Origin of the sequence: Streptomyces varsoviensis, from assembly GCF_000718635.1 — a bacterium.
In the GTDB taxonomy this organism is placed as follows: Bacteria; Actinomycetota; Actinomycetes; order Streptomycetales; family Streptomycetaceae; genus Streptomyces; species Streptomyces varsoviensis.
In genome coordinates, this window is sequence record NZ_JOBF01000006.1 from 225224 (window position 1) to 282894 (window position 57671).

Here is a 57671-nt window from a genome sequence, read left to right on the forward strand (position 1 = left end):
ACGAGTCCGCGCTGCTGGCCGGCATCGTCCAGTCGCCGACCCGCTACGACCCGGTCAACAACCGCCAGGAGGCGACCAAGCGCCGTAACACCGTGCTCCAGCGGATGGCGGAGCTGCACGACATCACCCCGGCCGAGGCCGCCGCGGCGAAGAAGAAGCCGATAAAGCTGAAGATCACCCGGCCCAAGAACGGCTGCATCACCGCCGTGAACGGCGCGGGCTTCTTCTGCGACTACGTCCGCGAGGTCTTCCTGCGGGACAAGACGTTCGGCAAGACCAAGGAGGAGCGGGCCAAGCGCTGGAACCAGGGCGGCATGACGGTCCGTACGACGCTGGACCCGCAGGCCCAGAAGTCGGTGCAGGCCGGGGTCAAGAGCCATGTGTACGCCTCCGACCCGGTGGCCACCGCCGTCACCCTGGTCGAGCCGGGCACGGGCAAGATCCGCGGCATGGGCCAGTCGCGCCCGTACGGCTTCGGCAAGAACGAGACGCAGATCAACCTCTCCGTCGACCGCAACATGGGCGGCGGCGCGGGCTATCTGCCGGGTTCGACGTTCAAGCCCTTCACCGCGGCCGCCGCGCTGGAGAACGGCATGGACAACTCCCAGTCGTACCCCTCGCCGAACCGGATGCCGTACCCGACCGTCTCCGACTGCCAGGGCCGCAGCTACTCCAGCAACGCCTCGGTGCCCAACGAGAGCCCGGACGAGGTCGGCCCGTACAAGATGCCGGAGGCGCTGAAGAAGTCGATCAACACCTACTTCGTCTCGCTGGAGGCCGACACCGGCCTGTGCAACGTGACGAAGATGGTGAACAAGCTCGGCATGACCAAGCGCGCGGGCGGTACGGAATGGGGCCTCGGCGCCTCGTACACCCTCGGCGTCAACGAGGCGTCGCCGCTCAACATGTCCGCCGCGTACGCCGCCTTCGCGTCCCGCGGCAAGTACTGCACGCCGACCGCGCTGGAAAGCGTCACCGACTCCAACGGCAAGCAGTTGGCGGTGCCGCAGAGCACCTGCACGCAGGCGATGTCGCCGAAGACCGCGGACACGATCAACACGATGCTCAAGGGCGTCGTCGACGACGGTACGGGCAAGGCGGCGGGCCTGACCGACGGGCGGGACAGCGCCGGTAAGACGGGTACCACCGACAACCGGTACTCCGCCTGGTACGTGGGCTACACGCCCAACATGGCGGGCGCGGTCTGGCTCGGCGACCCGCAGCACCAGGTCCAGATGCAGGGCGGCATCACCTTCGGCGGGAAGACGTACGGCAAGGTGTACGGCGCCGACGGCCCGGCCCCCATCTGGAGGGACGCCGTCTCGGGCGCGCTCGTCGGGAAGCCGGCGGACAAGTTCACGACCGTACCGATCGCCTCAGGCAAGGACGGCAAGGACAGCAAGAGCGATGACGGCGGCGGCAACGCCGCGGACGCCCCGGACGCCGACGGGAAGGGCGGCAAGGGGCATGGCGGGAAGCCCGGGGGCAAGCACCACTAGTCCGGCCGCTGGCCTAGCCGCGTCGAGCGGATAGGGGTGAGCGCAGCAGAGGGCGCCCGGACCGGCGTGAACGGTCCGGGCGCCCTTTTGCTGCGCCTTCTTATGTGCTCGCGGCGCTGGGGCAGGACCTGTGGTTGGGGCCTGTGGTTGGGGGCAAGCCCCTGACGCCAGGGCGGGGCCGTCAGCCGGCGAGGAGCTTCTTGACGATCGCGGCGACGCGGCCGCCCTCGGCCCGGCCGGCGACCTGCGGGCTCACGATCTTCATGACGGCGCCCATGGCGCGCGGCCCCTCGGCGCCGTGCCCGGCGGCTTCCGCGACGGCGGCGGCGACCAGCGACTCCAGCTCCAGGTCGGAGAGCTGCTGGGGCAGGTACTCGGCGAGGATCTCGCCCTCCGCCTTCTCCCGCTCGGCCGACTCGTCCCGGCCGCCCTGCGCGAACGCCTCCGCCGCCTCGCGCCGCTTCTTCGCCTCGCGCGTGATCACCTTCAGCACCTCGTCGTCGGAGAGCTCGCGGGCGGACTTGCCGGAGACCTCCTCATTGGTGATCGCGGAGAGGGTGAGCCGGAGGGTGGAGGAGCGCAGCTCGTCGCGCGCCCTGATGGCGGCGGTGAGGTCGTCCTGGAGCTGGGACTTGAGCGTGGTCATGTCCTTGACTATGCCAGCAAGTGCCGGGAATCACCCGAAGATTTCTCCCTGGCGGCCGGTCTGCGACGATAGGCGGTATGCGCGCGCGATACGGAGTACCCCTGGGCATCACGGCGGGAATCACGGCGGTCGGCGCGGCCGGCGTGGCCTACGCCGCAGGCATCGAGGCCCGTTCCTTCCGCCTTCGACGAGTCACCGTCCCGGTGCTGCCGCGCTGCCGGCGGCCGCTGCGTGTACTCCAGGTCTCCGATATCCACATGGTCAGCGGGCAGCGCAAGAAACAGCGCTGGCTCCAGTCGCTGGCGGGGCTGCGCCCGGACTTCGTGATCAACACGGGCGACAACCTGTCCGACCCGGAGGGCGTGCCGGAGGTGCTGGACGCGCTGGGGCCACTGATGGAGTTCCCCGGCGCGTACGTCTTCGGCTCGAACGACTACTACGGACCGAAGCTGCGCAACCCGGCCCGGTATCTGATCGAGAAGGCGCAGAAGCGGCACGGGCTGAACGGCAACAAGCCGGTCGTCGGCGCGATCCACAACCCGTGGGAGGAGCTGCGCGACGGCTTCGACGCGGCGGGATGGGTCGGCCTGACGAATACGCGCGGCAGGCTGAAGGTCGACGGGTGTGAGATCGCCCTCACCGGCCTCGACGACCCGCACATCAAGCGGGACCGGTACAGCGAGGTGGCGGGCGGCCCGGACACATCGGCGGATCTGTCGCTGGCGGTGGTGCACGCCCCGTACCTGCGGGTCCTCGACGCGTTCACGGCGGACCGCTACCCCCTGATCCTGGCCGGCCACACCCACGGCGGCCAGCTCTGCGTACCGTTCTACGGCGCGCTGGTCACCAACTGCGACCTGGACACGAAGCGGGTCAAGGGGCTGTCCCGGCACCGGGCGGGTGGCTACGAGTCGTACATGCACGTATCGGCGGGCTGCGGCACGAACCGGTACACGCCGGTCCGCTTCAACTGCCCGCCCGAGGCGACGCTGCTCACCCTGACCGAAGCCTGACCGCCCGGAACCGGAAGACTCCCGCCGGGCGGGAGCGCGCGCCCTTACGGTGGGGGGATGATCGATCCGACCTCCTCCCACGCGCGGCTCAGCGCGATCAGCGCCGCGGGCGTCCCCGCCTCGGCGGTCGTCCCGGCCGGACGCCGCCCGCTCACGGCCGCCTTCCGGTTGCTCATCGCGCTGGCGGCGATCACCGGCATCGTGATCGACTGCGCGATCGGGGACGTGCCGCGGGTGCTCAGCTACTTCACGATCCAGTCGAACGCGGTGGTCGCGGTGGTCACACTGGCGGCGGCGTACCGGGCGTGGGCGGCGCGACCACCGCTCTCGGCGCGGATCACGGGGGCGGCTCTCCTCTATATAGCGATTACGGGGCTGGTCTACCACTTCGTCCTGACCAACAGCTCCAGCGGCTTCGCGATGACGGGCGACGCCCACGCCCCGTCGGAATGGCAGACGACGGCCACCCAGCTCCTGCACACGGCCACCCCCATCGCGGTCGTCCTGGACTGGCTCCTGCTCACGACGCCGGGCCGGTTCCGCCCCGCGTACGCCTGGCAGTGGCTGATCTACCCGCTCCTCTACCTCCCCTTCGCCCTCATCCGCGGCGCCCTCCTCTCCCCCGGCACCGAGGGCCGCTACCCCTACCCCTTCCTCGACGTCGACATCCACGGCTACGGCGGCGTCCTCGGCAACACCGTGATCTTCGCCCTCGCCTTCTACGTCCTCGCCCTGGTCCTCACCCTCCTCGACCGCATCCGCCCCCACCTGCGCGGCCCCGAGAACCGGATTTCGTCTCCGGCCATCGGTCCGCTAAAGTAGAGCTCGTTACTTCGGGGTGTAGCGCAGCTTGGCAGCGCGCTTCGTTCGGGACGAAGAGGTCGTGGGTTCAAATCCCGCCACCCCGACAGAGAAATAGCAGGTCAGGCCCGGTACTGAGAGATCAGCACCGGGCCTGATTTGCTGTGCGGCCCCGTTTTGGGGGCCATTTGGGAGCCAACTGGGTGTGGACTTCGGGATCCGGCTCCCGGGTGGCTCCCCTCCAGGGGCGTTCCGCCTTCGAACGCGCTGTGCGCTGCATGCGCCCTGGAAGGGTTACCCCCCGGCTTGTGCCGAGGAGACCACAGACTGTACGACGATCGCCATGCACCCATGGTCTCCGTTAAACGACCGGCAGCTCGCACTCCTCACCCGCCTCGGCGACGGAACCGACCCCGTCACGTCGGACAGCCCCGAGCTTGCTCTTACCGCCCGCGCGCTCAAGGAGCGGCGCCTGATCACCATGCCCAGACAGGGTGGGAAATGGCGGGCGGAGATCACCGACGCGGGGCGCTTCTATCTGGAGCACGGCCATCACCCGGACCGCCCGGAGCCAGCCCAGCGCAAGCAGCGGTTGGCGGGTTCCAAGCAACGGGCACGAGCGACCCCTTCAGCACAGAAGCAAGCCGCAGCCCCGTCCACGATGAAGCCAGCGCCGCAGCGCGCGGCCAAGCCCCCACAGCCGTCGCCGGCAGAAGTCGGCGCCGCTTTGAGCGCGGAAGTACAGCATGCTGGGCGGTTCCTCAGGATCCCGAACCCCAGCGACGAGGAGCGGGCCCGTTACCGCAGGGCGTTCGACGCGGCGCGGCAGTGTGCGCCCGACGGGTACCACCTGAAGTACAGCGGTCGGGCGAAGGGAGACTTCTTCCTCGGCCTGCTCCGGGTGACCGGTGAGGACGACACCGAGTGGAACCAGATCCGCCTGGCACGCAGCCGTGTGATCACCGACGTCGAGGACGTGCTCGCCGCTGTTACCAAGGACCACAGCGCCTTCGAGATCTCCGAGGAGGTTCTGCCGAGGGTGCTCGCGCTGATCCGGCTCCTCGCTGATCAGGCACTCGCGCGGTACAGCGAGATCGCAGTGTCCAAGAAGCGCAGGCAGCCGAGGCCGCTGCTTACTGTCCACGGCAGGACGTACGAGGTCGGCTTCCGTGAGCGGCAGAAGCAGGTCCGGTACGTCCCCAAGCAGCCGGGCCGACGCACGTACGACTGGCAGCGGGTCACGCCGGCCCACAAGCCCGAGCCGTCCGGCGAACTGGAGCTGCTGGTCAGCGAGAACTCGGGCTACAGCTACGGTTGGAAGAAGGAATGGGCCGACACGGCGAAGAAGCCGTTGGAGGAGCAGATCGCTTCAATTTTCCGGGCGTTGAAGGCACGCGCGTCTGGTGGACTTCTGGCACAGGCGCGCGCGCCTTGCGCCGGGATCTGGCATAACCTACCAGGAGATCCACCGCAGAATGCACGGGACATCGATTACTTCCGCGCAGACAGTCGGGACCTGGGTAAGGGGACAAGTCAACGGCCCTCATGATCCGGAAGACGTGCGGCGCTTCGCGCGAGCGGTCCACGACCAGGTTCTACTGGCACAGGCTGGCTGGGCATTGAAGACACTGCAGATCGTGCACCGTAAGGCGGGACGATGGTTGTCCACTCAGATAGCTGGAGCGCGCTCACACCATGATGACGCGCTGATCGACGCCAATCTGGGCCTGCGCGTCTCGGACCTGCTGGAGAGCGTGAGCGCCCACCCCGTACTCGGAATCGACCGTGCTCCTCGTGACGTCGCCGCACACCTGGTTGGACGCCTGGTCGCATCAGCCGAAGCGGAATCGATTGGCAGTCAAATATGCACTGGGTGACGGCGCTTGCTATTGCGGAGCCTGCCTGAAGCCCCCTGGGCGGTGCTACGCTATGCGGCCAGAAGCGCAGTACGCACACAGCTCTCATACCTCACACCACATCACAGGTCACGCGAGGGATCCCCCCGGACGTGCCCATTGGCTTCGTGCCCACACCTTCCAAATCAGGAGCTTCGCCATGTCGGTGTTCCCTCATGGCCGTGCGCCCGCGTCGGCCGACACCCCAGCCCAGCGATACGATGCCCTTCTTGGCTGCCTTTCACGGCGCATCGTCAGTCAAGCCACGGGTACGTCCATCCCCACTGGGACTCGACTCCACGACCAGCCGCAGAAGCAACTGTGGCTCGGCATGCTCGCCAGCGAAGCGAAGTTGGTCGCCGAGACCAACGCTGGCTTCTGCGGGCTTCAGATCACCCCTCCCGCCCAAGGGTTTTCATTCCGAGTGCGGACACTGCCAGAAACGCTCATCATCGAGGTGGCCGCGTCAGCCTTCTTGGGGCTGCATCCAACCGTGGATGAACAGCGCGACTCCACGACCACCGCACCTGACGTGGCTACTTCTAACGCACGCGGCGTGGCGGCGAGACAAAGCCCGACCGCTCAGGGAGCCGACAGGGCCATCGATGGAGGCCGATCCCGAGCTCGCCACGTAGCCGCCGGCAACGGCCGGAGTGCGAAGTACCCCCTCGCTCACATCTGGACGAAGGTCGCGATGGATCCTGTTCGGATCCCCGTTCGCCTGCCTTCGACGAAGGCCATGTCCGTACGTGTGGGCGAGGAGGAGATCGCTACAGCACTGCGCTCCGCTGCGTCCCGCCATGGCCACCAGCTCTTCCGACAGCGTCTGGGCGCTCCGGCAAACGGGTCCCTGCCCCACGACTTCGACTTGGTCGACGAACGAACCTGGGCCTCGTATGGCGCCCACAACCTGACGCCAGCCACGAACGTGATCCCTCCCCGGCACCGGGCGGCAGTCGAGATCGAGGTCACGCCTCTCGACGGTGCTTTTGAGATCTTCGTCGCGGTGGTGAACACTACACCCGCGCCCAAAGACCAACTGATCGATGGCGTTCGCCCCTACGAGGAGGCGTACCTGGACACCCGCTTGTATCAGGTCGTTCTGACGGCGACGCTCGACGCGTGCGTCGAACCGTACGAGCTGGAACAGGTGGCGCAGTCCCATCGGTATGAACGGTCCGTGCCCGCGTTTGGGCACGCGTCTCCTGTCTCGCACCAGGAGCACAACGGTCTCACCACGCTTCGGACCGAGTTCGCCGCTACGGAGCCGACATGGCGTGCGTATCCCAGGGATAAGTCCAGGGATGTGGCTGGCCGCGAAGTTCCCATTGATACTTCCTTCGACTCCCTCATCGCGGACCCAGTCGGCACCATCTCGACCCTGGTCGAGCTCTTGGACGTCTGGGTAGACGATAACTGGGGCACGCCGGCGCTGGACGCCCTTCACAAAGCACGTGGATGGAACGACAAGGCGCGCGCGGAGGCGGAGCAGGGCGCACAGGCTGCCCGCGCGGAGGCAGCTTGGGTGCGTGCGGGGCTGGACATCCTCAGGACCGACCCGAACGTCTGGGACGCTTTCGTGGCGGCGAACAAGGTGGTCAAGGCTGCCGCAGGTGATGAATACGACAGTTGGCGCCCGTTTCAGGTGGCTTGGATCGTCGGGTGCCTGCCGGGCATGGTCGACCCCAGGCGACACCGAGAGGTCAACATCGTCTGGTTCCAGACGGGTGGCGGTAAGTCCGAGGCGTATCTCGGACTGATGCTAGCCACGCTCTTCTACGGCAGGTACACCGGTGTCACCCGGGGCACGCAGGTATGGGCACGGTTCCCCCTGCGCCTGTTGGCCCTGCAGCAGACCGAGCGCTTCGCCAAGATGGTCATGAACGCGGAGATCCTCAGGCGAGCGGATCCTCGTATCCGTGACACGGGGGCCTTTGGCATCGGGTACTTCGTTGGTGGCGGCAACACCCCGAATCGGCTCCGCAAGCCTGATGGCAGCAACTATTACAATGGTCCGGATCCCACCGACCCCGCGACTGCTGAGGCATGCAGGGTACTTAGCGACTGCCCCGTTTGCGGTCGGAGTCTCACCGTTAAGTGGGACGACCCGAGTCACACCATGCGTCATGTCTGTGAGAACCCCAACTGCCAGTTGGGCGGCGTCCTCCCCATTTGGGGAGTGGACGACGACATCTACCGCCGGGCGCCCTCCGTGCTCGTCGGCACCGTCGACAAGCTCGCGCAGCTTGGCCAGAACCAAGCCTTCCAGATTCTGCTCGGACGTCCCCACTCCCTTTGCCCCAAGCATGGTTACTCCGCCAATCCCACTTGGTGCTCTGTCTTCGGGTGCAAGGAGCAACGGCGCGCGGTACCGAAGGGGTTCGGACACGTGCGGCTGGAGATCGCCGACGAACTCCACCTGCTCGACGAGAGCCTCGGCGCACTCGACGGCATGTACGAGTCACTGCTGCAGAGAATCAGCGAGCACCTTAAGAACGAACCCTTCCAGATCGTCGGCGCCACAGCGACCATCGAGGGCTACCAGAACCAGGTACGTCACCTCTACGACCGCGATGCCAGGCGCTTCCCCGTCAATGGCCCCGAGGCAGGGGAAACCTTCTGGTCGACTACCCGGAAGGGCGACCCGTTGCGCCGCTTCCTGGGGGTGCGCTCCCGAGCGAGCACCATGGTGACCGCCACCCGGGAGGTCGCGGTGGTTCACGACCAATGGGTGCGCGACCTATGCGATGATCCAAAGAGTGTCGTCGCGGAAGCGGGCCTTGAGGTCGACGATGCTTCCATCGTCGACGAGGCGCGACGCGCGGGTGAGGATCTATTCGAGGTCCTGGTCGCCTACTGTTTGCGCAACGAGGACCTGACCAGTTTTGTCAGGGACCCCGCGGTGCGTGAGCTGTTGGAAAGCGAAGACAACCTCGCGATCATCAACGGCGACACCAGCCCTGACGTAATTCGGTCAGCTGTCGCCCGGTTGCTGAAGCCTCCGGGAAACAGTTCAGAGCGCGTACGGCTTATCGCCGCCACCAAAGCAATCGGGCACGGTTTCGACGTCGCCAGGCTGGGCGTCATGGCCGTCATGGGCACGCCGACCCAGGCATCCGAGATCATCCAGGCGTCCGCACGCGTAGGCCGCCGCTTCCCGGGGCTGGTCGTGAACGTGATCAACCCCAGCCGGGACCGGGACGCGAGCGTCTTCCGTTACTACCCCGAATGGATCCGCTACCTGGACCGCCTCGTCCACAAGGTGCCAGTGAACCGAGAATCGGTACCTGTCCTCAAACGAGTTTTGCCCGGTGGGTTGATGGCTTGGCTCCTACAGGTCCTCGACCGGGACTGGATCACAGGAGGGCGCAGGCGACGATCTCTCGCGGACTCCACCGCGTTCCGGGACGCCGTGAACGACGGAGCGGTAAACCGAGGACTGCTCGTCTCCCTGCTGCGTCACGGATTCGGCATCGACGACACGAGCGTCTACCACCGGATGCACCGCGAGGCGATCGACGCCTGGGTCGACGACCACCTCGCCACGCTCCCGCTGCGCGCGGAAGCCGGCAAGCGGCTCCCCGACCTGCTGCACCCCTCCGTGCCTCGATCCCTCCGGGATATCGAGGAGCCCTTGACCATCTACGGCGAGTTGTAGCCGCACGCGCATTCCGCGTCGCTCCCGTCGTCCACCTCCCGTACTCGGAGAGAGTCCACATGGTCTTCGACCAGCTCAACCGCAGCAACATCCAGGCGCTCTGGCGCTACATGCCGGGCCAGCCATACAACTGGTCCTCTAAAGGCTCAGTCCTCGGCGAGCCGCCCCGCCAGGTAACCCCCCTCGACGTCCCCGAGGGATGGGTGGCTCCACAACTTCGTCGGCTACTCCTGCCCTTCGCCAGCGCCTCGAGCAACGATCCTCGAGTCGGTGCCGAGCTGACCGCCCTCAAGCGGCGTCAGTTCAGTTTGGTGAAGGCTGAGGACCTCCGCGCCGTTCGCTTCCCCAACACCTTTCTGTGCCGCGCGTGCGGCGCGTTCCGACTCATCCGCGCCGCCGACCCCGCACCAACCTGCCCCACCTCCAGCCACGGGCGGATGGAACAGTTCTCTTGGTGCGAGGTGCACGAGTGCGGCCACCTGAGCGAGCTCACCGCGCCGCGTTGCGGCTCCGGTTGCCGCGCCACGATGCGGCTCAACAACACTCGCGACTTGAATACCTCCCGCTGGTACTGGACCTGCGACCGTTGCCAGCGGCGTTCAGACGAGCCGGTCGTCAAATGGTGCTCAACCTGTCGCGACGGACGTCCCCAAGTCATGCGGGTGCCTCAGACCGCGGCTTATTACCCGCAACAAGTCACCGTCATCAACCCGCCCACCCGCAGCGACTATGGCGCACTCGCCTACGATGGCGTTTACGCCGCCGCCGTGGCTCAGAGCCTTGGCGCTCTGCCCCGGGGGGCTGAGGGTCTCCGGCGAGCTGGAGGCACCAGCTCTGCGGGATCCGCCTTGGAACAGGCGCGAGAAACTGCGGAAGCTCTCGGGATTAAGCCGGGTGACGAGCTCTACGACCAACTCATCGCCAAAGCCCAGAAACGCACAGACGACACCCCAGCCTGGAACGCACAAGTCGAGGTTTTGGGCCGTGACCCCGAGACGATCGAGGCGTTCGGTGAAGAATGTCGCCAGCTCGGCCTTGCCTGGGACGCCAAGCCCTTGACGGTCCAGAACCTGCTCGATGGCGACGCGGGAACCCAATTGGAAGCCTACTACCAGCAGTACCCGAAGCTGATCTCCCACTACGGCTTCACCGACGTCACCTTGCTACGGGAGTTGCCAATCGCCTATATCGTGGCGGGCTACACAAGGATCAGCAGCAATGCGGTGGCCACAACACGCCGGGGCACCCAGACCAGACAACGGTTCCGCTTCTTTCCAGCGGGACGTGACAGCAAGTTCCCGATGTACGGAGTACGCACCGAGACCGAGGGCCTGCTTTTCGAGTTGGACAAGCTCGCCGTGGTGCGGTGGCTCGTCGACTCCGGCGTCATCGAGGACCCCGGCCTGCACACCCAGGAAAATGCCCAACAATGGATCTTCCAATTCAGCGATCCCGTGCTTGATGCCTTCAACGCGCCCGACAACTCGATCACGGGGGCCATCCTCGGGCTCGTCCATTCCATGGCTCATCGCACGATGAAGGCCCTTGCCACCAGGTGCGGGCTCAACGTCGACTCGCTCGGGGAGTACCTCTTCCCCGCTAACTGCGCTTTCCTCGTCTACGCCAACACCCGAAGCAACTTCACCCTCGGCGGACTCGAACACGTATATCGGTTCGACCTGGAAGATGCGCTGTGTGAACTGGACGCGGAGACCCGCTGCGTCTTCGATCCGCCTTGTCGGCGTGACTTCGGTGGGGCGTGCGCCGCGTGCCTCCACATCTCCGAGGTGGCCTGCACGAGGTTCAATACCGTGCTAGATCGCAATCTACTCTTCGGCACGCTCCCACCACTAGTTTCGGACCCTGTCGGAGGCACTTCCCGACGAGGTACGGAATGCGAACGACAGTGGCGCGGGTACTGGAGCCACTGAGCCCCCTGGTCTCCCTGCTTTTGCAGGCGTCAGCCCCCGTGGACACTGCGGCGGCCGCGACCGACATCGCGGCCGCTGGGGGTACCGGTCTCGAAGTGGCCACTCTCATCACGAACGCTGTCATCGACCGGCGGCTCGTCTCGTACACCCTTGTCCACGCGGGCGTTCTCGACAAAGCAGGGAAGCTCACGGAAGCCGCGCCATTGCTCTTGGCGCAGGCGCACGCAATGGTGGCGATGTCGGTGGAGGAGGGGTGGGAGTTGGTGCTTACTGTGCCGGCCTTCCTGAAAGATTCGCTGGGCACGATGTCGCGTAATAACGGCGGGCCTGGGCTCCCGCTCGACACGGGTCGGACGATTCGCGAAGTTGCGGAGAGCGCCCAAACGCGTCTAATGATCGCCGTGCCCTATCTACACCACCACCTCCGCCGCCACCCCACGGATCAGGTCCTTGTAGTGGCGCACGCCAAGGACCTGGTCCAGCAACTGGAGCGCGCGCTGTGGCGGCACCTGCCCAAGGAAGTTCCCACCCGCCTGCTCACCGGGGACACCCGCCCCGACGACCTGTCCGGAGTGACCTGTGCCACGGTCGGCCCGCTCTGCCAGCCGCCCGCTTCGGCTACCGGCCGGCGCTTGTCATGGTTGACGAGGCGCATCACGTCGGCGCGGACGGGCAGTACGACGAGTTGTTGGAAACCCTGTCCACCTCAAGGCAGTTCGGGGACACAGCTACGCCTTGGCGAGGCGACGCTCACGACATCAGCCACCACTTGGGGCCGGCGAGTTTCACACTCGGTATCGAGGAGGGAATGCGTCGTGGCTACCTGGCGCAGGTGGACTACCGGTTGTTCGTCGACAACGTCGACTGGGATGTCGTCAAAGCGGCCAGCGAGCACGAGTACGGCCTGGCGGACCTCAACGCCCGCCTTTTCCTGCCGCAGCGGGACGAGTCCATCCGCGACGAGCTAGCTGCGGCATGGGCGGCCACCGCTAGCCCCCGCGCCATCGTGTTCTGTCGCACGGTTGAGCACGCCGAACGACTGGCCGAACTCCTGCGTCGGGCCCCCCTGTGGTCCGGAGCCTTGGCACTGCACGCCGGCCTGGCCAAACGCGAGAGGCAGAGCCGCCTCCTCGCCTTCCGCAGCGGCGAGGTCCCCATCCTCACGTCTGTCGACATCCTCAATGAGGGGGTGGATGTCCCCGACGTCAACATCCTCTGCTTCGCCAGGGTGACTCACTCCCGTCGGATCTTCGTTCAGCAGCTGGGACGGGGGCTCCGGCTCAGGGCCGGCAAGGAACGGGTGACGGTGCTCGACTTCGTCAGCGATCTACGTCGGATCGCGGCGGCCCTCAACATCAAGCGCAGCTTGGAGGGCGGTGAGGTAGAAATCCTGGACCAAGTCGCCCCATCACGCATTGATTTCAACGACCAACGAGTCGCGACCCTTATGGAAGAGTGGATCAAGGACGCGGCCGGCCTCGAAACCGCGTATGACGAGCACCGCCTACAGTTCCCGTCCGCCCTCGCCACCCTGGAGTAGCCGCCTTGCCCCAGCTCAACCTTCCCGAAGCTCTCCGTCGCCGCATCCTCCTCAGCATGTATCGGACCGCCGACGAGCCGGACTGGGAGTTTCTGAGCAATCCCGGGAAGACCGCGCAATATCGGCGGTGGTTCGACGACCCTGGCATCGGAGGTGAGCTCCGAGCGTTCGCCAGCGACAAGGACGTCCGGATGTGGTTCAAGGACGTGCCGATGAAGGAGTACGCCCGAGCGCAGGAGGGCATCGGGAGGTTCGTTCCCTACGTTCAGCGCCGCTTCCGAGGGGCCGACGAGATCGTCCAGTTCTTCTGTGGTCCCGGCTGGTCCGTGGTGCCGGACTCTATAGAGGGTAAGCCGAACCACTGTCTGGCCACTGATGGGGATGTCACCCGATACATCTGCTGGGGCAAGGACGGGGTTCTGAACGACCTCCTCTGGGCAGCAATGAATGAGGCCGTCGACTCGGGAACGCGCCCCGGAATAGTGATCACTACCAGGGACGGCCAAACACTCACCCAGCACGCGCGGGAACGTCACATGCGACTTGCGAATCACTGCGGAGTGGACCTGACCCACTTGCACCGCACCGTGATCGATAACCCCGATCTGCTTACCGAGCCGTAGTCCGAAGGGGCTGCCCGTCGCTCCAGGACACGCGCTGCAAAGGCGTGTGCTGGGAGCCAAATGGGAGCCGACCCGCTCCCCGAGTCCCTTCAAGAACGCGCGAGACCAACCGGGACCCCACCGCTGACCTGCGGAAACTCCATCGCGTCTGGCAAGACCAGTAACCGAACCTCGTTCGGGACGAAGAGGTCGTGGGTTCAAATCCCGCCACCCCGACTGAGAAGTAGCAAGGTCAGGGCCCTGACTCGTGAGAGCGAGTCAGGGCCCTGGTCCGTTGTGGGGCAGACAGGGCCACACGCGAATGGGCGGCTACGGGGTCGGCCGGCTTGCCCTGGGGTTTACGAGAGTGGCCCACGTGCATACACCGGCAGCGGGCGGATACGCGGCGCCGAACCCCCACTCCCCGTGATGCCTCTCGGACAGTTCGCGGACGTCCGAGAGCGAGCCCCTCCGGCGTTCGTCGCATGCGGCGGCGAGGCGGCGGTGGGCGTGTGGGGCGTGAGTGTCGTGGGCCGTCACCTGAAGCGCGTCCCCGTTCCGGCGGATCACCACCTGGACCAGTTCGCCCGCTCCGGTGAACCGGCAGGCGTGCACCGTGAGTTCGTACACGAGAAGAAGCGCCGGATCCATCAGCTCCTCCTCGACACCGTGCACTTCGAGCATGACTTCCGCCGCCTCCTGCGCGATGGTCGGCGTTTCGGAGGCCGACGGAAGCGTCAGCCCGTAGACGAGCTTCGCGGGGGACGGCTCCGTGAGGTCCGGGGGCGGTGGCGGACACTGGGTGAACCTCGGAACGGCCTGAAAGGCGAACGGCGCGACGACGGCGTGAGGCAGGAGGCCGGACGGGGCCCCGTTTCCGGTCCAGGTGGGGGCGGGCTTCGCCGGTACGGGCGTGGGTGTTTTCTGAAGCATGGCAACTCCGCTCAGTGGTGGGGTGTCGAGGGGGACGAGATGGCCGTACGGGTGCACGGACACTTCGTCGACGCGGCGGGACCGTGGCTCGTCTCCCTGACGCGGGCACACCCCTCCCAGGGCAGGAGGACACGGGCAGGCTCGCGTGATGCGCTTCGATCTCGCGTTGCGTGAGCTTCGCGTCACTTAAAGTACGACAGTAGGTGGTACCTGCGCCACCGCTATGGTGGAACTTAACCCCAGATGGATTGCGCTGACCGCACCCGGCAGACTGGGCCGCGCACCGAGGAGGAAGGGCCATCGATGCCCCCACGCACCACACCTACGCAGCGACAACGCAGGCTTGGCGCCGAGATCAAGAAGATGCGCACCGAGGCCGGCCTCACCGCCGAGTACGTCGCCGGACTGCTGGGAATCGACCGGGGCAAGGTCTCGAACATCGAGTCAGGCACCCGCAACATCAGCCCTGATCGCCTGCGCACTCTGGCTAAGCACTGCGCATGCCCGGACGAGCGATATCTGTCCGCTCTCATCGAACTCACCGAGCCACCCCAGCCACGCTGGTGGGACGAGTACCGGGGCAAGTTGTCATCAGGGCTGCTGGACATCGTCGAGCTGGAATGGCACTCGACCCGCATCCAGACCATCCAGACGGTTCACGTGCCCGGTCTCCTCCAGACCGAGGACTACGCACGCAGCATCTTCGCGGCCGTACTGCCCGCACTCTCGCGTCTCGAAATCGAGCTACGCGTGGCGCATCGAATGGGGCGGCAGCGCGTGCTGACTCGCGAACAGCCAGTCGGCTATGTGGGATACGTACACGAGGCCGCTCTTCGTATGCTCTTCGGCGGGCGCGACGCGACCAGGGAACAGCTCAAGGCACTCATCGAGGCGAGCGAAAGGCCCAACGTCCGTGTACGCGTATTGCCTGTGGACCGCGGCTCCTTCCCGGGAGCCGGGCATGCTTTGCTCTACGCGGAAGGGCCTGTACCCCAACTGGATACGGTGCAGCTCGACTCGGCGCATGGACCTGAGTTCATGCACACGGAACTGCAACTAGCCCGGTACCGGGCTCACTTGGACTGGATGGACGACGCGTGTCTGTCGCCGAAAGCATCACAAGACTTCATTCACAGCATCATTCGCAGCCTATGAGGAGCCCGATCGTGCCGGAGATCCGTTGGGAAGAACCCTTCTGCGGAGAGGGAAACAACTGCTTCCGCCTCGGCACCGACGCCAGCGGCAACGCGTACATAGCGGTCGCCGGGCAGGAGGAGACCTACCTCACGGATACGCGCGAGGCCCTGCAATCGAGTTCGGCGGAATGAAGGTCATGCGTGCGCAGTTGCTCCACCTCTGCGAGACGAGTGAGCTGAGCCACGTGGACGTGAGGGTCGTGCCGTTCTCATCCGGGGCGTTTCCCGGGGCCGGGCAGGCCCTCTTTTATGCCGAAGGCATCGTCCCTCAACTGGATACAGTTCAGCTGGACTCAGCCCACGGGCCGGGTTTCACGCACGCTCCGGCGCAACTCGACAAATACCGTTCCCAACTGGACTGGATGGACAGGGCCTCCCTCGACTCCAGAAAGTCCCGGGACTTCATACTCACCCTCACCGGTACCCGATAGGAGACGTCACCGTGCCCGACATCACGTGGGAAGAGCCCTTCTGCGCCGAGAGCTCCAACTGCTTCCGCCTCGGCACCGACGCCAGCGGCAACGCGTACATAGCGGTCGCCGGGCAGGAGGAGACCTACCTCACGGATACGCGCGAGGCCCTGCAAGCGCCGGATACGGCCGGGTGGTTAGGGCCATGACAAGGGCCTTTTGACCTCCCCGGGGACACGGCCGCCGCAGGTCAGCCGGGCCGGTCGGGAACAGTTCGTGTGGTCGACACGGTTATATGGCCTGGGGGTGGTGCTGGGTGGGTGGGAGACGGGGGCCGTCAGGGCGTTCGTTCCGCTGGAGTCCGGCCCCCGAGTACTTGGACCACCACGTATTTCCGCAGGAGGACTGTTTCATGACTGATCGGCCTTTGACGTTTATGGCCGTGCACGCGCACCCCGATGACGAGGCCACCAGCACTGGTGGGGTCCTCGCGCGGTATGCGGCGGAGGGGATACGGACGGTGCTGGTGACGTGTACGGACGGGGGGTGTGGAGACGGGCCGGGAGGGGTGAAGCCGGGGGATGACGGGCATGATCCGGCGGCTGTCGCCGCTATGCGGCGGGCGGAGCTCCGGGAGAGCTGCGAGGTGCTGAAGATCAGCGACCTGGAGATGCTGGACTACGCCGACTCCGGGATGATGGGCTGGCCCAGCAACGACGCGCCCGGGTCCTTCTGGCAGACGCCCGTGGAGGAGGGGGCCGCGCGGCTCGCGGAGCTCATGGAGCGCTACCGGCCCGACGTGGTCGTCACCTACGACGAGAACGGTTTCTACGGGCACCCCGACCACATCCAGGCCAACCGCATCACGATGGCGGCCCTGGAGATGACCGAGCTGACGCCCAAGGTGTACTGGACGACCATGCCGCACTCGGCGATGCAGCGGTTCGGGGAGATGATGCGCGAGTTCGGCGACATGCCGGAGCTCGACCCCGCCGAGGCCGCCGCGCTCGCCGAGATCGGACTCCCCGACGACGAGATCACCACCTGGGTGGACACCACGGGATTCAGCGACCAGAAATTCGACTCCCTGGCCGCGCACGCCAGCCAGGGCGAGAACATCTTCTTCCTCAAGATGGGCAAGGAGAGGTTCGGCGAGTTGATGAGCCTGGAGACCTACGTCCGCGTCAAGGACACCACCGACGCTCCCCTGCCCGAGGACGACCTCTTCGCCGGGCTCCGCTGACCCGTTTATTCGGGCCCGTAAATTCGGGCCCGTTGGTTCGGGGCTCCAATCGGGCCCATTGGTTTCAGCCCGCTGGTTCGGGCCCGTGCATTCGGGTTCGTTCGCCCCCGTCGTCGGGGCGCCGCCCCCCTTCTCAGCCAACTCAGCCCCCTCCGTCTTTCGGTGGGGGCTTTGACTGTTCCTTCGGGCAGGGGATTTCCTCCTTCGGTGCCCGGTTGGGCAATTCCAGTGCCCGAGTTGACAAAGCTCGCGCCAGCTCATCACGATTCGAAGGCGTTAGAGGCTCTAACACTGGTAGAGGAGGCCGACTCCGATGCGGCTCGTTGCCCGGGAGAGGGAGCGGACAGAGGTCGATCGGCTGCTGGGTTCGGCGGCTGCCGGGCGTGGGGGCGCGCTCGTGGTGGCGGGGGAGGCGGGGATCGGGAAGACGGCGCTGCTCGATTCCGCGGTGGAGGGGCTGGAGGGGTTCGCGGTGCTGCGGGGCGCCGGGGCCGAGTTCGAGCGGGACCTGCCGTACGCGACGCTGCAGCAGTTGTGCGCGCCGTACACGGCCTCCCGGCTGGGGCTCCCCGCTGTGCAACGTACGGCCCTGGAGGGCGTCCTCGGGCTGGGCGAGCGCGCTCCCCTCGATCCTCTGACCGTCGGGCTGGCCGCCCTCGGGCTGCTCACCGCGGTGGCCCAGGAGCAGCCCGTGTGCTGTGTCGTGGACGACGCGCAGTGGGTCGACGACGCCTCGCTGCGGGCGCTGGTCTTCGTGGCGCGGCGCGTCGCCGTCGAGCGGATCGCGGTGGTGTTCGCCACGCGCGAGGCCGGGCCCGCCTCCGGGCTCGCCGATCTGCCGCGGCTGCCGCTGACCGGACTCGGCGACGAGGACGCCCGGGTGATGCTCGGGGCCGAGTCGCATACCGGGATGGACGCCGAGGTGTTCGACCGCATCCTGGCCGAGGCGCACGGCAACCCGCTGGCCCTGCTGGAATTCGCGCACGACACGGGGCCGTTCGGGGTGCCCCGGCCGAAGCGTTCCCGAGCCGGCGTGGTCGCCGCCCTGGAAGAGGGGTTCGTACGCCGCCTCGACCGGCTGTCGTCCGCCGCCCGGACGCTGGTGGTGCTCGCCGCCGCCGAGCCGGTGGGCGACCTCGCGCTGCTGCGGCGCGCGGCAACTCTCCTCGGCCTGGACCCCGCCGGGCTCGACGCGGCGGAGAACGCGGGGCTCCTGACCCTCGGGCCGCGGCTGCGGTTCCGGCATCCGCTCGTACGCTCGGCGGTCTACGCCGCGGCCACGCCCTGTGTCCGGCGGCGGGTGCACGGGGCGCTCGCCGAGGCCACCGCCCCCGTCGCCGACCCCGACCGGCGGGCCTGGCACCGCGCGTACGCCGTGGTCGAGGCCGACGAGGACGTCGCCGCGGAGCTGGAGCGGTCCGCCGACCGGGCGCGGCTGCGCGGCGGGTTCGCCGCCGCCGCGGCGTTCATGGAGCGGGCCGAGGAGCTGACGCCCGCCGCCGACCGGCAGGCCGCCCGACTGCTCGCCGCCGCCCGGCTGCGGCTGCTGGCCGGATCGCCGGCCGCGGCCCGTGCGCTGGTGGCCCGTACCGAGCACCGCCTGATGAACGCCCCTGAAGAGGCGGAGGCGCGGCTGCTGCGCGCGCGCATCGACTTCCAGCTCGGCCGCACCCCCCGCGCGACCACCACGCTCATCGACGTCGCCGAGGGCCTGGACGCCGACCGGGCGCGGGAGATCTACCTGGATGCCTTCGCCTCGTTCATGTACAACGAAAACGAACCGGGCTGCCTTGAGCGGCTCGGCGACCGGATCCGGGAACTCGTCCCCGAGCGCGTCCCCGCCCGCCCCGTCGACCTGCTGCTCGACGCCCTGCTGGAGCAGAACACCCGCCCCGTCGACGAAGCGGTGCCCACGATGCTCGCGGCCGCGGCCGCCTACGGCGACGTGGCCGCCTCGGCCACCGGGACGCCGCACATGAACCTCGCCTGCCAGCTCGCCATCGACCTCCGCGACGACGCGCTGATGGAGAAGACCGCGAACCACCAGGTCAAGGCCGCGCGCCGGCAAGGCGCCCTCGCCGCGCTCCCCCAGGCGCTGCGCTACCAGGCGGTCTCCAGGGTCGCCGTCGGCCGGTTCGCCGAGGCCGCCGCCAGCCTCGACGAGGCGCGGGCGATCGACGAGGCCGCGGGCACGCCGCCGCTGCTCGGGGCCGAGCTCGTCTGCATCGCCTTCAGCGGCGACGTCGACCGCTACCGCGAGGTCCAGGCCCTGCTCGGCACCGGCGGGCGGCCGTTCGAGACCGCCTGCGAGCAGTACTCGCGCGCGGTGCTGCACAACGGGCTCGGCAACCACGAGGCGGCGCTGGAGGCCGCGTTGGCGGCCCAGCAGCGGCAGCGCGACGGCTCGTACGCGATGTGGGCCGTCAACTCCGAGCTGGTCGAGGCCGCCGCGCACGTCGGCCGCCACCAGGAGGCCGCGGGGGCGCTCGCCCATCTGGAGGCGCTGGCCCGTCAGAACCCGGGCCCATGGGCCGTCGCCGAATGGCTCCAGGCCCGCGCGCTCCTCGGACAGGGCAGCGGGCAGCGCGGCGAGGAAGGCGAGCCGCGGGACGTGAGCCCGGGCGGCGGCCAGGCTGAGGACATCGACGGCGCCGAAGGCGTCGACAGCGCCGACGGCACCGAAGCGCTCTACCGCCGCGCCATCGACCACTTCGCCCGGACCCGGGTGCGGGTGCTGTACGCCCGCGCCCGGATGGCGTACGGGGAGTGGCTGCGCCGCGAGAACCGGCGGGCCGAGGCCCGGGCCGAGCTGCGGGCGGCCCACGACATGCTCGCGGCCATGGGGGCCCGCGGGTTCGCCGAGCGCGCCGCCCGGGGGCTGCGGGCCATCGGCGCCCGGCCGCGCCCGCACGGCGAGAACCCGCTCGGTCAGCTCACCGCGCAGGAGGGGATCATCGCCGGGAAGGTCGCCGCCGGCGCGACGTCCAAGGAGGTGGCGGCGATGCTCTTCCTCAGCCCGCGCACCATAGATGCCCATCTCCGCAATATCTACCGTAAATTGGGCATATCCTCACGCCGTCAGTTGCGCGAGTTGTCTCTATGACCGCCCGAAACGGAATTACGTAATCGAGCACCACCGGTCTACGTAGTCATCACCGATGCGCGTGCGTCATCGACAGGGCATTGTCGATTGTCAGGATCGTTCACGGACAATCATGTACCGGCTCGAATGCACGAAAGCAGGAAACAGGCTCGATGATCACACAGGTGATTACGCCGGGCCTCGCGGCGACCGTTGCCCATCAGGCGCCGGCCCGCGGGGCGGCCACCGGCGCGCTCAGCGCCCCTCGCCCCCGCGCCGACGGCCGCCAGCGGTGCGGCGGGTAGCCGATGCGGACGTCTCCCACCCCCCTGCCCACCGCGCCAGTACCTCTCGCGCCGGCCTCGGTCGTCCCCGCACAGGCCGTACCCTCCGCACCCGCCTCGGCCGTCCTCGCACCCACCCCGACCGCCCCAGCCTCCCCCACCGCAAAGGCCCCCTCCCCCGCCGACTCCCACGGCGCCCTCCTCGCCGCCCTGCGCAAGAAGGTGTTCACCGGCCGCGTCGCCGAACTGCGGCTGCTGCGGGAGCTGCTGCTCAGCGACCGGCGGGGCTGCTTCGTCGTGTGGCTGCACGGCATGGGCGGCGTCGGCAAGACCGCCCTGCTGCGCCGGTTCGCGGACGAGGCGGAGGCGCACGGCAGGACCGCCCGCTCGGTCGACATGCGCGGTACGGACCCCACCCCCGACGCGTTCCTCGCCGCCCTGGAGGCACAGGGCCCGCTGGAGGCGGCGCACGTCCTGCTCGTCGACTCGGCGGAGTCGCTGGGCCCCCTGGAGCAGTGGCTGCGGGACGAGTTCCTGCCCCGCATGCCCGCGCACGTCCTGCTCGTGATCGGCGGCCGGCGCCCCCCGTCGGCGGAGTGGCGCACCGACGCCCAGTGGTGGCACGCGCTGCGCAGCGTGGAGCTGGACGGCATGGACGACACCGAGGCCGCGCAGTTGCTGCGCAACCGGGATGTCGCCGAGGCGGCCGTACCCCGGCTCGTACGGGCCGCGCACGGGCTGCCGCTGGCCCTGGCCCTCTTCGCCGACGCCCGCGAACGCGCCGCCGGCTCCGAGGAGCCGTATGAGGGCGGCGAGTTGGGCGACAGCCCCGACCTGGTGCGCGAACTGCTGCGGCTGCTGCTGCGGGAGAACCCGTCGCCGGAACGGTCCGACGCGCTCCACGTCCTCGCGCTCGCCCGCGTCACCACCGAGGAACTGGTGCGCCACGCGCTGGAGATACCGGCCGCCCAGGCCCGTACGCTGTGCGCCTGGCTGAGCGGCCAGTCGTTCGTGCACAGCACCGCCGACGGGCTCGTCCCGCACGAGCTGGTCCGTGAAGCGCTCCTGGCCGACCTGCGCTGGCGCGGCCTGGAGACGTACGAACGGCTCTTCCGCCGGCTCCACGCGCACCTGGCCGAGCGGCTGGCGGAGCGCGGCGGCGGGCGCTGGGCGTTCGGCGCGGGCCTCGCCTACCTGAGCCGTACGAACCGGATCGCGCGGGAGGCCGCGGACTGGCAGGGCGCGGACCGCCTCCACCTGCGCACCGCCCGCCCCGACGACCTCGACGAGGTGCTGGCCGCCGTCGGCCGGGAACACGGCGACGCGGCCGTACGCCTGGCCCGGCAGTGGTGGGAGCAGCAACCCACGGCGTTCAGCGTCGCGGAGTACGGCCGCCGCGGCATCGTCGGCACGCTCATCGCGCCCTGCCTGGAGGCCGGCGCCGCCGCGCTGCCCGACGACCCGGTGGCGCGCGCCGCGCTGGAGCACGCGGCCGGCCGCTCCCCGCTGCGGCGCAGCGAGCGGCTGCTGCTGGCCCGCTGGAGCACCGGCGGCGCGGTGGCGGCCGGCTACGCGCTGACCACGCTGTGGGCCACCACCCCGGGGCTGGCGATGAGCTGGACGTACACCGCTCCCGGCCAGCGGGGACTGTCGACGCTGCTGGAGCTGTACGGGCAGCAGCGCACGACACCGGTCGACGGCCCGGACGGCGAGCGGACGGCGCCGTACGTACAGGACTGGCGCAGCGCGACGTTCGACCGCTGGGCGGCGGCGCTGCGCACCCGGCTGCTGGCCGACGACCCCGCGGCGCTGCCGTCGCCGGCCGCCGCGACCGCGACGCCCCCCATGCCCTGGCCGGAGTTCGCGGAGGCCGTCAAGCACGCCTACCGCAGCGCGCTGGACCCGCGGCAGCTCGCGGAGAGCGCGCTGCTGGGGACGCGGCTGGTGGCGCCCGGCGCGGACGCCGCGGCGCTGCGCACGACGCTGACCGAGACGGTGGCGCAGTTGCGCACGCTGCCCGGCCAGCGGCAGCTCGCCGACGTCCTGGAGATCACCTATCTGAGCGGGCCGCGCAGCCAGCAGGCGGCTGCGAGCCGGGCGGCGCTGTCCTTCAGCACCTACCGGCGGCGGCTGTCCGCGGCGCTGACGAGGGCGGCGGAGCTGCTGCGCGAGCGCGAACTGTACGGATCGGTACCCCGGTGAGGGCGCGTCACAGGTGTTCAACTCCTGCTCATGACGCGCTCACACCGCTCACCGGCCGCTGCCCCGCGCCGCCGCCGGTGATTCACTGGCCGAGGGCGCAGCGGGCAGCGGAGCACTAGCGCCGTGACCGGCGAAGCTTGCCGGGAGGGGCGCCAGTACCCACCCGCATATCTACTGACGCAGCTTCTGTGAGTTGGGAACGGGCCTTGAGCGATACGGAACAGGACGACGCGAAACGGCGGCGGCGGGCACGGTTCGTCGCCGCGCTGACCACGAGCTCCCAGCAGCCGGGCGAGCGCTCCCGCGTGGGCACCCGGATCGCCGGCGCGGCGGCCGTGATGGCGCTCGCCGCCGGCGCCACCCTGGGGGTCGGCGCCTGGCGCAGCTACCAGGCGGACGAGCACGACAAGAAGGTGCGGCTCGCGGCCGAGCAGACGGCGAAGGAGCGCGAGCTCCGCGCGCACATCCCCGCGCCGCACACGCCCGAATCGAAGCCGACGCGGCCGCCCGAGGCCACGCACGCCCCGGAGCCGCCGCCCCAGACGACGACGGCGGCGGGTTCGCAGACCGAGCCGAAGAGCGTGGGCACGCCGTCGTCGTCGCCGACGCCGAAGTCCGAGGCGCAGAAGAAGAAGGAGAAGGAAGAGAAGCTGAAGAAGGCGGGCCCTGTCCAGCCGAAGCAACTGCTGTTCCGGTCGCAGTCCGTGGCCAACACCCCCAAGACGCTGCTGCGGAACTACGCGACCGGTCTGTGCATGGACATCCCGAACTTCGGCCCCGGTTCGCAGAACACCCCCGTCAACCAGCACCAGTGCGACGGGACCGACAAGGACAACCAACTGTGGAACGTACGGGTCCACCACAAGCACAAGGGCCCCGGCGGCTCCGACCTCGTCCTGATCGACAACGCGAAGGACGGGCTCTGCCTGGACGTGCCGATGTTCGGGGCGATGCCGCCCGGCACCAAGCTCATCGAGGCGCCCTGCACCGACTCGTTCGACGACAACCAGTTGTGGTGGCTCGACCCGGCCGGCGACGGCACCGTGCACATCCGCAACTACGCCAGCAACCACCTGTGCGTCACGGTCGGCGCCAAGGACAAGCCGGAGTATGCCGACCGGCGGCTGATCATCGAGAAGTGCGACAACGGCGAGAGCCGCTGGCGCATCTGACGGCGCTCCGGACCGCGCATCGCTCCGGTCCGACAGCACCCCGGTAAGACCCATCGGCCCCGGCGGGGACATCCCCGCCGGGGCCGACTCATGTCCGCCGCCGCTAGCGGAGCGAGTTCAGCGGGTACCGCGCCCCACCCGTGCCCTCCCGGCACCGGTCGGCGCTCAGGTTGCCGGCCAGGCCCGGCAGTTCCGCCCAGGCCGCTTCCCCGATAGCGCGCTGGTCGACCTGTTCCTGGCGGGCCTGGCGCACCTCTCCCAGCAGCCTCTGATGGGTCCGGAAGTCCTGGCCCCGCAGGTCCACGGCCTGGTCGAGGGCGTGCTCGGCCGCCTGTTCCGTCTCCTCGGCCTCGGCGACCTCCTCGTCGGCGGCGGCGAGCTGCCGCTCCACGCCGTCCGTGTTCGCGGCGGCGCGGTCGGCCGCCTCCTGGGCGACCTCGGTACGGGCCCGAGCCGCCGTCAACGCCCCTTCCGCTGCCCCCAGTTCGCTGCGCGCGGCGGCCAGGTCCGCTTCGGGGTCGGGTTCGGGCCCGGCGACGGACGAGGTGTCCGACGCGCTGTCGTCCGCGGCCTCGGCGGCCGCCAGGGCCGCTTCGGCCTCCGCCACCGCGCGTTCCGCGCTGGCGACCCGGATCTGGGCGGTCCGCTGCGCCTGCGCCTGGGTCCGGGCGACGCCCTCGGCGTCGGCCTGGGCCCGCTGGGCCTCGGCGAGCCGGTCGGCGACCGACTGCCGCTGCCGCTGGGCCTCGGCCAGTACGTCCGCCGCCTCCGTGTGCGCGGTGGTCGCGGCCGTCACCTCGGCCTCGGCGGCGGCCAGTTCGGCCGCGGCCTGTTCCAGGTCGGGCAGCAGCCACTGCTCGTGCGCGGCGGCGCCGGCCTCGGCGGCCACCGCGTCCGTCGCGGCGGTGATGTGCTGCCGTATCCGGTTCCAGGCGGCGGCGGTGGCGTGGGTGGTGTCGGCGAGCGAGCCGTCGGCGGCGAACGGCCAGAACCGCAGCCCGGTGTTGCCGCGCAGCGCCAGCTCCACCGGCCGCCCCGCCGCCTGGGCGGTGCGGGACCCCACGTACAGGGCGCGGGCCAGCGCCGTGCTGTCGGGGTCGGCGCCCAGGTCGAGCCAGAGCTGGGCGCTGCCCTCCTGGGTGTCCAGGCCCGCTGCCAGCGCGGCGGGCAGTTGGGTGACCGGGTGGGTGAGCCAGTTCCGCAGCGGGGTGTGCGGCTGCTCGTTCAGCATCGCCGGCAGGTCGTAGACCCGGGAGGCGCTGCGCGGCCCGATCACGCCGTAGCCGAGCAGGTCGCGTTCGAAGAGCCGGACGGTGGCGGTGCCGGTGACGTACCGGGTGCCGCCCGGGCCGTCGACCCGCAGCACCACGTCGACCATCGTCTGGTGGCTGCGGGTGTTGGTCTCGGTCGCGGACCGGGACGTGCCGCCCGTCTTGACGCGGTCCCAGCCGCCGCTGGAGTTGGAGCCGCCGCCGGTGCGGGTGACCGGCTGCTCGCTGAGTACGGGCACGGTGAAGCCGACCAGATGCAGGTTGGCCTGGTTGCCGCTCTCGACGGTCTGGTAGCCCAGGCCCGCGGTCGTGCCCACCGACGCGGAACTGGACTGCGAACGCGACCGCACCCGCAGCCGGTCCATGGCGATGTCCTCGGCCTCCGTCAGCGGCCGCGGGTTGTGCAGGCTGACCTGGAGAGCCGGGGGCGCCTCGCCGTCGGCCGGCCAGGCGCCGGGCACGCTGGACGTGCGCTCCCCGCCCGTGCCCGCCGGGGGGAGCGAGATCTCCCCGGCCTGGATCAGCTCCCCGAGCCGTACCGAGGCGGCCTCCGGCGTGAGGTCCGGCGTCAGGCCCCACGTCTCGGCGGCGCCCGGCGCGACCTCCCGGATCGCCTCGGCCAGCTCGTGGAAGGCGTTGTACGTGAACACGGGCGTCGCGCCCGTGGGCACCAGGGCGGGGCCGGCCGTGAACGGGGGCCTGCCGAACGGCAGCGGGCCCCGCTCCGTGGCAGCCAGCCGCGGGTCGTTGCCGGTGACCCAGGGCCGGACCGGCGGGGCGACCTCGGTGCGCGGCGGGGTCGTCTCCGAGCCCGCGAACCGCAGCGCCACCGACGCCGGGACCTGCACCGAGCGGGTCGGCCGGCCGCGCAGCAGCCGCTGCAGCCGCTGGGTGACGGACTCGCCCGAGGGCTCGGACAGGGTGACCCAGCCGGCCGCCGCGGCGCCGCCGAGCAGGTCCGGCGGCCAGTTCGGGATCAGTTGGGAGCGCACGGAGGCGGTCAGGGTGTAGCCGACGTCGTCGTAGTCCGCGGCGTTCTCGGTGCGGGTCCAGTGCCGGTCGTCGGCGCTGTGGTCGATCCGCGCGGACCGGGCGGCGGACCGGGAGGCGGACAGCGTGGGCCCGGTCCGGTCGGTACGGCCGGCCGCGGCGTTCGGACGCGGGTACCGGGTGATCGGGTTGACCCCCGCCTTCCGGGTGCGGGACGTGCCGTGGGACCGGCCCTCGACGTTCGGCGCGTGGATGCCGAGGTGGTCCAGGCCCGCCCCCTCGCCCGCCGGCCGGCCGCGCACCTGGCGCAGCGCCGCGGACTGGGCCTCCGGCTCGGCGGAGAGGGTGATCTGGAGGAGCCGGGTGCCGCCGGTCGTGGGGTAGCGGTACCACGCGGTCACCGAACCCCGGCCGGGCAGCGCCCGCAGCCGGTCCTGCGAGGTCATGCCGGCGATCTGGGCGGCGAGCCCGGACATGTACCCGACGCTGCCGGGCCGCGTCACGCCGGGCGCCTCCCGCTCCAGGAGCCCCACCAGTTCCTCGTGGAGCCGGTCGCGGACCTCGTTGCGGCGCACCGGGTGGTCGAGCTGGGTGACGTACCGGACGCTGCCGTAGCCGAGCTGCCGGGTCTGCACGAAGTGCTCGGGCAGCGGCAGCGTGTTGGGCGGTGTGATCGTCGCGGGGATGCCCGGGACTCCGGCGAACCAGCGGGCCAGGCCGTGCAGATGGCTGTCGGCGATGCTGAACCGCACCGAGCGCGGCAGGTCGATGGCGATCGTGATGTCGTCCCGGCTGCCGAGCCCGGCCAGGTGCCCGACGACGTTGCGGGTGCCCCGGCGCAGGGTCAGCAGCAGCGTGGCGTCGGCGGTGATCAGGTGGTGCCGGCCGGACTCCACCGGGACCCGCACGACCGAGGTGCTCGTCGACCGCGAGTTCCCGTCGTCGACGCCGCGGCTCTGGGCGGCGCGGCCGCCGGGCTGGGCCTGGAGGCCCCGGTTCGGCGGGGTGGGCGCCGACTGGAGCGCGCCGACGCTGACGCCGTACTCGCGGGTGCGGGTGACGGTGCGCTGCCGCGACCTGGTGTCCGTACTGGACATGTCGCTCTCGCCGTAGGCGGTGAACGACCCCTCGTGGGTGGGGTGGTGCAGGATGCCGCGGATGTCCAGGGACATCTCCTGGTCGGCGGCGAGTCCGGGCAGTACCAGGCCCTCGATGACGTACGCGCCGTTGAAGATCTGGTGCGAGCGGCCGATCAGGCTGGAGGGCCGGATCTGCTGGTACAGGGCCTCGGCCGCGAAGGCGCCCGAGTCCGTGGGCGCGGCGCCCGCCAGGTACCCCGCGACCCCGCTGCCCACGGCCGTCACCACACCGGGCAGCCGGCCGGTGGCCGAGTTGACCCACTGGCCGAACGCGTTGGTCGCCGGGTGGCCCGGGTAGGTGCCGTCGGCGAGCTGCTGGAACGCCCGCTGGATGGCGCCGGCGCCCCGGAAGTCGTCCACGTTCGCGTCGGACGGCAGCCGGATCTGCCCCGGCAGCGGGTTGCCCTCGCCGTCCGTCATCCGCAGCCGCCCGAAGTCGTCGTCCTGCCCGCCGCCGGTGCGGGTCGCGCGGATGACGTCCGGCTGCCGCGGCGCGGGGGCCGGGGCGTCGGCGGGGAGGGTACGGCCGTGCGCCACGGCGAGCGTGATGGTGCCCGGGACTGTAGAAGGAGGAGCGGTGGGGGCGGCCGGCTGAGCCGGAGCCACCGGGGCGCTCTGCCCGCCCAGTACCCGCGCGGGCACGGTCGGCATGTTCTGCGCGGCCGTCACGGGCGCGGGCAGGCCCTGCACCGGCTGCTGAGCCGTCGCGGGCGCGGGCCGGTCCGGGTCCTGGGCGAAGCGCACCAGCGGTTCCGGCGACGTGCCCTCGTAGAGGTCCAGCCCGAACCGGGCCGGAATCCGGAAGCGTTCGGTGCCGCCCTCCGTGGAGAGGTTGAACTGGTCCGTGGAGAGCGAGGTGCCGGCCGTCGAGGAGTAGTCGACCTTCTTGCCGCGGGTGCGGTCACCGGTCGTGTCCACCGCCCACTTGGCGTCGGGCGTCGCCCAGCGCGGGCCGCCGCCACCGCCCCACGAGGCGCCGAACTGGTTGCCGGTCTGCCGGGAACCGCTCGCCGCGTGGGAGCTGAAGGTCGCGGTCTGCACACCCGGCAGATGCCGCGTGTGCTCGGGCCGCGGCGCCTCCGTCTCCCCGGGCCGCGGCGTACGGTCCGGCCCGGCGGTGAACCGCAACTGCACATTGCGCTGACCGACCCTCCGGCCGGGCAGGTGGAACCACACGCGCCGCCCGCCGTCGACGGCGTCCGTCAGCGCGGTGTCCTGGCCGATCCCGGAGCGGAGCTGCTCGAACCGCCGCAGGTTCTCCAACTGGGCGCGCCGGCGCCTCTCGCTCGAACCGGACCCGCCGCGCTCCCGCGACGGCAGGAAGCCCTCCCGGCGCAGATACCGCTCCGCCCGGTCGAACAGCTCCTCGGTGCCCTCGATGCCGACGGGCACCGCGGCCTGCCCGATGCTCTCGACGTTCTCCAGATGCCCGGGGAGCCGCCGCGTCTCCGCCTCCGTGGGGACCCGGCCCTCGGCGACGTCCCGGGGCGGCACCCGGAGCTGGACGCCCTCCTCGTACGGGCCGAAGGAGCGGGTGATCTCGCCGCCGCCGGCCGGGATGAACGTGACGTCGTACGTGATGTCCGCGGGCACCAGCAGGTGGCCGCTGGTCGTGTAGAGGCCGTGCATCAGCGACGAACTGCTGCCGGTGCTCAGCCCTTCGTAGGGCGACCAGGACACCCCGGCCTTGCCGAAGACACCGCCGCCGTGCCGGGTGCCCGCGGTCGGATGGCCGGCCGCGGTGTCCGGCGTGAACATCGGGCCGCCGCTGCCGTCCACCCCGATGCCGCTGGTGAGCCGCACCGACTGGTCGACGCTGGAGCTGTGGGTACGCCACGCCTCCAGCGAGAAGCCGTCCGGCACCTGGTCGGACGGGGTCCCGAGCCGCAGCCTGGCGGCGACCCGGATCAGCCCCACCGCGTCGCCCTCCGCGTCGTACAGCACCGGCGAGTACACGCCGTTGTCGCGCTGCATCGGAAGGCTGCCGTGCAGCATCCGCTCGGACAGGAACTCGGTCAGGTCCTCGTGGGAGTCCTCGCCCAGGCCGCTGAGGTCGGCGAAGTCCTCGTGGCCGAGGATCTCGTCCCGCAGCCGGGCCGGCTCGACGACGCCCTCGGCGCCCCACAGCCACAGGCCGTCGAGCCCGGCGGGCTCCGGCATCGGCCCCCGCTCGCCCGTGGGGGCGAAGGCCCGGTGCTCCGGGAACCACACGGTCACCGTGCCCTGCGCCCGCTCCGGCCCCCACTCGGCCCGCGGATTCCGGTCCGCGTCGGCCCGCACCTGCCACTGGCTCGTGTAGTCCACGGCGTGCGCCTCGTCGCCGGCGCGCTGCACGGTCTTGGTCGACAGGCCCTCGCTGACCGTCACGGACTGCGAGAGCTGATTGTGCGTCACGCTCGCCGTGAGGGTGCCGTCGAACCAGCGCAGCGGCCCCTGCGGGCCTTCGTAGATCCCGATCCACGGGATCGGCACGGTGCGCACGGTGCCGGAGTCCTGGCTGCTGGAGGACGCCTGCCCGCCGTCGCCCGTCCGCTCCACCTTCGTCTTGTGCGGCACCTCGCCCGCGGTCCCGGCCCGCTGGTTCAGCCTCGGGTCGGTCTGCCGCATCCGTACGTCCACGGTGCGCTCGGCCCCGTCGACGGTGACCGTGACGCGGTGGCCCCGGCCGCTGCGCACGCTCGGCAGGTGCTGCGAGATCTCCGACACGCCGAGCGCCTCGGTGAGCTGCGCGCGCACGTCCGCCGCCGCGGCGCTCCCCGGCGCCACGCCCAGTTCGTCCAGCACCTGCTGGTACAGCCCGTCGAGGTTCTCCGGGGTCTGCGCCTCGTACAGCACCAGCCCGACCATGCCGTCGTGCCGGGAACCGTATTCGAGCGCGTACCGGGACAGAGCGCGCGGCGCGCTGCCCTCGCCCTCGCCCCCGTGCGGCGCCGGGGTCCGCTCGAACCCGTCGCCGCTGCCACGGCCGCTGCCATGGCCGCTGCCATGGCCGCTGCCGCTGTTGGCCGCCGCGCTCCGGGAGCTGCCCTCGCCGGGGTCGGCGGGGACCATCGCTGTGATCCGGCGGTGCTGGGGGGTCTGGCGGCTTTCGCGTACGGGCGTGGGGGCGGTGGTCTCCGCAACCGGGGTAGACGGGGCCTTCTGGCTCGAAGCGGCCTTGCTGCTCGTGACCTTGCTGGTCGTGCCCTTGCTCGAAGTTTCCTTGGCCTTCGAGGAGCTGGGGGCCTCCTTGGGCTTCGAGGAGCTGGACGTCGTGCTGCTCTTCGGCTTCGAGCCCAAGGGAGTCCGCTGGGGAGCGGGCGCCGTCGGGCGCGGGTCGGCGCCGAAGAACACCTCCGGCTGTGCCGGGGTACTGGCGGGAGCCGGTGTGCCGAGGGCGCGCGGCACCATCGACGACTCCTCGGCCGGGGCGGAGGCAGGGGCCGGAGCCTGGGCACGGACGCGGGCCGGAGTTTCCCGCACCGGCGGTGCGGGCTGGACCGGCCGGGCCTCCGCCGGAGGCTGGGTCGCCGCCCACTCCGCCGTGAAGGGCGGCGGGTCCTGCTGCTGGAAGAGGACGGCCGGGCGGCCGTCTTCGGGACCGGCCGCCCAGGAAGCGCCGTCCGGCGTCAGTACGGTCAGGTTCAGGTTCAGTACGGGCGCGGCGACCGCGAGGGTCAGCCAGTCCGAACCGTCGGAGCCGGTCCGTACGGCCCGTACGGCCTCGTCCTCGGAGCCGTCGGACGCGAGCGGCCGCGCCGTCCCACCGGGGGCGGTCTGCCCGGTGAGGGCAGGCCACAGCCGCCGCTCCCCTGGGGGCAGGCGCAGGTCGGCGGCGAGCGCGTCGGCGAGGCCGTCCCGCAGCTCCTGCGTCCCGGCGGGCCGGCTGTGCCCGGCCAGCCGGCCGGTCTCCCCGGGAGCGGTGGCGTTCAGCGCGTGCGCCAGCGTGTCGCCGTTGTCGATGATGTACACCGGCTCCAGCCCGCGCCCGGCCACCCGCTCCTCGGGCGAGGCGCCCGGGCGCTGTTCACCGGCGGATGCGGGCTGTTCGGTACGGGCGGTCGGCGCGGTACGGGCGGGCTGCTCGACCGGGCGCCGCTGCTCGGTACGGGACGGCTGCTCCGTACGGGAGGGGCGCTCGGTGCGGGAGGATGGCTCGGTACGCGACGACGGCTGCTCGGTACGAGACGGCCGCTCGGTGCGGGAGGACCGGTCGCTGCGCGACGACCCTTCGCCCCGGCTCGGCCGCTCGGTGCGAGACGACCGGTCACCGCGGCTCGACCGGTCGCCGCGGCTCGACCGGTCACCGTGGCCGGAGCGGTCGCCGCGTCCGGACCGGCTCGTCGTCCCCTCGCTGGTCTCGGGCCGTTCCAGGACCGTGGTGGTGGACGAGGTGCGAGGCGCGAAGTGCGTCTCTTCCGGCGCCTCCTCCTCGCCGGCCCCTTGCCGCTGGAAGAGGCCGGATTCCTCCAGACCGGACTCGGAACGCGGCGAGTGGCCCGCCGCAGGTGTCGGTTCCAGTTCGCTTTCGGCACGGGCCCACAGGGCCCGGAACCCGGCCAGTACGTACGGGTTGTCCTGGCTGCCGAGCGCTCCCGACCGGCCCGGCCCGTACAGCCGCTGCAACAGCGGCAGCAGCTCGGGGTCGTTCTGCTCGACCCAGTCGGCGCCGTTGTTGCGGGGCCGGCCGGTGATGGGGTCGGTACCGGTGTTGGCTCCCTGGTAGGCGTTGCTGAGCTGGGCGAAGTACTCGTACGCCGAGCTGGAGGAGTAGTTGGGGAAGACTCCGTCGGGCCAGTTCTGGGCGGTGCCTTCGCGCCGCTTGGCCTCGTAGACCTCCGTGATCCGGTTGCGGTCGGCCTCGCTGAGCACCGAGTGGAGGGCGTGGGCCCACTCGTGGCGCGCGCTGGAGTAGCCGTCCTCGAAGACGTCGGCGTGCGGCACGCCGGTGGTGTCGCCGAGCAGGTTCTCCTCGCCGACCCAGGCGAGCCGGCCGCGGAAGGCGCCTCGCTCCGTCTCGATGGCCCGCCCGTGGTCGTTGGTCTCGTCCGGCTCGTGGAACGGGTCGAACGACGTCAGCGGCGTGTCGCGCGGGACCACGACGAGCCGTCGCCGCCCCGTCAACAGGCCGACCGTGGTGTCCGGGTCCCCGAGCATCCCGGAGATCAGGGCCTCGGCCTCCTGCCGGGCCTCCTCCGGCCGGTCCGTACCCGGCGGAACCACGACCAGCAACTGGGCCGCAAGGTCGCTGAAGTCCTGCGCGGGAAGCGAGTCGCGCAACCCCGCCACCAGCGACTCGTCGGTGGCCAGGGCCTCCCGGTCGGGCAGCGGCAGCGCGCCCACCGCCGCGGCGCGCTCGCCCGGCTCCATGGCCGGGAGCTGGCCGGCAAGTTCGACCAGGGCGGGAGAAGGCGCGGCAGCGGCCGGTACGGGCGTGGGGGCTACGGGCGCGGCCGGATGAGCGGTCGTGTCCGCCGCTTCGGGGGCCCGAGCCGGGCCGCTGTTCCCGGTGGTCCGGGTGGGCGGCGAGTACTGGGAGTACGCGACCGACGAGTACCCCTGCTGCGCGTAACCAGGCTGCTGGGAATAGTCGATGGGCCAGCCCACCGCCTCCAAGCCACGCCGCACACGAGCCTGGTTGTAAAGACGAAGCGAGAAATCCGAAAGTGTCGCCGCGCCCTGCACCGTGGTGGCCTGGGTCGCCTGCTCCGGCGCCGGTCCGTAGGCGCGGTTCTCCGTCACCACCACCAGCGGATCAAGAAGCGCCCTACCCCGGACCGGGTTGCCTTCCAACTGCACGAAATGCGTGCGGATCGACATCGCCTCAAGCTGGCTGACGAACCGAGCCGGCTCCGCGACGAGCAGGTTATCGAGATACTCGCCGAACGTAGCAGGCTGATGCTCCGGACCGCGCTGCCTCATCAACCCATCGAGCAACGCGTCATTCGGCCGGGAGGAATGACTGTTGAAAGTCCGGGTGAACCTGGCCGCCAGAGCATCGGCATTCGCCTCCAGGAACGCCTGGGGTGCGTACCCGAGCCCCGACCGAATCGCGGCCAGGGAAGCACGCGACGACGCGACCGTGTAATCCTTCGGGTGATGCTGTGGCGACCGCCCCCGAATGACTGCGGCGACCTGCATATAGCCGAGTGCCAGGGCGCCACGCAGCTCGTCGGCGTCCCACTCCGTCACGTAAGGAGCGAAATCGGGGTTCTGACCGACCCAATTCCGAAAAGCGTTACGGGCGTCCCGGCTGAAATCGAGAGCCGCATCCGCATCCCGGCGAGCCACCTGCGTCGGCGGAGTACTCCCCAGAGTATTCGACCTCACATGCCGGATGTACTCGGCCATTTCACTGAGCGGCGACGTCGCGGTCTGATGCACCAGCATGTGGTTGGTGCTATACGAGTTGATCTTGACTCGCAGACCCTCCGCGAGCTGATCGACCTCGTACCCGAGCGATGCGGGGAAAAGCTGGCTCAGCGTATAGCTCCGCTCCGGCGTGACCCGCCGGAGAATCTGCAGCACCTGCTCGAAGGCCGCGACCACATCGGACCGCTCAGCCCGCCCGTCGAACGCGCCGCCCTGAAGACCACGGGACGGACGCGTCACGATCTCCAGGACCGGCACCCCGCCGAACTTGTCCAAGGTGATGGTCAGCAGCCCCGGCAACTCGACGACGTTGCCGTACTCACCGGGGTCATCGTCGTGGCCCAGAACCACCTGATAGCCACGCAGTTCGGCCTCGAAGCCGTCGGCCGGACCGTAACCGGTGACCTGCGGCTGACGCTGCGGGACCGGCACCAGCGGCACCATCTGGCTGCCGCCCGCCGACCGGTGCCGGGAAGAAGGCCCCGGCTGGGCGGCGGGCTGCGACTCGAACTCCGCCAGCCGGGCGTTGACCGCCCTGCGAAGCTGGCTCACCGCCTCCCAGCGGTGGCTGCTCCGCGACTTGACGGCCCGCCAGGCGTCCACCGCCGTGAGCACACGCTGCAGATGCCGCTCACTCGGGTTGTCCGGCAGCCGCCGCACCGCGTCATCGATCGCACGCAGTTCCTCGGAACGCTTCTTGCCCGAAGCGGAAGCCTGCTGCCAATCGCGGATCGGGTCGCTGCCGCCACGACGGCTCGGAGGCGCGAAGTAGGTCTCGTTCTCGCCGGGTTGGGCGGAACGGCCAGGCTGGGCGGCGGGTTGGTGGGTACGGCCAGGCTGCTGAGCCGGCTCGGACGGCGCCGGCTGCGCGGGCCGCCCGTTCTGCGAGGGCTGGGTGTTCTGCGAGGGCTGGGCGTTCTGCGGCGGGCGCTCGTCCTGTCCGGGCCGCTGGGTCGGAGCGGGCCGCGGACTCGCTACGGGCCCCCGGCCGGGGATGAGGGCGGTCAGCAGGTCCGTGGCCGGGAGGTGGCCGGCGCGCAGGTGCTCGGCGGCGACCAGGTCCACGACCTCGTCGGGCCGCGAGACGACGCCTGCCGGGTTCTCATCCGGCGCCACCTGCCGGATACGGCCCCACACCGCGTCCTCGGCCCACTGGACGGACTCCTCCCGCCGGTCCTGGGGCACGGCGGGGTCGTGGAGCCGCTCGTGCGCGGCGTCGATGTCGAACCGCGCGGCGCCGGGGTGTCGGTGCGAGGGGGCGGGCACGGGTGCGCCCGCCTCCGGCTCCTTGCCCTTCGCGGTCTGCCCGCCCTTCGCGGACTGCTTGCCCGGCTCGGGCACCGGCACGGCGCTCGTTCCGGACGGCTTGTCCGTCGCGGGGTGCGTGGCCGGGGCCTCGCCGGGCGCCTGCTGCCGGCCCGTGCCCGTACGCGGGTCCGTGACGGGGGAGGTCGGCGTCGCCTCGTCCGTACCGGGGACCGGCTGGCGGCCGTTCGTCGGCTGGTGGAGCGGGGGTACGGGCAGCGGCTCCGCGGACTCGTGGGCCGGGCCGCTCGACGTGGCGCCCGTACGCTTCCCACCGGGCTCCGAGGCGCTGGCCTTGGCCGTGTCCCCCTTGGCCATGTCCCCGGCCGTGTCCCGCCATTGCGTGGGCGCCGTGCTGTGGCCGTTCGCGCCCGTCCGCTCGGGGGTCGGCGGCAGGTGGGGCCGGCCTTCGCCGTGTGCGTCGCCGTGTGCGTCGCCGTATGCGTCGTCGTGCCCGTGGCCACGACCGTCGGTCACCGTAGAAGAGCCCTCGGAGGGCGCCTTCGTGGACGCGCCGCCGCGTTCCCCCTCGCCGGGGGCCCGGCCCTTGGCGCCGGGCTGGTGGTCGCCATGGGCCGCCGCGCCGTCGGATGCGGACGACGACGTGGGCGAGTGCTCGCCCCCGGCAGGGTGCTTGGCGGCCGGGGCCTCCGGCTCGGGCCGCTCCAGCACCGCGACCTGCGTCTGACGGCCCTGGCCGGAGGACGACGACGTCTGCTGCTCGGTCTGCGGGCCGTCCGTCCCGTGATCTCCCTTGCCGGTACCGATACCGGTGCCGCTGCCGGTGTCCTGGCCGCTGTCGCCGCGGCCGGCGCCCTTGGCGTTGCTGGAGCCCAGGTCGTTACGGCCGCCGGGGCCGCCCTGCGGCTCGTCCCTGCGGCCGGGCTCCTCGAACTCGTTGGACCGGTTCCCCCGGCCCTCGCCGCGGGGACCGGACGCGGGGTCGCTGTTCATGCGGTGCCGGTTGTTGAGTTCCCGCTCGAATTCGAGCTCGTCGAGGCGGTTGTCGAATTCGCGCTCCCACCGGTTCTGGCTCTCCGGGTCGCCGCTGCGCTGGGCCTGCGCGTACCGGTCGGCCCACCCGCGCGCTTCCTGAGGGGACATTCCCCGGCGCTCGCCGAACTTGGCGATGTCCATACCGACCCGGTCCGGAGACGGGCCCGAGTTCCCGGCCCCCTTACCGGCCCCGCCCGCGTCCTCACCATTCCGGTTCTGGTGGAACTCGTGCTCCAGCTTCAGCTCGTCGAGCCGGTTCTCGAACTCCCGCTCCCACCGGTTCCGCGCCTCGGCACCGCCATTGTGCTGGGCGTCGGCATACCGGTCGCCCCACCCGCGCGCTTCCTGAGGCGACATGCCGCGGCTCTCGCCGAACCGCGCGATGTCCCTGCCCACCCGCTCGGGGGTCGGGGTCAGCGCGCCGATCTCCTCGCCGGACCGGGAGGTGCCTTCGCCGTCCCGGCCGCCCGCGGAACGCGGCGCGTTCAGCTCATCGAGCCGGTTGTTGAACTCCCGCTCCCACTGGCTGCGCGCCTCGGAGCCGTCATGCTGCGCCTCGGTGTACCGGTCGCCCCAGTTCCGCGCCTCCCGAGGGGACATCCCCCGGTCCATACCGAAACGCGCGATTCCCTGGCCCATGCCGTCCGAGACCGGCCGCGGTTCCCGGTTCCCGTCGCCGTCCGCCGCCCTGCCCTCGCCTTCCGGGGCGGACGAATGCGGCGCGTTCAGCTCGTCGAGACGGTCGTTGAACTCCCGCTCCCACTGGCTGCGCGCCTCATAGCCGCCGCGCTGCGCCTCCGTGTAGCGGTCGCCCCAGGCCCGCGCCTCGCCGAAGGACATGCCCTGCGACTCGCCGAACCGGGTGACTTCCTGGCCGCCGCGGTGCGCGTCCGGGTCCGTCAGTTCGCCGCCGCGCTCCTCGAATTCGTTCGTCCGGTCGCCCCGCTCGCCGCCGGGCCCGGCCGGCTCCTGCACCCGCCCTTCGGGCCGGTGCCCTTCCGGCACGCGTCCTTCCGGCCCGTGCCCTTCCGGGCCGTGCCCCTGCGACGTCTGCCCTTCGGGCTTGCCGCCCGACGTGCCCGGGGAGTCGCCGACCGGTCGGGAGGATGTCGGGGCGGCGGGGCCGGGCTTGCTCGCCAGGGCGCTGCCCCGGTCCTCGAACTCGTTGGAGCGGTCGCCCCGGCCGCCGCCGGGCGCTATCAGCTCGTCGAGCGTCTTCTGGTTTCCCGGCCGCAACTTGCTGGAGGACCCCGACGGCTCCGTACCGGTACCCGTACCCGTACCCGTGCCCTTGCCGGCACCGGGGGCGTTGCCCTTGGCCTGCGTCTCGATGTGGGTGGTGCTGCCGTTGCCGTGGTTGGTGCGCAGGCCGCCGCCGGCGGCGCCCGAGCCGTCGCCGCCCTTGCCCGGCCGCCCGCCGGGTACGTCGTCGAGCGTGGCGGGACGGTCGTAGCCGGCTCCGGAGCTGGAGCGCGTCGACGCCTTGGGGCCGCTGCCGCTGCCCTGCGGCTGCTCGCCGCCCTTGCCCGCGCCGCGCTCCGGGCGCGGCTCGTGGTGGCCGAACGGGTCCCGCTGGCCCTCGCCGAGCGGCCTGCCCGGGCCGGCGAACGGGTCCTTGCCGCCCGCCCCGCCACGCTCGCCCGTCTCGCCCGTACCGCCCGGCTTGGAGCCGTCGCCGAGCGCCCCCTCGGGGCGGTTGTGATCGGTGGCGGGGTAGTCGTAGCCCCGCCCGGTCGGCTGCGGCTTCGCCGGTCCGTCGGTCCGGCCGCCTGCCCGGCCGTCGGGGTCCGGTACGCGCGTACCGTGCGGGTTGTTTCCCGAACCGCCCAGTCGCTGCCCCGGGTTGGCCATCGGGTCGCGCCCCGAACCGTTCAGTTCATCGGGGCGGCCGTTGGTGGTCGTGGCGGGGTAGTAGTAGCCGCGGCCGGTCGGCTGCGCCTTCACCGGACCGCCGCCCTCGCCCTTCGTCCCCGGGCCCGGGAACGGGTTCTCGCCATCGCCGCCCAGCCGGCGGCCGGGGCCGGCGAACGGATCGCGCCCGGAGCCGCCGGAGTTGTGGCCGCCGCCCGTCTCCTCCGGCGCGCCGTTGGTCGTCGTGGCCGGGTAGTCGTGGCCCCGGCCGGTGGGCTGCGCTTTCCCGGGCCCGCCGGTCTGGCCGTCGGGGTCCGGTACGCGCGTACCGTGCGGGTTGTTTCCCGGACCGCCCAGCCGGTGGCCCGGATTGGCCATCGGGTCACGGCCCGTGCCGCCGGACGGCGAACCGCCCTCCGAACCGCTCTCCGTCCTACCGGGGTCCTGCGCCCGCACGCCGTGCGGATTGTTGCCCGGGCCGCCCAGCCGGTGCCCGGGGTTGGCCATCGGGTCACGGCCCGTACCGCCGGACGGCGAACCGCCCTCCGAACCGCTCTCGGTCTTACCGGGGTCCTGGGCCCGCACGCCGTGCGGGTTGTTCCCGGGGCCGCCCAGCCGGTTGCCCTCGCCGGTGAAGTGGTCCCCCGTCCCGCCGGGCGCGTGGTTGTCGGTCGTGGCCGGGTAGTCGTAGCCGCGGCCCTCGTGCGTCGTACGGGGCCGGCCGGGGGGAGCGACCGTCTTGTTGCTGTCGCCCCCGTTGCCGCTGTTACCGCGGGACCCGTTGTCGGCGTTGTCGCCGTTGGTGCCCCTGCTGGAGTTGCCGTTGCTGTGGGTCTCCCCGGGAGAACGCGTCTGTCCAGGGGAATGCGTGTCGCCGGGGGAATGCGTCTCCCGGGGGGATTGCGTGTTCCGGGGCGCGCCCTCCCCCGGCCCGGGCTCCGTACGGCGTCCGACCGGCGCGCCACCGCTGTCGCCGCCGTTCTCGTATCCGCCCGTACGGCCGTTGCCGTTCTGGTTCCCGCCCGTACGGCCGTCCCCCCGCGGGACGTGTGGCCCGCCGTCGCCCGTGGTGGCCTTACGCCCGTTCACCGGCGGGTTGGGCGCGGGGGAACCGTTCTCGGACCGGTTGCCGTTCGAACCGCCGCCACCGGTCACGCTCTTCTGCTGACTGGCCGGCGGGTTCGACGCCGGACCGTTCTCGCCCCGGCCTCCGGTGGAACCGTTGCCCCCGCCACCTGCCACATTCTTCTGCCCATTGACCGGCGCGTTGGGGACGGGGGCCTTGGCCTGGTTCCCGTGCCCCTGGCCGCCCGGGCCGGGGGTCGGCTTCGCCTGGTCCCCCGTCACGCCCGAACCCGGCTTGTTGGCGGGCGGCGCGACCTGCCCGGGGGGCGGCGCCGTCGTGGTGCGCTCGTGCTTGACCCCGCCGGGGTTGGGCATGCCGACGTCGCCGGAGCGACCGCCGCCGGCGGGACCGCTGTTGTTGGGGTGGGTCTCGTGGCTGGTGATGCCCTTGCCGTTGACCCCGCCGGGCACGGGCGCGCCCTCCTTGCCCGGGCCGCTGGAGACCGGAGTCGAGTGGTCGCCGCCGCCCAGCTTCCCGGGCGGGGACCCGATGGGGCCGTTGCCGCCGCCGCCCGGCAGGGGGTTGCCGTCGGTGGGGTTGGCCCTGGGGGGCGAGGCGGGCGGCTGGGTGTGCGGCTTGCCGGTGGTGGGGCCGGGCTTGACCGGGTGCGGGTGGTAGCGGAAGCCCGCCGCCAGGCCGCCCCCGATGGCGCCGAAGGCGCCGCCGATGCCCATGCTCCACGCCTCCATGCCCCAGTCGACGTCGTAGTCTGTGCCGGCGATCGCCGCCCCCACCTCGCCGAGGGCGACGTCGATGCCGAGGGCGGACGCGGCGCCGAGGACGGCGCCGCCGCCGATGGCGACGATGGTGGTGCCCACGCTGCCGAGGCGGGCGGCCATCTGGGACAGGATGGGCAGCAGCCGGGCCAGCACCTGGCCGATGATCGTCAGCAGGCTGCCGAGCAGCGGCCCGACGGCGAAGAACACGGCCCCCAGGAGCGCGCCGAGGATGTCGGCCCACATGGCGGCGTTGAGCTTCTTCGCGTACTCCTCGGCGGCCTTGTGCAGCTCCTCGCCGTAGCGGTTGATCGTCTGGCCGATGGTCCAGGCGGTCTCGGCGGCGCTGTCGAGGGTCTTGGCGACCCCTTCGCTCCAGGCGCGCTTGGCCTCTTTGCCGGCGGTGCCGGTCATGCCGAGGGAGTTGACCTGGGTGTCGACGGCGACCCGACGCTCGTGGAGATCGTCGCCGAGCTGGATCCAGGCGTTGCCCAGCGCGTAGATGTCGTCGATCTTGATGGTGTCGAGTACGGAATCCGCGTTGGCCATGGTCGGGGTCGCCCTCCTTGGGCGTACTGCTGCTTCTCAGACGTCCGCTGATCAAGCTCGGTGCTGGTCAGGCTCGGTGCTGGTCGGGCCTCATGCCGATGCTGCGTGCTGATAAGGCGTCATGCTGCTCAGGCAGCGTTCCGTTGCTGCCCATTGCTGCCCAGTGCTGCTCAGACCGGTTGCTGATCGGGCACGGTCCCGGCTCCCTCCGCCTCATCCACCGCCTCGACGGTCGGCGAGTCGTCCCCGTCGTCCCCCTCCTCGTCGAGGGCCACCTGGATCGCGACCGGGTCATGGCCGCGGCGGACCAGCGTGCCGCGCCCCGGCCCCCGTACGTACGCGCGCTGGTCGCCGATGAGCGCGCCCTCCCGGTGGTCGCCGGAGAGCAGCAGCCCGTCCGTACCGACCTCCTTGAGCTTGCTGAGCAGCGGGTCGGACAGCAGGGCCCGGCTGGCGCCGCCGACCCGGCGGGCCAGCACGAGGTGGAAGCCCAGCTCGGCGGCTTGCGGGATGAACTCCGCCAGCAGGGCGAGCGGGCCGCGCCCCATGCTGCCCGCCGCCAGGTCGTAGTCGTCGGCGACGACGTACAGCTCCGGGCCCTGCCACCAGTCGCGCGCGGCGAGCTGGGCGGCGGTGACGTTCGCCGGGGGCATCCGGGAGCGCAGCGTGTCGGCGAGCGCCTGGGCCTGCCCGGAGACGAGCTCGGCGTTGGCGCCGCGGGCGCCGATGTAGGCGTCGGGCACCGCGCCCAGCAGGCTGTGCCGGTAGTCGACGACCATGAAGCGCAGGTCGCGGGCGGAGTGCCGGGCGGCGAGCCCGCGCATCCAGGCGCGCAGGAACGCGGTCTTGCCGGAGCCCGAGTCGCCGAAGACCGCGAAGTGCGGGGCGCCGGCGGCGGAGGTGAGGTCGAGGCCGACGGGGCGCAGGTCGGACTCGCGGAGCCCGATCGGCACCTCGCGCTCGCCGATGGCGGGGCCGTGGCCCTCCCAGCGCTCGCCGGGCGCGGGCGCGGCGGCGACCGCCAGTTCGCGGACGGTGATCCGCTCGGGCAGGACGCGCAGCGCCGGGGCGGCGGGCCGCCGCCAGTTCTTCGCGATCCGGGCCACCAGCCGCTGCTGCGCCTCGGCGAGCCCACTCACGCCGTCGGAGCCGGGGTCCCCGGTGGTGCCGTCGTCGAGCCGGGGCAGCGCGATGTGGTGGACGAGGCCGGGCGGGGTCAGGCCGCGGCCGGGGACGCTCTGGCCCAGCGCGCGGGCGCTGGGCCGGCTGATCTCGGACTCGGAGGGGTCGTTGAGCCACAGTTCGAGGCGGGCGGGGATGTTGTCGCGGAGGTTGACGCGGATCTCGGCCCAGCGGTTGGCGGTCAGCCACAGGTGGACGCCCACGCCGAGGCCGCGGGTGGCGATCTCGGTCAGGGTGGAGACGGCGTCCTCGTCGGCCTCGTGCAGGGCGGCCCAGTTGTCGACGGCCAGGACGATGTCGGCGGAGCGTACGCCCTCGGGCAGGTCGCCGGCGGCGCGGCGGGCGCGGAGTTCGGCGGCGGACTGGATGCCGAGGTCGCGGAACATCCGCTCGCGCGCGTTGACGAGCCGGCTGACCTCGGCGAGCACCCGGCGCACGCGTTCGTCGTCGCGGCGGCCGGCGACGCCCGCGACGTGCGGTGCGTCGGCGAGGCCGTGCAGCGCGCCGCCACCCATGTCGATGGCGTAGAACTGCAGCTCGTCGGGGGTGTGGGTGAGCATGGCGCTGAGCATCGCGGTGCGCAGGAAGGTGGATTTGCCGCTCTGCGGCGCGCCGACCAGCGCCAGGTGGCCCTGGCGTCCGGCGAGGTCGAGCACGAGCGGGCGCTGTTCCTGCCGGGAGGGCACGTCGAGGACGCCGACGGGGAACTTCAGCTCGCCGCCGTACGGCCAGTGGGCGCAGCGCAGGCCCAGCTCGGGGTCCTCCTCCGGCTCGCCGAGCAGCGGGTCGAGGGTGAAGTGCGGGGGCAGCGGCGGCAGCCACACCTGGTGTCCGGGCGCGTCCTTGTTGAGCAGCCGCTCGACGGCGACCTGGAGTTCGGTGGGGCCGGCGTCGAGGTCCCAGTCCCAGCCGGTCTTCTCGCTCTCCTCGGGGGAGAGCGGCGCGAGGTCGCCGTGCACGGCGTACGGCACGGGTTCGAGGGCCGCGGCCCCGGCGCCGTCGGGGTCGTACTCGCGGTAGGGCGCGGAGATGTAGGCGACGCGGAACCGCTCGTAGACCGTCTCGTCGACCTTGAGGTACGCGGAGCCGGGGATGGCGGGGAGCGTGTAGGCGTCGGAGGTGCCGATGACGGCGCGGGACTCGGCGGCGCTGAAGGTGCGCAGGCAGATCCGGTAGGAGAGGTGGGATTCCAGGCCGCGCAGCCGGCCTTCCTCCAGCCGCTGGGTGGCGAGCAGCAGGTGCATGCCGAGGGACCGGCCGACGCGGCCGATCTGGACGAACAGGTCGATGAAGTCGGGGCGCTGGGAGAGGAGTTCGCCGAACTCGTCGACGATGATCAGCAGGTAGGGCAGCGGTTCCAGCGGTTTGCCGTTGACGTCGGTGCCGCCGGCCGCCTGGCGGAGCTGGTATTCGCGGACCGAGTCGACGTTGCCGGCCTCGCGCAGCATCCGCTGGCGGCGCTGCTGTTCGCCGGAGAGGGCCTGGTGCATGCGGTCGACCATGGCGAGGTCGTCGGCGAGGTTGGTGATCAGGCCGGAGACGTGCGGGAGTTCGGTGACGCCCGCGAAGGTGGCGCCGCCCTTGAAGTCGACGAGCACGAAGGCGAGGTGTTCGGGGGCGTGCACCATGGCGAGGCCGGTGACCAGGGTGCGCAGCAGCTCGCTCTTGCCGGAGCCGGTGGCGCCGACGACGAGCCCGTGCGGGCCGATGCCGCCCTGCGCGGACTCCTTGAGGTCCATGGTCAGCGGCTCGCCGGTGCCGGTGACGCCGATGGGGACGCTGAGCAGTTCCTTCTCGTCGGGGGCGCGGCGCCGGGTGGCGGGGTCGAAGGCCGCGATGTCGGGGACGCCGAGCATGCCGGAGAGGGAGACGTGCTCGGAGAGGACCTGGTCGCGCTCGCCGGACAGGCGCAGCGGGGCGAGCGAGCGGGCGGTGGCCTCCAGGACGCCGGGGGCGGTCTCGTCGATGGTGCCCTTCTCGACGGTGGCGTGCAGGCCGGGCGTGCGGCCCTCCAGGGTGAGCGTGCCGCGGGCGTCCGTACGGGCCCGTACGTCGACGCGGCCGGGCTCCGAGCCCTCCTCCTCGACCAGGCACACCACGTGGATGCCCAGGTCGGGGCCGGCCTCGGTGATGAGGTCCTCCAGGAGCGCCGAGCGGGCCCAGGGCGCGTCGGGCTCGTACTCGTCGAGGAAGATCACCAACTGGCGGCGGGGGGTGATGTCCCGCTGCGGGACGATGCGGCTGTTGCGCTCGGCGCGGGCGGCTACGGCCTGGTCGAAGGTTTCCTGAAGGTGCTCGTGGAGCCCGGCGAGGTCGTCGGCGAGCAGCGGTACGAGCTCCTGTTCGCGGCGCTGGGCCGCCGCGTCGGGGTGCTGGGCGTGCGGCAGCCACTTGGCCCAGTCCCAGGCGGAGTTGCCGCCGGTGACGACGGCGACCCGTACGTCGTCCGGGGCGTGCAGGACGGAGAGCTGGAGCAGCATCGACTGGGCCAGCTCGCGGGTGCGGGCGCGCGGGCCCAGCAGGCTGACCACGCCGGACTTGGCGAGGTCCAGCCAGGCGGCCTGGCCCTCGACCGTGCCGTACGTGCGGACCAGTTCGGCGGCGGCGTGCTTGCACTCGGCGTCGACCTCGATGGTGGGGTCGTTCTGGTCCGGCATGTGCATCTCGGCGGCGAGCGGCACGGTGCCGGTGCCCACCCTCAGGTGCAGGAAGTCGCCGTCGGCGGGGCGGCGCTCCCACACCCGGCGGCGGCGGGCGGCGATCGCCCACAGCCGGTCCGGGTGCGGGTGCTGCCAGACGTCGGCGGCCCGCTGGGCGACCCGGGCGCGCAGGGCCTGCTTGCGCATCCCGGCCAGGTACTCCAGGTATCGCTCCCGCTGCCGGTACTGGTTGCGGCGCCGGCTGCCCCGGAGCTGCATCCGTACGCCGATGGTGACGCCGACGGACACCACCACGAAGGCGATGCCCAGCAGGATCATCCACGCCTTGCCGTAGGCGACCATGTAGGCCGCCATGCTCATGCTGGACAGCAGCGGCAGCAGGAGCATCAGCCAGCCCGCCGCGCCCTGGGGCTGGGGCCGCTGGGGCGGGCTGGCCAGGGTCGTCCGGCCCTCCGGCTTGGGCGGGGGCGTCGTACGGACGGGGCGGTGGAAGGGGATTCGACTCACGTTGGCTGCCTAGCGGGCTGTCGGGGGCGGCGGGAGCGGGTGGGGCGGCGGGCTCGCGGCGGGGCGCCGGTCCCGCCGCGAGCCGCGGGTTCACATCGGAGCCGCGGGCGCGGGGCTCTGGGAGCCGCGGGCTCATATGGGCCCCGCGGACGGTGGCTCGCATCGGAGCCGCGGGCGCGGGCTCACGAGGAGGGCGCGGGATCGTCAGAAGGTCATGGTGACCGCCGTCTTGTTGGTGTCGGTCACGGCCTCGGGCGGGGTGTCCTTCGGCTTGTCGTCGCCGCCGGTCTTCTCGGCCAGCCCCTCCCGGAACTTGGTGAACGCGTCGGCGAGGCCGTCCTCGGCGGTGCTGAAGTTGTAGGCGGCCATGCCGACGCCGTCGGCCAGGGCGGGCAGGACGCCCTTGTGCGGGTCCTCCTTGGTGCCGAACAGCTCGGTCATGACCCGCAGCCACTCCTCGTTCACCTCGTCGGCGTCCGAGGCGGCCTTGCCCTGCCAGCTCACCTTCAGCCCGTCGAGCGCGCCGTGGATGGTGTTGAGGCTCTTGACGACGTCGCCGCTGAGCGTCGCCAGCTCCTTGCCGACGGTCTTCAGGCCGCTCGGAGAGACGCTGATGACGGAGGTGTCGTAATCGGCCATGACTCGCCTTTCTCGGCAACTCCACTGGGGTGCCTGGGGGTTGCTGCCGGTACGGGGGTCACGCCCCCGCGCTGACAATTGCCTGCATAAGTGGTAAACCTGGCGATACTCCGCAAGACCGTCGCCCGGCCGCCCGGCTGCGAGGCCGGCGCGAGACAGACGAGGGAGACCCCGTGACCGACCCGATAACCTCGAAGTACGACACGACCCCGCTGCCCGACGGGGACGGCGACGACAAGCCGAGCCCCGACCACAACAAGAACCTCGACGGCCTGGTGCCGACCGACAAGGTCGCCTGGACGGCGCCGCCCTCCTTCAACGACGACCCGAAGGACATCGGCTCCGACAGCGGCTCCGCCCTCCTCAACCACTCCGGACAGGTCTACGGACACACCGACCGGAAGTCGAACTTCCCGGCGCCGCCCTCGAAGTGACCCGGCGCCGCGGGCCGCAGCCGCCCCGCCCCCTCTACGGGGAGCGGGGCGGCGGCACGTCGCCCGCTCAGCCATTGGGCCCCCCGCCGTCGTGAAGGTTCTTCACGTTGGCGTTCTCGGCGTTGTGGTAGTTCGTGTAAGAGGTCTCCATCCGGTTGATGATGTCGTTCAGCATCGACTCCAGGTCGTGCTGCCCCTTCTGGAACCACTTCTTGATCGCGTCGAACGAGTGGTACGACGGGCTGGACCAGTGCGAACCGATCTTGCCCATCTTGGTGTCGATCGACGACATGTGCTCGGAGATCGTCTTGGACTCCCGCCGCACCAACTGGATCGCGTCCTTCAGCGCCTGGAGGTCGGCGCGCCACTCCTCCGGGGTCGGTTGATCGGCCATCCGCGGGTCACCTGCCTTTCACCCGGTCCGACGTCCTGAGCCGCCCCCGCGCGCCGTCCGGGCCGGACGCGAGGAGCGGTGCCGCTGCTGCTTCGTAAGAGCCTGTGTCGCACGGTGCTCGGTTCACAGGGCGCCGCCTTCCGGCGGCAGGTCCGCGGGCAGCAGCGTGGTGAGCAGTTCCGCGTCCCCCGAGGTCAGGTCGAGCCCGCTCAGGTCGAGTTCGGCCACGCGCTGCGCGTGCCGCTCCGTCATCCGCTGGAAGACCTGCCGCGCGCTGCGCCCGTTGCCGAACTGCTCGCCGCGCGGCAGGGCGTCGAAGTAGCCGTGCAGCGCGGCGGTGGTCTCGGGCGTGAACGCGTACTGGTGGCTGTCGGCCTGGTGCTCCACGATGCGCACCAGCTCCGGCGTGCTGTAGTCGTCGAAGAGCAGGGTGCGGGTGAAACGGGAGGCCAGGCCCGCGTTGGACTCCAGCAGCCGGTTCATCTCGCTCGGGTAGCCGGCGACGATGACGACCACCTCGTCCCGGTGGTCCTCCATCAGCTTGACCAGCGTCGAGATGGCCTCCGAGCCGAAGTCCGTGAACTGGCCCTGCGGCACCAGCGAGTACGCCTCGTCGATGAACAGCACCCCGCCGAGGGCCCGCCGGAAGACGGCGGTCGTCTTCGGCGCGGTGTGGCCGACGTACTCGCCGACCAGGTCGCCCCGGTCGGCCTCGACGAGATGGCCGCGGCTGAGCAGGCCGAGCGCGGCGAGGAAGCCGCCGTAGAGGCGGGCCACGGTGGTCTTGCCGGTGCCGGGGTTGCCCGCGAAGACCAGGTGCCGGCTCAGCGGCGGCGGGGCGAGCCCCGCGTCCTGGCGGACCTTGACCATCTGCATGAGCTTCGTCAGCGTGACGACTTCGCGCTTGACGCTGTCGAGGCCGACCAGGCGGTCCAGCTCGACGTGGAGTTCGGCGAGCTTCGCCGCGGCCTCCTCGGCGCTCCGCTCCTCGTCGCCCTCGCCCGTACGGCCCTTGTCCTTCCGGCCCTTGCCGTCCGCCCCGGCCCGGTGGCCGGCTCCGGCGGCGGCCGGCACGGCCTCGCGGCCCTCGCCGTCCTTCGCCCCCGGCGCCGCGAGGGTGGGCAGCAGCGGCTCGGCCGCGTCCTCGACGTGGCAGTCCTCCGCGTGCACGACGGCCTCGTCGTCGCGCAGCAGGTCGGTCTCCGTGCCGTCCACGGCGCAGCGGCGCAGTACGAGCCGGGAGCGGGCGGCGGCGTAGACGGCGGGGAAGCGGCTCTTGGTGAAGTGGCAGTCCTCGTAGCGGCCCTCGCCGCCCTCCTCGACGAACAGGGCGTTCTTCGCGGCGTCCGCGACGGTCAGGCCCAGGAGGCGGGGCCGGGCCCCGGCGCGTACCACCACGCCGCTGCCCCGCGCCTCGCGGACCGCGCCGCCCTCCACCAGGACGGTGCTGTCCTCCTCCAGCAGCAGCCCCGCGCCGCCGCTGCCGACGATCCGCACGTTCTCCAGCCGGCCGCCGGTCTCCCGGCCGATCCGCACGCCGGTCTCCCCGGCGGCGGTGATCTCGCAGTCCGCGAGCAGCGGCCGGTGGGTGGTGCGCAGCCGTACGCCCTCCCGGCCGCCCGTCACGCGGCAGCCGCGCACCGCGGCGTCGCCGCCCTCGACGCTCACGCCGGTCAGCCCCGCGTCGCTCACCTCGCAGCCGTCCGCGAGGAGTTCGGCCCGCTCGGTGACGCGCATGCCGTACTCGGGGGTGCCGCTGACGGTGCAGTCACGGGCCGTGGCGCGCGCGGCCCCGCCGAGGTGTACGGCCGTGTAGGCGGTGTCCCGTACGGTGCAGCCGGTCAGCGTGACCTCCGCCTCGCCGACCGCGTACACGCCGTTGGCGGTGGTCCGGGCGAAGGTGGAGTCCCGCGCGGTGGCCTGCCCCGAGACGCTCGCGACCAGCGCGGTGTCCTCGCAGTCCACGGCCCGCACCGAGACCAGCTCCACGGCGGCCTCCGCCGTGACCAGCACCGCGGCCCCGGTGGTGTGGTGCACGTGGCAGCCGTCCAGCAGCGCCGCGCTGCCGCCGTCCACCAGCACGCCCGCGCCGCCCGTACGGAAGATCTCGCAGTCCCGCAGCCGCACGCCGTGCCCGTCGCGGGCCGAACCGGCGCCGGACGTCCGCGTCTCGGCGGACGCGGGCGCGCCCGCGTCCTGGCCGCCGGCCGCGGGCGCGACGCGGCCCGCCGTGCCGCGGGTCCACACGCCCTGCCCGGTCGCCTCGTGCAGCCGGCACTCGCGCAGCGCCGCGGTCGCGTGCCCCTCCACCATGACGGCCGCGGTGCCGCTGCCGCGTATCTCGCAGCGCGTCAGCGTCGCGTGCGCCCCGCCCATCAGCACGGCGCCGCGCCCGGTCGCGCCGTCCACCAGCGCGTCCGTCAGCTCGACCCGCGCCTCGTCCTCGACGACCAGGCCGTCCCCGACGCAGCCGCCGATCGTCAGGTTCTCCAGCGTGGTCCGGCTGGTACCGGCCAGCCACACCGCCACGCCCTCGGCCTGCCGCACCGCGCAGCCGCTCAGCAGCGCCGCCGCCGAACCCGCGACATCGACCCGGCCGCCGGTGATCTCGCAGTCCCGCAGCACCGGCTCGCCGCCGCGCAGCAGCACCGCGGCGTCCCGCGGCGCGGTCGACGCGATCGCGAAACCCCGCAGCTCGGCCGCGCCCGCGTGCACGGTCACGGCGGGCCCGCGCGCCGCGACGAGGCGCACCGCGCCCTTCGCGACCAGGCTGACGTCCTTGTCCAGCACCAGGCTCTCGGTGTACGTACCGGCCTGCACCGTGATCACCGCACCGGGCTTCGCACTGCGGACCGCCGCCCCGATGGTGCGGTGCCCGCCCCAGCTCCCGGGCGCGACGCGCTGCGCGGCGGCCCTCATGGGGTCCGCTCCCGGGGTGCGGGCGCGTACGCCCGTACCTCCCGTACCACCGGCATCACCCGTATCTCCTGAATCGCCCCTACCCCCGGCCGCCCGCTCACAGGCCGCTGCCCAGGTTGGCCAGCCAGCCGAAGAGGCCGAAGACGCCGGCGGCGAGCGGCAGGCAGGCGACGGCGAGGAAGGAGGCGAGGCCGCCGGGCCAGGTGGGGCGCTCGGGCTCGATGGGGCGCAGGGCCGCGCCGAAGGCGAGGAACAGCCCGCAGGCGACGAGGACGGCGCCCACGGCGAAGGCGGCCAGCGGCCCGGCGACGGTCGAGTCGAGCGTGTACTCGGGGACCTTGACGGCCAGCGCGAGGAGCCCCACGACGCCGGCCGCGAGCTGCGGGATCACGCCGGTCAGGACGCGTACGGAGCCGGCCTGGAGCAGCAGCCCCACGCTGACGACGCCGACCAGCGCGAGGCCGCAGGCGCCGCGGGAGGCGCTCAGGGTGAGCAGGGCGGCGGCGAGGACGGTGCCGGTCACGACGGAGAGCAGGGTGAGCAGCCCGTTGCCGCGGCGGACGACGGCGGCGATCTCGCCGGGGTCGAGGGCCTCGGCGCCGGTGTCCGGCCCGGAGGGCACGAGCACGGCGATCTGGCTGGTGATGCGGGGCAGCAGCCCGGCGAGCATGAACAGCGCGGCGGCGACCACGGCGGCGGAGCCGGTCAGGCCCGCGTGCAGGGCGGTCAGCGGCACGACGAACAGCGCGACGGCGGCGGTGAGCAGTTGCAGCACCACGGTGGACGGGGCGGGGAGCGCGATGAGCCCGGCGAGGGCGCCGAGGACGGCGCAGAGCGAGACGAGGACCGGGGTCGTCACCGGTCCGTACAGGGGGGCGCCGAGGCCGACGCAGGCCAGCAGCGGGCAGGCGGCCAGCGCGAGGAGCTGGCGCACGCCCTGCGGTATCGGCCAGTTCTTGCGCTGGGCGTACCAGGCGAGCAGCGCCGAGCAGAGCGCGGCGACTCCGAACAGCGCCACGGCCGGGGCCGCGAGGCGGTGCGCGCCGGTCCAGGCCGCGGCGGCGACCATGACGGCGAGCCCGGAGCCCACGGCGAACTGGGCGCGGCGCCGCCCGTTCCACAGGCCGCCGTCGTCCTGGGCGCCCGCGACCTGCTCGTCGAGGTCGGTGACGGTCAGCTCGCCGAGCTCCGCGGCCCGCTGGTCGCGCAGGTAGAGGATGGCGCCGTCCACGATGCCCGCGGCCGCCAGCGACTCGCCGGGGGCGAGGGGACTGCCGCCCGACTCGGCCAGCGACCAGACCGGGGGCATGGCCTCGGGCTCGGTCTGGCCGCACAGTGTGGCGAGCCGGGAAGCGTACTCGGCGACCGGGGCCTGCGCGGGAAGCGCGAGGTCGACCCGCCTGCGTTCGCCGACCACGGTCACCCGGCAGCGTTCATCGGGCACGGAGGTTTCCTTCGGTGTCGTCGGACGGCACGGTCACGAACCCGCGGGATGCGGAGCGCCGCGGCCCGCGGGCCGCGGCGGAGTGGAGGCTCCACGGGCCCGCGGGGGCCGCGGTGTGGGGCCGGCCCGTGTCAGTGCCGCCAGGTGGACATGTTGGACCACTCGGCGTCACTGTAGTTGTTCCAGTTCACGTGCATGGCGTTGGCGATCCGCCCGAGCACGCCCTCCGGTCCGAACAGCCCGTCGGCGGCGAGGTCCCACTCGTTCTGCATGTCCTGGTAGTACGTGGCGGCCTGGCTCTCGCGCCACGCGTCGACCAGGGGCGCCAACTGGGACTTCAGCGCCTGGAGTTCTCCGGAGATCTCCGCGGCCCTGGCGTTGAGCACCCCGCCCGCCGCCGCGAGCCCCTCGCCGACGTAGATCGGCGTGCCGTCGATATCGGCCATGAACACTCCTAGGAACGCGCCCGGAACCCCGGACGAATCGAGTAAGCGGAAGGCAAGTGGTCGCGGGGCCCGCTCAGTTGAAGTTGGTGCCGGCCGGCGCCTTGGGCACGTCCTCGCCGAGCGCGGCGAGGTTCGTGAGGTTCTGCTGCTCGGAGTCCTTGTAGTTGACGTAGTTGCCCTGCAGCCCCTTGGAGATCCCCTCCAGGGCGTCGTGGAGCATACGCGCGTAAATGTCGTACTCCGTCATCAGGGTCTGGAACTGGTTGTGCGCGAGCCCCTGCCAGCTCGCCTCCAAGCTGGTCACATAGGTCTTCAGCTCCGCCAACTGCCCGGCGATCTCCGCCGCCGTCGACATCGTGTTGCTGGAAGCGTTGGCCAGGTACTCGGGGGTCACCCGGTAGGTGACACCACCGACGCTCACAGAAGGCTGGTCAGCCATGGTGGAATCCGCCCCTCTTCGCTGATGCCCCAGCAGTCAAGCACCGCCCCACCCCCACTCGGGCCACGAGAACCCCGATGAGCACCATCTGAACAGGTTCTGACCATGCCAGGGGGGTAAGGGGGAGCACCCGGAACAGGGGGCGGGCGAGCGGGTGAGCGCCGGGCGGCGGGGCGGGCGCGACACGGACGGACGCGGCTGTGGGAGTGGAGGCGACACGGACGGACGCGGTTGCGGGGGTGGGGGCGGGGCGTTGTCCGGATACTCGGTAGTGGGCAGCCCCTCTTCCCGCAATCATCCGTGGCGGCGAGGACTGTCCCAGGGCTCCCCTCCGTATCGGACGCGTATCCGATGCGCCCGACTGTCCTGCTCAGTCCGATCGTTCCGCCCATTTCGACCATCCTGCCCAGGGAGTGGACATGCCCTTCGTAGCGACGACGCTGACCGCGGCCATGGTCCTCGGGCCGACCGCGGCCCTCTGGCCGGCCGCGGGAGTGCACAGCACCACCGTGACCGTCGACGAGCACTTCGGGCCCGCGAGCCAGGCCCCGTACACGGCCGTCACCCACGATCCGGCCGCCGTGCCGGTGGGCGCGCGGGTGGTGGTCACCGAGCGGCGGCACGAGGGCGGCGGGACGACCGTCGCGCTGCGGCTGGAGGGGGTGCAGAAGAACCGCACGTTCGGCGCGCACGTGCACTCCAAGCCGTGCGGGGCCAAGCCGGCCGACTCCGGGCCGCACTACCAGGACGTGCTCGACCCGAAGCAGCCCTCCACCGACCCCAAGTACGCCAACCCGCGCAACGAGGTGTGGCTGGACCTCACGACCGACGAGGACGGTGACGGGCGGTCGCGGGCGGCTCAGCGCTGGCACTTCCGGTACGGGGAGGCGCGCTCCGTCGTCGTGCACGAGCACAAGACGGAGACCGAGCCCGGTCACGCCGGCATGGCCGGCGCCCGTCTGGCCTGCGTGAACGTCCCCTTCGCCTGACGTCTGCGGACCGCCGCGCCGGCGGCGGCGCCCGCTCGACGGGCACCATGCGACATACAGGGGTAAATTGGACAGGGCATCGGGGCATCACCGGCTGTGGTGATGAATCTCTGCGGAGGAACGAAAGATGCTTGTCCAGACTCTGAAGCCCACTGGCCTCGCACTCGACAAGGAAGCCCTCGGGCACCTGATGACCCAGCCCGAAACCGAAGTGAGCGACGCGCCGATCCCCGCGCCGGAAGGCGTCGGCGGTGGCAGCGGCGTGCTGCTGGCGGGGCTCATCATCTCGCCGAAGGCGCCGAAGCGCCGGTGATCTCCGAGCGGTCGCGGACCGCCCACAGCGAATCAGCCGGCCGATTGGCCGGCCGTGCCCTCGACGTCCTGCGGGGCGTCGAGGGCACGGCTGTGGTGGCGGCCCATATGACAGACGCTGACGACGCCGCCGACGCCGCTGTCGCCCTCGCCGCGGTGCGCCTGCTCGGCGCCGACGTCCTCGCCCCCTACGCGCTGACCGGCGCGCCCCTGCCCTTCGGCGAGGCCGAGGCCGTGCGCCTCGCGCTCGACGCGCTCCCGCCCGTACAGCCGCCGCCCGCCGCCCCGCCCGCGGGCGACGAGCAGACCTGGGTCCTGGCCTGGTCCGACTGGGGACTGGTCACCCTGCTGGGCGCGACCGACCCGGCCGCCGCCAACCCGACGGTCCGCACCAACCCGACGATCCGCACCAACCCGACGGCCCGCACCGATCCGACGGCGGCCCCGGATCACGCGATCCCGGATCACGCGGCCCCCGGTCAGGCCCCGGACCACGCGGCCCCCCATCTGGTGACCCCCGCCGACTCCCTTCCCCTCCAGCCGCCCCACCCCCAGGGCCCGCCCCTGTGCGACGACTCCGCGCCCCGCCACCTGCCGCCCACCGCGGACGACGGCCCGGACGGCCCCGTACGGGAAGGATGGGCGCCCTGGTCCGTACGGCTGGGCCGGCTCGCCTCGCTCGCCCTCCCCGGCCTCGACGGGCCCGTGCACGAGGCCGCCCGGGCCGGCGCCCTGGGCCTCGCCCGCGGCGCGAGCCGGGCCACCCTGCGCCGCGACTTCGCCACCGCCGCCCGGATCACCCGCTGGCTGGCCTGGCTGCAAGCCGACGGCGTCGCGCTGCCGCTGGACCCGGCGCCCCTGACGAACTACATCCGCCTGGCCGGCGGCGACGGCGGGCGCCTCGCCCTCGACACCGCCATCGCCCGCCGGCTGCTCGGCCTGGAGCCCGTATGACCGCCCTCCCGGTACGGACCGCGCACGAGATCAGCGGCCGGGCGCTGGCCTGGCTGCACGCCAACCGTGAGTACGGGGCGCTCTCCAGCGTCCCGCGCTCCGACGTCGGCGAGGAGGGCGAGACGTACAAGGCGCTCGCCGAGACGGCCCTCGCCGCCTCCCTCGTCCTGCGCGACGGCGCGGCCGGCACGACGGAACTCACCCTCGCCCGCGAACTGCTGGACTTCGGCTGGCGGCAACTGGGCGAAGGCACCCTGCTGTACGAGCGCCTGCTGCGGCACCCCCTCACGACCGACCCGATGGAGACCTACGCCCACTTCGTGCGCGCCGGCTACCGCCACGCCCTGCTGGACGGGCTCCTCGCCCACAACGCCGCCCTGCGGGCGACCCACGCCTGCGAACACATCCCCAACCGCCGGCTCGCCGTCGCCAACGCCGCCCGCATCACCGGCCACGACCACGGCGCCGGGGCCCACGACTGGGCGTCGCTGACCCGTGCGACCTGGCTCGGCGCCATGCCCGAGCCCTGGCACATCGACTGGCTGACCGGCTACGCCGTCACCCACACCGTCTTCCACCTCACCGACTGGGGCCGCCTGCCCGGCGGGCTCCCCGCCGACATCGCCGGCTACCTGCGCGACTGGCTGCCGATGTGGACGGACATCTGGGCCGAGACCAGCCAATGGGACCTCATGGCCGAGCTGATGATCGTCGGCAACTGCCTGCCCGACCCCGCCACCGAAGCCGAGGACTGGCAGCGGCTCGCGGAGCTCCAGCACGCCGACGGGCTGGTGCCCCGCGACGACAAGCCCGTCGACGACGACCCGGCCCAGCGCTTCGAGGACCACCAGCACACCACCATCGTCGCCGTCGTGGCCGGGACCATCGCCGTCAACCGGGCCCTGAACGAGCCGGGGCGGGCGGCGGCGTGACGGCTCTCTCCGGAACCCGCCCCGCCGCCGGCGTCCTGCCCGGACCCCCGCTACCCGCCTCCCTGCTGTCCGCCGCCCCGGGCGCGAGCGCCGTCGTGGCCGGCCTGTACCACCGCGGGCGGCGCACCTTCCTCGCCCGCGGCAGCACCTCGTACGAGACGGGGGAGGCAGATAAAGAGGGGGCCGAGGGGAGAGAGCCGGCCGACGCCCGTACGCGCTTCGAGATCGGCTCCCTCACCAAGACCTTCACCGCGCTGCTCCTCGCCGAACTCGCCGCGCGCGGCGAAGCGGGCCACCACGACAGCGCCGTACGCCATCTGCCGCCCGGCACCCGGTACCCGGCGGGCACCGAGGCCATCACCCTGACCCACCTGGCCACCCACACCTCCGGGCTCCCCCGGCTGCCCCCCGGCCTGCTCGCCACCGCCGGCCGCCGGCTCTTCACCAACCCCTACGCGGCCTTCACCGGCGCGGACGCCCTGCGCTCGCTGGCCCGCACGCGGCTGCGCTTCCGGCCGGGCAGCCGCATGCTGTACTCCAACTTCGGCGTGGGGCTGCTGGGTCACGCCCTGTGCGGCGCGGCCGGCGGCGGGTCCTCGTACGAGGAGCTGCTGGCCTCCCGCGTCCTGGCTCCGCTAGGGCTCCGCGACACGAGTTGCGCGCCGCGCGCGAACGGCGACCCGCCCGAGGCCACCGGCTACCGGTACCGCAGGCCCCGCCCGCCCTTCGCCATCCCCGGCCTCCCCGCCGCCGGAACCGTCCGTTCCACGGCGCGCGACCTCCTCGCGTACGTCGAGGCGCTGACATGGCTGACATATACGGGCGCGACGCCACCGGGCCCGTCGGAGCTGCCGCAACCGCCGGAGCTGGCGGAACCGCCCGAACCGCCGTGCGCGGCACCCCCGGAGCCGCTGCGCGCGGCGCTGCGGGACGTCACCCGCCCCCGGCTCACCATGCCGCGCGGAAAGGACGGCATCGCCCTGATCTGGAACGTCCGCCCCTGCCCGGACGGCTCCGTTCTCTACCACCACTCCGGCGGCACGGCCGGCTGCACCGCCTTCGCCGGGTTCATCCCGCGCCACGACGCCGCCCTGGTCGCCCTCGCCAACTGCGCGCCGCAGTTCGGCAACAGACTGGTCCAGGAGGCGTACGACGCACTGGCGGCGCTGGCCCGTACGACCTGACGACGCACTGGCGGCACCAACCCGCACACCCCGACGGCTCGGCGCCGGCGAGGCTCGGGAACCGGACAGCCGCGGCCCGACAACCCGCCGGTCAGTTCATCACAGTCGTCAGTAGAGTTGGCCGGTGAGCACTTCAAGGGCGCGCGCGAAGACGGTCACCCGCTCATGGCAACCGGTCACCGAGGTCGAGCGGGAGCTGATGGAGGCCGTGGGGCGCGGGGACAACAAGGGGTGTCTGCGGGTACTCGCGGGGGCCGATCTGGTCGGATATGTCGCCAAGGACCAGGTCGACGCGGGCGGCGACGCCCCTTGGCGCAGCATCTCCAGCGGTTGCCTGATCGTCCGTACGGTCGGCGAGCGGCTGCCCCGCCGCCCCGGCACCGTCGCCGTACGCACCTCCTTGGACACTCTCGCCCGCGGTTGGGCCGACCCGCGCCTCGCCCTCCTCGTCAACCCGGGCACGCCCGTCGAGATGTACCTGACGGCCCGCCCGCGCGACCTGCTGCGCTGGAAGCGCCTCTCCAAGAAGGCCACCAGGGGCGTCCCGAAGAACGAGCGCCCCATGCGGCTGCTCACCAAGGCCACCGGCCCCCTGAGCGGCCCCCTGGCGCACGGGCTCGGCTGCGGGGCGCTGCTGGCCGTGACCAACGGCGTGATGTGGAACGACCTGGACGACGTCTACGACGACTACGAACAGGACCGCCAACTCCTGCGCGACCTGTGGGGCACGACGACCGCACGGGACTGGCAGGAGAACATGGACACGCTCCTGGCCGCCGAGAACAGCCCGGCGGAACCGGAATTCGCCCTCCGGGTACGGGCGCGGCTCACCCGCGCCTGGGGCGTACCGCCCGCCCACGAGGACTGGCGCCACGCCTGCACCGAGGCGCTCGACGAACTGTCGGCGCCGCCGAGCGCCGACGCCGAGGTCCAGCGCGTCATCGGGCGTGTCCTCGCCTACGAGGCGCGGTTCCGGGCGGACGGCCTGCTGCCGGCCGGCGGCGTCGTGCGCAGCGCGGTCGCCTACGACTACGGGCGCGGGGTCAACTTCGCCCGCTGGGGGTTCAGCGCGCGGCTGTGCGGCGCCGATGTCGCGCAGGCGGCGATCGTACGGGCGGGGGCGCTGAGCCGCGAACACTACGCGTCCTGGGCGGAGTTCTCGGCCGGTTACGCGCTCGGCCGCCTGCTGCGGTTCGACGGCGACGAGTTCGGCGACTGGTACGCGAGCGTGCTGCGACCGCATCGGATGCTCATGGAGGACACGTCGGGCCCCTGGCGGTCCATCCCCTGGGAGGAGTAGAGGGGTTGGGGGCGGGGCCGACCGGCATAGCGGCCGGCTCCCTTCACCGAGCCGCCCAGTCCGGCGCCCAGGTGAGCCCCGGGGCGTCCGGAGCGAGGTGGCCCGGCCGGGGGCTCGCGAAGTGGTCGCGGAGAAGGGCGAGCGCGGGGTGCGGGTTGTCGCGCCGCCAGATCAGCGAGTGCGGGTAGACCGGCGTCGGATCGCGTACGTCGACGCGGCGCAGATCGTCCTCGGGGGGCCAGAGCAGCCGGGTCTGCTCCCCGACGAAGGTCGCGAGCACGGCGGACCGGGCGATCGTGTCGAGGAGCGGTTCGGTGCCGAAGTCGGGCCCGGTGACCTCGATGGTGAACCCGAACGCGGCGGCGAAGTCCTCGTAGTAGGCGGCCCACTCGGTGCCGGCGACGATTCCGGGCATCCAGATGCGGTGCCCGGCGAGCCGCTCCATGGCGATCGTCCCGGCGTCGGCGAACTCGTGGGCCGGGCCGGTGAGCAGTTGCAGCGGCTCGTCGTGGACCCGGACGGCCGCCACGCCGTC

At 71.9% G+C, this 57671-nt stretch carries 35 protein-coding genes and 1 tRNA gene (2 of these 36 running past the window's edge); 25 read left to right on the forward strand and 11 right to left on the reverse strand.

Going from position 1 to position 57671, the window contains the following annotated elements:
- Nucleotides 1–1499, forward strand: partial view of a transglycosylase domain-containing protein gene (locus IF55_RS12235; RefSeq protein WP_030880863.1) — the 3' portion only. 676 nt of this gene lie to the left of the window's left edge; only the last 1499 of its 2175 coding nucleotides appear in the window; its start codon lies beyond the left edge, outside the window; its stop codon occupies nucleotides 1497–1499.
- Between the two features lie 181 nt (nucleotides 1500–1680).
- Here IF55_RS12235 and IF55_RS12240 read toward each other — a convergent pair whose 3' ends face one another.
- Nucleotides 1681–2145: a GatB/YqeY domain-containing protein gene (locus IF55_RS12240; protein ID WP_030880866.1), complete on the reverse strand. Its 465-nt coding sequence runs from the start codon at nucleotides 2143–2145 to the stop codon at nucleotides 1681–1683.
- A 77-nt stretch (nucleotides 2146–2222) separates the two neighbouring features.
- On the opposite strand from IF55_RS12240, the gene IF55_RS12245 reads away from it, so the two are divergent.
- The 9 genes from IF55_RS12245 to IF55_RS12280 all read left to right on the forward strand — a co-directional run bounded on the left by IF55_RS12245 (nucleotide 2223) and on the right by IF55_RS12280 (nucleotide 13606).
- Nucleotides 2223–3158 carry a metallophosphoesterase gene (locus IF55_RS12245; RefSeq protein WP_030880869.1) on the forward strand — a complete coding sequence of 312 codons (936 nt, stop codon included), beginning with the start codon at nucleotides 2223–2225 and terminating at the stop codon, nucleotides 3156–3158.
- 57 nt (nucleotides 3159–3215) lie between these two features.
- Complete coding sequence (locus tag IF55_RS12250) at nucleotides 3216–3980, forward strand: Pr6Pr family membrane protein (protein WP_030880872.1); 765 nt, start codon at nucleotides 3216–3218, stop codon at nucleotides 3978–3980.
- Nucleotides 3981–3992: 12 nt separating this feature from the next.
- A tRNA-Pro gene (locus tag IF55_RS12255) sits at nucleotides 3993–4066 on the forward strand.
- 236 nt (nucleotides 4067–4302) lie between these two features.
- Nucleotides 4303–5508 (forward strand): hypothetical protein, encoded by a 1206-nt coding sequence (locus IF55_RS12260; RefSeq protein ID WP_245661166.1) that lies wholly within the window; start codon nucleotides 4303–4305, stop codon nucleotides 5506–5508.
- Nucleotides 5435–5836 (forward strand): DISARM anti-phage system protein DrmE domain-containing protein, encoded by a 402-nt coding sequence (locus IF55_RS41575; RefSeq protein ID WP_449657822.1) that lies wholly within the window; start codon nucleotides 5435–5437, stop codon nucleotides 5834–5836. The genes IF55_RS12260 and IF55_RS41575 overlap by 74 nt, the downstream gene beginning before the upstream one ends.
- 178 nt (nucleotides 5837–6014) lie before the next feature.
- Nucleotides 6015–9512, forward strand: a complete 3498-nt coding sequence (locus IF55_RS12265) for a hypothetical protein (protein ID WP_157854327.1) — start codon at nucleotides 6015–6017, stop codon at nucleotides 9510–9512.
- A 59-nt stretch (nucleotides 9513–9571) separates the two neighbouring features.
- Nucleotides 9572–11443: a hypothetical protein gene (locus tag IF55_RS12270; RefSeq protein ID WP_030880883.1), complete on the forward strand. Its 1872-nt coding sequence runs from the start codon at nucleotides 9572–9574 to the stop codon at nucleotides 11441–11443.
- Nucleotides 11444–12080: 637 nt separating this feature from the next.
- Nucleotides 12081–12983, forward strand: a complete 903-nt coding sequence (locus tag IF55_RS12275) for a DEAD/DEAH box helicase (RefSeq protein WP_245661167.1) — start codon at nucleotides 12081–12083, stop codon at nucleotides 12981–12983.
- A 5-nt stretch (nucleotides 12984–12988) separates the two neighbouring features.
- Nucleotides 12989–13606: a hypothetical protein gene (locus IF55_RS12280; RefSeq protein ID WP_048831884.1), complete on the forward strand. Its 618-nt coding sequence runs from the start codon at nucleotides 12989–12991 to the stop codon at nucleotides 13604–13606.
- 309 nt (nucleotides 13607–13915) lie between these two features.
- Here IF55_RS12280 and IF55_RS12285 read toward each other — a convergent pair whose 3' ends face one another.
- Entirely contained in the window at nucleotides 13916–14575 is a 660-nt protein-coding gene (locus IF55_RS12285) for an ATP-binding protein (RefSeq protein WP_245661168.1), read from the reverse strand.
- Between the two features lie 246 nt (nucleotides 14576–14821).
- Between IF55_RS12285 and IF55_RS12290 the strand changes: the two genes are divergently transcribed.
- The 8 genes from IF55_RS12290 to IF55_RS12315 all read left to right on the forward strand — a co-directional run bounded on the left by IF55_RS12290 (nucleotide 14822) and on the right by IF55_RS12315 (nucleotide 24107).
- Entirely contained in the window at nucleotides 14822–15673 is an 852-nt protein-coding gene (locus tag IF55_RS12290) for a helix-turn-helix domain-containing protein (RefSeq protein ID WP_030880891.1), read from the forward strand.
- Nucleotides 15674–15684: 11 nt separating this feature from the next.
- The gene (locus IF55_RS39735) at nucleotides 15685–15846 is read left to right on the forward strand and encodes a hypothetical protein (protein WP_169767199.1); all 162 of its coding nucleotides are present in this window, start codon (nucleotides 15685–15687) and stop codon (nucleotides 15844–15846) included.
- A gap of 5 nt (nucleotides 15847–15851) precedes the next feature.
- The gene (locus IF55_RS40520; RefSeq protein ID WP_342668299.1) at nucleotides 15852–16145 is read left to right on the forward strand and encodes a Scr1 family TA system antitoxin-like transcriptional regulator; all 294 of its coding nucleotides are present in this window, start codon (nucleotides 15852–15854) and stop codon (nucleotides 16143–16145) included.
- A gap of 11 nt (nucleotides 16146–16156) precedes the next feature.
- Complete coding sequence (locus IF55_RS39740; RefSeq protein WP_169767201.1) at nucleotides 16157–16333, forward strand: hypothetical protein; 177 nt, start codon at nucleotides 16157–16159, stop codon at nucleotides 16331–16333.
- A gap of 203 nt (nucleotides 16334–16536) precedes the next feature.
- On the forward strand, nucleotides 16537–17367 hold the full coding sequence (locus IF55_RS12300) for a PIG-L family deacetylase (RefSeq protein WP_030880898.1): 831 nt from the start codon (nucleotides 16537–16539) through the stop codon (nucleotides 17365–17367).
- Nucleotides 17368–17680: 313 nt separating this feature from the next.
- On the forward strand, nucleotides 17681–20470 hold the full coding sequence (locus IF55_RS12305; protein WP_030880900.1) for an AAA family ATPase: 2790 nt from the start codon (nucleotides 17681–17683) through the stop codon (nucleotides 20468–20470).
- A 287-nt stretch (nucleotides 20471–20757) separates the two neighbouring features.
- The gene (locus IF55_RS12310; RefSeq protein ID WP_030880902.1) at nucleotides 20758–22935 is read left to right on the forward strand and encodes a hypothetical protein; all 2178 of its coding nucleotides are present in this window, start codon (nucleotides 20758–20760) and stop codon (nucleotides 22933–22935) included.
- Between the two features lie 206 nt (nucleotides 22936–23141).
- Complete coding sequence (locus tag IF55_RS12315; protein WP_030880904.1) at nucleotides 23142–24107, forward strand: RICIN domain-containing protein; 966 nt, start codon at nucleotides 23142–23144, stop codon at nucleotides 24105–24107.
- Between the two features lie 103 nt (nucleotides 24108–24210).
- On the opposite strand, the gene IF55_RS12320 is transcribed toward IF55_RS12315, so the two are convergent.
- The 3 genes from IF55_RS12320 to IF55_RS12330 form a co-directional block, all read right to left on the reverse strand.
- Complete coding sequence (locus IF55_RS12320) at nucleotides 24211–40401, reverse strand: hypothetical protein (RefSeq protein WP_030880905.1); 16191 nt, start codon at nucleotides 40399–40401, stop codon at nucleotides 24211–24213.
- A 170-nt stretch (nucleotides 40402–40571) separates the two neighbouring features.
- A complete protein-coding gene (eccCa, locus tag IF55_RS12325; protein ID WP_078644222.1) occupies nucleotides 40572–44750 on the reverse strand; it encodes a type VII secretion protein EccCa in 4179 nt (1392 codons plus the stop codon).
- Between the two features lie 204 nt (nucleotides 44751–44954).
- Nucleotides 44955–45389 (reverse strand): WXG100 family type VII secretion target, encoded by a 435-nt coding sequence (locus IF55_RS12330; protein WP_048831885.1) that lies wholly within the window; start codon nucleotides 45387–45389, stop codon nucleotides 44955–44957.
- 173 nt (nucleotides 45390–45562) lie between these two features.
- On the opposite strand from IF55_RS12330, the gene IF55_RS12335 reads away from it, so the two are divergent.
- The gene (locus tag IF55_RS12335; RefSeq protein ID WP_048831886.1) at nucleotides 45563–45823 is read left to right on the forward strand and encodes a hypothetical protein; all 261 of its coding nucleotides are present in this window, start codon (nucleotides 45563–45565) and stop codon (nucleotides 45821–45823) included.
- Between the two features lie 67 nt (nucleotides 45824–45890).
- Here the strand turns inward: IF55_RS12335 and IF55_RS12340 are convergent, their stop codons facing one another.
- The 5 genes from IF55_RS12340 to IF55_RS12360 form a co-directional block, all read right to left on the reverse strand.
- Nucleotides 45891–46217, reverse strand: coding sequence for a WXG100 family type VII secretion target (locus tag IF55_RS12340; RefSeq protein ID WP_030893179.1), 327 nt, complete (start codon nucleotides 46215–46217; stop codon nucleotides 45891–45893).
- Between the two features lie 123 nt (nucleotides 46218–46340).
- Nucleotides 46341–49136: a right-handed parallel beta-helix repeat-containing protein gene (locus tag IF55_RS12345; protein ID WP_030893181.1), complete on the reverse strand. Its 2796-nt coding sequence runs from the start codon at nucleotides 49134–49136 to the stop codon at nucleotides 46341–46343.
- Nucleotides 49137–49233: 97 nt separating this feature from the next.
- Complete coding sequence (locus IF55_RS12350; protein ID WP_030893183.1) at nucleotides 49234–50580, reverse strand: EsaB/YukD family protein; 1347 nt, start codon at nucleotides 50578–50580, stop codon at nucleotides 49234–49236.
- 131 nt (nucleotides 50581–50711) lie between these two features.
- On the reverse strand, nucleotides 50712–51026 hold the full coding sequence (locus tag IF55_RS12355) for a WXG100 family type VII secretion target (protein ID WP_030893185.1): 315 nt from the start codon (nucleotides 51024–51026) through the stop codon (nucleotides 50712–50714).
- 73 nt (nucleotides 51027–51099) lie between these two features.
- Complete coding sequence (locus IF55_RS12360; protein ID WP_048831888.1) at nucleotides 51100–51465, reverse strand: WXG100 family type VII secretion target; 366 nt, start codon at nucleotides 51463–51465, stop codon at nucleotides 51100–51102.
- Between the two features lie 419 nt (nucleotides 51466–51884).
- On the opposite strand from IF55_RS12360, the gene IF55_RS12365 reads away from it, so the two are divergent.
- The 6 genes from IF55_RS12365 (at nucleotide 51885) to IF55_RS41180 (ending at nucleotide 57136) form a co-directional block, all read left to right on the forward strand.
- Nucleotides 51885–52454, forward strand: a complete 570-nt coding sequence (locus IF55_RS12365; protein WP_078644225.1) for a superoxide dismutase family protein — start codon at nucleotides 51885–51887, stop codon at nucleotides 52452–52454.
- A gap of 127 nt (nucleotides 52455–52581) precedes the next feature.
- Entirely contained in the window at nucleotides 52582–52767 is a 186-nt protein-coding gene (locus IF55_RS12370; protein WP_030893192.1) for a hypothetical protein, read from the forward strand.
- Between the two features lie 107 nt (nucleotides 52768–52874).
- Entirely contained in the window at nucleotides 52875–53720 is an 846-nt protein-coding gene (locus IF55_RS12375; protein ID WP_245661169.1) for a hypothetical protein, read from the forward strand.
- Complete coding sequence (locus IF55_RS39315) at nucleotides 53717–54652, forward strand: DUF6895 family protein (RefSeq protein WP_030893193.1); 936 nt, start codon at nucleotides 53717–53719, stop codon at nucleotides 54650–54652. Before IF55_RS12375 ends, IF55_RS39315 begins: the two co-directional genes overlap by 4 nt.
- The gene (locus IF55_RS12385; RefSeq protein ID WP_063763958.1) at nucleotides 54649–55836 is read left to right on the forward strand and encodes a serine hydrolase domain-containing protein; all 1188 of its coding nucleotides are present in this window, start codon (nucleotides 54649–54651) and stop codon (nucleotides 55834–55836) included. The genes IF55_RS39315 and IF55_RS12385 overlap by 4 nt, the downstream gene beginning before the upstream one ends.
- 124 nt (nucleotides 55837–55960) lie before the next feature.
- On the forward strand, nucleotides 55961–57136 hold the full coding sequence (locus tag IF55_RS41180) for a DUF1266 domain-containing protein (protein ID WP_063763959.1): 1176 nt from the start codon (nucleotides 55961–55963) through the stop codon (nucleotides 57134–57136).
- Between the two features lie 43 nt (nucleotides 57137–57179).
- Here IF55_RS41180 and IF55_RS12395 read toward each other — a convergent pair whose 3' ends face one another.
- Nucleotides 57180–57671 carry the 3' portion of a LysR family transcriptional regulator gene (locus IF55_RS12395; RefSeq protein ID WP_030893199.1) on the reverse strand. The gene runs 453 nt beyond the window's last position, so the window shows 492 of its 945 coding nt (coding positions 454–945); its start codon lies off the right edge, out of view; the stop codon is at nucleotides 57180–57182.

What these genes read in the sequence shown, in the direction of transcription:
- IF55_RS12240 (WP_030880866.1), bottom strand. Translation starts at nt 2,145, where the DNA reads ATGACCACGCTCAAGTCCCAGCTCCAGGACGACCTCACCGCCGCCATC.
- IF55_RS12245 (WP_030880869.1), top strand. Translation starts at nt 2,223, where the DNA reads ATGCGCGCGCGATACGGAGTACCCCTGGGCATCACGGCGGGAATCACG.
- IF55_RS12250 (WP_030880872.1), top strand. Translation starts at nt 3,216, where the DNA reads ATGATCGATCCGACCTCCTCCCACGCGCGGCTCAGCGCGATCAGCGCC.
- IF55_RS12260 (WP_245661166.1), top strand. Translation starts at nt 4,303, where the DNA reads ATGCACCCATGGTCTCCGTTAAACGACCGGCAGCTCGCACTCCTCACC.
- IF55_RS41575 (WP_449657822.1), top strand. Translation starts at nt 5,435, where the DNA reads ATGCACGGGACATCGATTACTTCCGCGCAGACAGTCGGGACCTGGGTA.
- IF55_RS12265 (WP_157854327.1), top strand. Translation starts at nt 6,015, where the DNA reads ATGTCGGTGTTCCCTCATGGCCGTGCGCCCGCGTCGGCCGACACCCCA.
- IF55_RS12270 (WP_030880883.1), top strand. Translation starts at nt 9,572, where the DNA reads ATGGTCTTCGACCAGCTCAACCGCAGCAACATCCAGGCGCTCTGGCGC.
- IF55_RS12275 (WP_245661167.1), top strand. Translation starts at nt 12,081, where the DNA reads ATGGTTGACGAGGCGCATCACGTCGGCGCGGACGGGCAGTACGACGAG.
- IF55_RS12290 (WP_030880891.1), top strand. Translation starts at nt 14,822, where the DNA reads ATGCCCCCACGCACCACACCTACGCAGCGACAACGCAGGCTTGGCGCC.
- IF55_RS40520 (WP_342668299.1), top strand. Translation starts at nt 15,852, where the DNA reads ATGCGTGCGCAGTTGCTCCACCTCTGCGAGACGAGTGAGCTGAGCCAC.
- IF55_RS12300 (WP_030880898.1), top strand. Translation starts at nt 16,537, where the DNA reads ATGACTGATCGGCCTTTGACGTTTATGGCCGTGCACGCGCACCCCGAT.
- IF55_RS12305 (WP_030880900.1), top strand. Translation starts at nt 17,681, where the DNA reads ATGCGGCTCGTTGCCCGGGAGAGGGAGCGGACAGAGGTCGATCGGCTG.
- IF55_RS12310 (WP_030880902.1), top strand. Translation starts at nt 20,758, where the DNA reads ATGCGGACGTCTCCCACCCCCCTGCCCACCGCGCCAGTACCTCTCGCG.
- IF55_RS12320 (WP_030880905.1), bottom strand. Translation starts at nt 40,401, where the DNA reads ATGGCCAACGCGGATTCCGTACTCGACACCATCAAGATCGACGACATC.
- IF55_RS12330 (WP_048831885.1), bottom strand. Translation starts at nt 45,389, where the DNA reads ATGGCCGATTACGACACCTCCGTCATCAGCGTCTCTCCGAGCGGCCTG.
- IF55_RS12340 (WP_030893179.1), bottom strand. Translation starts at nt 46,217, where the DNA reads ATGGCCGATCAACCGACCCCGGAGGAGTGGCGCGCCGACCTCCAGGCG.
- IF55_RS12345 (WP_030893181.1), bottom strand. Translation starts at nt 49,136, where the DNA reads ATGAGGGCCGCCGCGCAGCGCGTCGCGCCCGGGAGCTGGGGCGGGCAC.
- IF55_RS12355 (WP_030893185.1), bottom strand. Translation starts at nt 51,026, where the DNA reads ATGGCCGATATCGACGGCACGCCGATCTACGTCGGCGAGGGGCTCGCG.
- IF55_RS12360 (WP_048831888.1), bottom strand. Translation starts at nt 51,465, where the DNA reads ATGGCTGACCAGCCTTCTGTGAGCGTCGGTGGTGTCACCTACCGGGTG.
- IF55_RS12365 (WP_078644225.1), top strand. Translation starts at nt 51,885, where the DNA reads ATGCCCTTCGTAGCGACGACGCTGACCGCGGCCATGGTCCTCGGGCCG.
- IF55_RS12370 (WP_030893192.1), top strand. Translation starts at nt 52,582, where the DNA reads ATGCTTGTCCAGACTCTGAAGCCCACTGGCCTCGCACTCGACAAGGAA.
- IF55_RS12375 (WP_245661169.1), top strand. Translation starts at nt 52,875, where the DNA reads ATGACAGACGCTGACGACGCCGCCGACGCCGCTGTCGCCCTCGCCGCG.
- IF55_RS39315 (WP_030893193.1), top strand. Translation starts at nt 53,717, where the DNA reads ATGACCGCCCTCCCGGTACGGACCGCGCACGAGATCAGCGGCCGGGCG.